Annotated in this window: 46 protein-coding genes (2 of these 46 running past the window's edge); 24 read left to right on the plus strand and 22 right to left on the minus strand. The window is 60.3% G+C overall.

Features of this window, described 5'->3' with window-relative positions; genetic code table 11:
• From xdhB to guaD, 3 genes are all read left to right on the plus strand, one after another.
• Positions 1 to 388, plus strand: the final stretch of a protein-coding gene (gene xdhB / locus KW840_RS18430; RefSeq protein ID WP_150758869.1) for a xanthine dehydrogenase molybdopterin binding subunit. It extends 2,012 nt beyond the left edge of the window; the window shows 388 of its 2,400 coding nt (coding positions 2,013-2,400); the start codon falls outside the window, past its left edge; the stop codon is at positions 386 to 388.
• 135 nt (positions 389 to 523) lie between these two features.
• Entirely contained in the window at positions 524 to 1,366 is an 843-nt protein-coding gene (gene xdhC / locus KW840_RS18435; protein WP_218496738.1) for a xanthine dehydrogenase accessory protein XdhC, read from the plus strand.
• An 8-nt stretch (positions 1,367 to 1,374) separates the two neighbouring features.
• Complete coding sequence (gene guaD, locus KW840_RS18440; RefSeq protein WP_218496748.1) at positions 1,375 to 2,679, plus strand: guanine deaminase; 1,305 nt, start codon at positions 1,375 to 1,377, stop codon at positions 2,677 to 2,679.
• Between the two features lie 162 nt (positions 2,680 to 2,841).
• Here the strand turns inward: guaD and KW840_RS18445 are convergent, their stop codons facing one another.
• Positions 2,842 to 3,606, minus strand: coding sequence for a GntR family transcriptional regulator (locus KW840_RS18445; RefSeq protein WP_007971481.1), 765 nt, complete (start codon positions 3,604 to 3,606; stop codon positions 2,842 to 2,844).
• 355 nt (positions 3,607 to 3,961) lie between these two features.
• Between KW840_RS18445 and KW840_RS18450 the strand changes: the two genes are divergently transcribed.
• A complete protein-coding gene (locus tag KW840_RS18450) occupies positions 3,962 to 5,176 on the plus strand; it encodes a benzoate/H(+) symporter BenE family transporter (RefSeq protein ID WP_218496750.1) in 1,215 nt (404 codons plus the stop codon).
• Positions 5,177 to 5,287: 111 nt separating this feature from the next.
• Here KW840_RS18450 and KW840_RS18455 read toward each other — a convergent pair whose 3' ends face one another.
• On the minus strand, positions 5,288 to 5,632 hold the full coding sequence (locus KW840_RS18455) for a YggL family protein (RefSeq protein ID WP_007971486.1): 345 nt from the start codon (positions 5,630 to 5,632) through the stop codon (positions 5,288 to 5,290).
• A 235-nt stretch (positions 5,633 to 5,867) separates the two neighbouring features.
• Here KW840_RS18455 and dacB point away from each other — a divergent pair, with 235 nt between their 5' ends.
• On the plus strand, positions 5,868 to 7,328 hold the full coding sequence (gene dacB / locus KW840_RS18460; protein WP_159389565.1) for a D-alanyl-D-alanine carboxypeptidase/D-alanyl-D-alanine-endopeptidase: 1,461 nt from the start codon (positions 5,868 to 5,870) through the stop codon (positions 7,326 to 7,328).
• Positions 7,329 to 7,466: 138 nt separating this feature from the next.
• On the opposite strand, the gene KW840_RS18465 is transcribed toward dacB, so the two are convergent.
• On the minus strand, positions 7,467 to 9,866 hold the full coding sequence (locus tag KW840_RS18465) for a GGDEF domain-containing protein (RefSeq protein WP_218496762.1): 2,400 nt from the start codon (positions 9,864 to 9,866) through the stop codon (positions 7,467 to 7,469).
• A 211-nt stretch (positions 9,867 to 10,077) separates the two neighbouring features.
• Entirely contained in the window at positions 10,078 to 12,348 is a 2,271-nt protein-coding gene (gene rlmKL / locus KW840_RS18470; protein ID WP_057715695.1) for a bifunctional 23S rRNA (guanine(2069)-N(7))-methyltransferase RlmK/23S rRNA (guanine(2445)-N(2))-methyltransferase RlmL, read from the minus strand.
• Between the two features lie 530 nt (positions 12,349 to 12,878).
• Here rlmKL and rmf point away from each other — a divergent pair.
• Positions 12,879 to 13,094, plus strand: a complete 216-nt coding sequence (rmf, locus tag KW840_RS18475) for a ribosome modulation factor (RefSeq protein ID WP_003223300.1) — start codon at positions 12,879 to 12,881, stop codon at positions 13,092 to 13,094.
• A 285-nt stretch (positions 13,095 to 13,379) separates the two neighbouring features.
• On the opposite strand, the gene KW840_RS18480 is transcribed toward rmf, so the two are convergent.
• Positions 13,380 to 14,399 carry a quinone-dependent dihydroorotate dehydrogenase gene (locus KW840_RS18480; protein WP_090454050.1) on the minus strand — a complete coding sequence of 340 codons (1,020 nt, stop codon included), beginning with the start codon at positions 14,397 to 14,399 and terminating at the stop codon, positions 13,380 to 13,382.
• 227 nt (positions 14,400 to 14,626) lie between these two features.
• On the opposite strand from KW840_RS18480, the gene KW840_RS18485 reads away from it, so the two are divergent.
• From KW840_RS18485 to cobA, 8 genes are all read left to right on the plus strand, one after another.
• Positions 14,627 to 15,838: a CmpA/NrtA family ABC transporter substrate-binding protein gene (locus tag KW840_RS18485; RefSeq protein ID WP_218496765.1), complete on the plus strand. Its 1,212-nt coding sequence runs from the start codon at positions 14,627 to 14,629 to the stop codon at positions 15,836 to 15,838.
• Positions 15,839 to 15,853: 15 nt separating this feature from the next.
• The gene (locus KW840_RS18490; protein ID WP_057715697.1) at positions 15,854 to 16,429 is read left to right on the plus strand and encodes an ANTAR domain-containing response regulator; all 576 of its coding nucleotides are present in this window, start codon (positions 15,854 to 15,856) and stop codon (positions 16,427 to 16,429) included.
• A 339-nt stretch (positions 16,430 to 16,768) separates the two neighbouring features.
• Positions 16,769 to 17,980: a NarK/NasA family nitrate transporter gene (locus tag KW840_RS18495; protein ID WP_057715698.1), complete on the plus strand. Its 1,212-nt coding sequence runs from the start codon at positions 16,769 to 16,771 to the stop codon at positions 17,978 to 17,980.
• A 7-nt stretch (positions 17,981 to 17,987) separates the two neighbouring features.
• Positions 17,988 to 19,655 carry a bifunctional protein-serine/threonine kinase/phosphatase gene (locus KW840_RS18500; RefSeq protein WP_218496768.1) on the plus strand — a complete coding sequence of 556 codons (1,668 nt, stop codon included), beginning with the start codon at positions 17,988 to 17,990 and terminating at the stop codon, positions 19,653 to 19,655.
• A 289-nt stretch (positions 19,656 to 19,944) separates the two neighbouring features.
• Complete coding sequence (gene nirB / locus KW840_RS18505; RefSeq protein WP_218496778.1) at positions 19,945 to 22,398, plus strand: nitrite reductase large subunit NirB; 2,454 nt, start codon at positions 19,945 to 19,947, stop codon at positions 22,396 to 22,398.
• Entirely contained in the window at positions 22,395 to 22,712 is a 318-nt protein-coding gene (gene nirD, locus KW840_RS18510) for a nitrite reductase small subunit NirD (RefSeq protein WP_046042889.1), read from the plus strand. The genes nirB and nirD overlap by 4 nt, the downstream gene beginning before the upstream one ends.
• Entirely contained in the window at positions 22,712 to 25,429 is a 2,718-nt protein-coding gene (locus KW840_RS18515; protein WP_218496780.1) for a nitrate reductase, read from the plus strand. Before nirD ends, KW840_RS18515 begins: the two co-directional genes overlap by 1 nt.
• A gap of 10 nt (positions 25,430 to 25,439) precedes the next feature.
• On the plus strand, positions 25,440 to 26,204 hold the full coding sequence (cobA, locus tag KW840_RS18520; protein WP_154946558.1) for a uroporphyrinogen-III C-methyltransferase: 765 nt from the start codon (positions 25,440 to 25,442) through the stop codon (positions 26,202 to 26,204).
• Between the two features lie 73 nt (positions 26,205 to 26,277).
• On the opposite strand, the gene KW840_RS18525 is transcribed toward cobA, so the two are convergent.
• The 8 genes from KW840_RS18525 to ppsA all read right to left on the minus strand — a co-directional run bounded on the left by KW840_RS18525 (position 26,278) and on the right by ppsA (position 34,433).
• Positions 26,278 to 27,309: an OmpA family protein gene (locus KW840_RS18525; protein ID WP_057715703.1), complete on the minus strand. Its 1,032-nt coding sequence runs from the start codon at positions 27,307 to 27,309 to the stop codon at positions 26,278 to 26,280.
• 107 nt (positions 27,310 to 27,416) lie between these two features.
• Positions 27,417 to 28,007 carry an RNA polymerase sigma factor SigX gene (gene sigX / locus KW840_RS18530; protein WP_015096065.1) on the minus strand — a complete coding sequence of 197 codons (591 nt, stop codon included), beginning with the start codon at positions 28,005 to 28,007 and terminating at the stop codon, positions 27,417 to 27,419.
• Between the two features lie 91 nt (positions 28,008 to 28,098).
• Positions 28,099 to 28,923 (minus strand): mechanosensitive ion channel domain-containing protein, encoded by an 825-nt coding sequence (locus KW840_RS18535; protein WP_008048604.1) that lies wholly within the window; start codon positions 28,921 to 28,923, stop codon positions 28,099 to 28,101.
• A gap of 2 nt (positions 28,924 to 28,925) precedes the next feature.
• A complete protein-coding gene (locus KW840_RS18540; protein ID WP_008017601.1) occupies positions 28,926 to 29,174 on the minus strand; it encodes a hypothetical protein in 249 nt (82 codons plus the stop codon).
• A 62-nt stretch (positions 29,175 to 29,236) separates the two neighbouring features.
• Positions 29,237 to 30,232 carry a zinc transporter ZntB gene (locus tag KW840_RS18545; protein ID WP_057715704.1) on the minus strand — a complete coding sequence of 332 codons (996 nt, stop codon included), beginning with the start codon at positions 30,230 to 30,232 and terminating at the stop codon, positions 29,237 to 29,239.
• 26 nt (positions 30,233 to 30,258) lie between these two features.
• Positions 30,259 to 30,750 carry a ribonuclease E activity regulator RraA gene (gene rraA, locus KW840_RS18550; protein WP_008027412.1) on the minus strand — a complete coding sequence of 164 codons (492 nt, stop codon included), beginning with the start codon at positions 30,748 to 30,750 and terminating at the stop codon, positions 30,259 to 30,261.
• A 120-nt stretch (positions 30,751 to 30,870) separates the two neighbouring features.
• Complete coding sequence (locus KW840_RS18555; protein WP_090454039.1) at positions 30,871 to 31,860, minus strand: alpha/beta fold hydrolase; 990 nt, start codon at positions 31,858 to 31,860, stop codon at positions 30,871 to 30,873.
• A gap of 197 nt (positions 31,861 to 32,057) precedes the next feature.
• Positions 32,058 to 34,433 (minus strand): phosphoenolpyruvate synthase, encoded by a 2,376-nt coding sequence (gene ppsA / locus KW840_RS18560; protein ID WP_218496783.1) that lies wholly within the window; start codon positions 34,431 to 34,433, stop codon positions 32,058 to 32,060.
• A 174-nt stretch (positions 34,434 to 34,607) separates the two neighbouring features.
• Here ppsA and KW840_RS18565 point away from each other — a divergent pair, with 174 nt between their 5' ends.
• Positions 34,608 to 35,426 carry a pyruvate, water dikinase regulatory protein gene (locus tag KW840_RS18565; RefSeq protein ID WP_008048584.1) on the plus strand — a complete coding sequence of 273 codons (819 nt, stop codon included), beginning with the start codon at positions 34,608 to 34,610 and terminating at the stop codon, positions 35,424 to 35,426.
• Between the two features lie 117 nt (positions 35,427 to 35,543).
• Here KW840_RS18565 and prpD read toward each other — a convergent pair whose 3' ends face one another.
• From prpD to KW840_RS18595, 6 genes are all read right to left on the minus strand, one after another.
• Complete coding sequence (gene prpD / locus KW840_RS18570) at positions 35,544 to 37,028, minus strand: 2-methylcitrate dehydratase (protein ID WP_218496787.1); 1,485 nt, start codon at positions 37,026 to 37,028, stop codon at positions 35,544 to 35,546.
• A gap of 196 nt (positions 37,029 to 37,224) precedes the next feature.
• A complete protein-coding gene (prpF, locus tag KW840_RS18575) occupies positions 37,225 to 38,415 on the minus strand; it encodes a 2-methylaconitate cis-trans isomerase PrpF (protein WP_218496789.1) in 1,191 nt (396 codons plus the stop codon).
• A 66-nt stretch (positions 38,416 to 38,481) separates the two neighbouring features.
• The gene (gene acnD / locus KW840_RS18580) at positions 38,482 to 41,076 is read right to left on the minus strand and encodes a Fe/S-dependent 2-methylisocitrate dehydratase AcnD (protein ID WP_057715708.1); all 2,595 of its coding nucleotides are present in this window, start codon (positions 41,074 to 41,076) and stop codon (positions 38,482 to 38,484) included.
• Positions 41,077 to 41,272: 196 nt separating this feature from the next.
• Positions 41,273 to 42,400 carry a 2-methylcitrate synthase gene (prpC, locus tag KW840_RS18585; RefSeq protein ID WP_090454029.1) on the minus strand — a complete coding sequence of 376 codons (1,128 nt, stop codon included), beginning with the start codon at positions 42,398 to 42,400 and terminating at the stop codon, positions 41,273 to 41,275.
• A gap of 154 nt (positions 42,401 to 42,554) precedes the next feature.
• Positions 42,555 to 43,445: a methylisocitrate lyase gene (gene prpB, locus KW840_RS18590; RefSeq protein WP_008017616.1), complete on the minus strand. Its 891-nt coding sequence runs from the start codon at positions 43,443 to 43,445 to the stop codon at positions 42,555 to 42,557.
• Positions 43,442 to 44,161, minus strand: coding sequence for a GntR family transcriptional regulator (locus KW840_RS18595; RefSeq protein ID WP_008048579.1), 720 nt, complete (start codon positions 44,159 to 44,161; stop codon positions 43,442 to 43,444). The genes prpB and KW840_RS18595 overlap by 4 nt, the downstream gene beginning before the upstream one ends.
• A 297-nt stretch (positions 44,162 to 44,458) precedes the next feature.
• Here KW840_RS18595 and KW840_RS18600 point away from each other — a divergent pair, with 297 nt between their 5' ends.
• The 4 genes from KW840_RS18600 (at position 44,459) to pabB (ending at position 49,056) form a co-directional block, all read left to right on the plus strand.
• A complete protein-coding gene (locus KW840_RS18600) occupies positions 44,459 to 44,995 on the plus strand; it encodes an ATP-dependent zinc protease (protein WP_218496792.1) in 537 nt (178 codons plus the stop codon).
• A 5-nt stretch (positions 44,996 to 45,000) separates the two neighbouring features.
• Complete coding sequence (locus KW840_RS18605; protein ID WP_057715711.1) at positions 45,001 to 46,536, plus strand: inactive transglutaminase family protein; 1,536 nt, start codon at positions 45,001 to 45,003, stop codon at positions 46,534 to 46,536.
• Positions 46,536 to 47,522 (plus strand): alpha-L-glutamate ligase-like protein, encoded by a 987-nt coding sequence (locus KW840_RS18610; RefSeq protein WP_057715712.1) that lies wholly within the window; start codon positions 46,536 to 46,538, stop codon positions 47,520 to 47,522. Before KW840_RS18605 ends, KW840_RS18610 begins: the two co-directional genes overlap by 1 nt.
• 190 nt (positions 47,523 to 47,712) lie before the next feature.
• Positions 47,713 to 49,056 (plus strand): aminodeoxychorismate synthase component I, encoded by a 1,344-nt coding sequence (pabB, locus tag KW840_RS18615; protein ID WP_218496794.1) that lies wholly within the window; start codon positions 47,713 to 47,715, stop codon positions 49,054 to 49,056.
• A gap of 127 nt (positions 49,057 to 49,183) precedes the next feature.
• Here the strand turns inward: pabB and thrH are convergent, their stop codons facing one another.
• On the minus strand, positions 49,184 to 49,801 hold the full coding sequence (gene thrH, locus KW840_RS18620; RefSeq protein ID WP_057715714.1) for a bifunctional phosphoserine phosphatase/homoserine phosphotransferase ThrH: 618 nt from the start codon (positions 49,799 to 49,801) through the stop codon (positions 49,184 to 49,186).
• A gap of 173 nt (positions 49,802 to 49,974) precedes the next feature.
• Here thrH and KW840_RS18625 point away from each other — a divergent pair, with 173 nt between their 5' ends.
• The 3 genes from KW840_RS18625 to KW840_RS18635 all read left to right on the plus strand — a co-directional run bounded on the left by KW840_RS18625 (position 49,975) and on the right by KW840_RS18635 (position 53,606).
• Entirely contained in the window at positions 49,975 to 50,715 is a 741-nt protein-coding gene (locus KW840_RS18625) for a phosphoadenylyl-sulfate reductase (protein ID WP_218496797.1), read from the plus strand.
• Between the two features lie 564 nt (positions 50,716 to 51,279).
• Positions 51,280 to 52,821 carry an NCS1 family nucleobase:cation symporter-1 gene (locus tag KW840_RS18630; protein WP_057715716.1) on the plus strand — a complete coding sequence of 514 codons (1,542 nt, stop codon included), beginning with the start codon at positions 51,280 to 51,282 and terminating at the stop codon, positions 52,819 to 52,821.
• 56 nt (positions 52,822 to 52,877) lie between these two features.
• On the plus strand, positions 52,878 to 53,606 hold the full coding sequence (locus KW840_RS18635; protein WP_007988885.1) for an aspartate/glutamate racemase family protein: 729 nt from the start codon (positions 52,878 to 52,880) through the stop codon (positions 53,604 to 53,606).
• A 130-nt stretch (positions 53,607 to 53,736) separates the two neighbouring features.
• On the opposite strand, the gene KW840_RS18640 is transcribed toward KW840_RS18635, so the two are convergent.
• Positions 53,737 to 54,660: a LysR family transcriptional regulator gene (locus tag KW840_RS18640; RefSeq protein WP_154860695.1), complete on the minus strand. Its 924-nt coding sequence runs from the start codon at positions 54,658 to 54,660 to the stop codon at positions 53,737 to 53,739.
• A 124-nt stretch (positions 54,661 to 54,784) separates the two neighbouring features.
• Between KW840_RS18640 and KW840_RS18645 the strand changes: the two genes are divergently transcribed.
• A complete protein-coding gene (locus tag KW840_RS18645; RefSeq protein ID WP_218496800.1) occupies positions 54,785 to 55,531 on the plus strand; it encodes a 3-oxoacyl-ACP reductase family protein in 747 nt (248 codons plus the stop codon).
• Between the two features lie 140 nt (positions 55,532 to 55,671).
• Here KW840_RS18645 and KW840_RS18650 read toward each other — a convergent pair whose 3' ends face one another.
• Positions 55,672 to 56,367 (minus strand): HAD-IA family hydrolase, encoded by a 696-nt coding sequence (locus KW840_RS18650; RefSeq protein ID WP_057715719.1) that lies wholly within the window; start codon positions 56,365 to 56,367, stop codon positions 55,672 to 55,674.
• A gap of 248 nt (positions 56,368 to 56,615) precedes the next feature.
• Between KW840_RS18650 and KW840_RS18655 the strand changes: the two genes are divergently transcribed.
• A protein-coding gene (locus KW840_RS18655) for an RHS repeat-associated core domain-containing protein (protein ID WP_218496802.1) crosses the window boundary here: on the plus strand, positions 56,616 to 57,671 show its beginning. It continues 2,235 nt past the right edge of the window; the window shows 1,056 of its 3,291 coding nt (coding positions 1-1,056); the start codon lies at positions 56,616 to 56,618; the stop codon falls past the right edge of the window.

Below are 57,671 nucleotides of genomic sequence, written 5' to 3' on the forward strand. Positions count from 1 at the left end.
CGGTTTCATCCAGGGCATGGGCTGGCTGACCATGGAAGAGCTGGTGTGGAACAACAAGGGCAAGCTGATGACCAACGGCCCGGCCAGCTACAAGATCCCGGCCGTGGCGGACATGCCGCTGGACCTGCGGGTGAAGCTGGTGGAAAACCGCAAGAACCCCGAAGACACGGTGTTCCATTCCAAGGCTGTGGGCGAGCCGCCGTTCATGCTCGGCATCGCCTCGTGGTGTGCGATCAAGGACGCCGTGGCGAGCCTGGGCGATTACCGGCATCAACCGAAAATCGACGCCCCGGCGACGCCGGAGCGAGTGTTGTGGGGCTGTGAGCAGATGCGCCAGTTGAAGGCGGCGAAGGCTGTCGAGGCTGAGACCGAGTTGGCTTCGCTCTAGGACCGAGGTGCGGCTATCGCGAGCAAGCTCGCTCCCACAGGGTTATGTGCTGACTGATGGACCTGTACAAATCCAATGTGGGAGCGAGCTTGCTCGCGATGGCGGACTAACAGACACACAGATGTCGAGGTGAACATGTACAACTGGATCGACGCCCTCGCCGACCTGCAAAACCAGGGTGAGCCCTGCGTGCTGGTTACCATCATCGAAGAGCTCGGCTCGACGCCGCGCAACGCTGGCTCGAAGATGGTCATCAGCGCGAACCAGAGCTTCGACACCATCGGTGGCGGGCACCTGGAATACAAGGCCATGAAGATCGCTCGCGAGATGCTCGTCAGCGGCAAGCAGGACACCCATCTGGAGCGCTTCAGCCTCGGCGCCAGCCTCGGCCAGTGCTGCGGTGGCGCGACCGTATTGCTGTTCGAACCGATGGGCCAGGTTCAGGCGCAGATCGCCGTGTTCGGTGCCGGCCACGTCGGCCGTGCCCTGGTGCCACTGCTGGCCAGCCTGCCCTGCCGGGTGCGCTGGATCGATTCGCGGGAGGATGAATTCCCCGAGCAGATCCCCCATGGCGTGCGCAAGATCGTCAGCGAAGAACCGGTGGATGAAATCGATGATCTGCCGGCCGGCAGCTACTACATCGTGATGACCCACAACCATCAACTCGACCTCGAACTGACCGCTGCGATCCTCAAGCGCAACGACTTCGCCTACTTCGGCCTGATCGGTTCGAAGACCAAACGGGTGAAGTTCGAACATCGCCTGCGCGACCGCGGTTTCGACAACAGCGTCGTGCAACGCATGCGCTGCCCGATGGGCATCGGCGAAGTCAAAGGCAAGCTGCCTGTGGAAATCGCCATCTCCATCGCCGGCGAAATCATCGCCACCTATAACGCGAACTTCGGCCAGCAAACCTCCAGCGCCGGATCGATTGCCAAACTGCTGCCTGCCTCACGCCGCAGCCAAGCCTCCAACTGAGAATTCTCATGCCTCTGACTCGCAAAGCCTACCGCGCCGCCATCCTGCACAGCATCGCCGACCCAGCCGTCGTTGGCATCGAAGCCTCCTACGAGTATTTCGAAGACGGCTTGCTGGTTGTGGATAACGGCCAGATCAGCGCCCTCGGTCACGCCAGCGAACTGCTGCCGACCCTGCCGGCTGACGTCGAAATCACCCACTACCAGGATGCACTGATCACCCCCGGCTTCATCGACACCCACATCCACCTGCCGCAAACCGGCATGGTCGGCGCCTATGGCGAGCAACTGCTGGACTGGCTCAACACCTACACCTTCCCGTGCGAAAGCCAGTTCGCCGACAAGGCCCACGCCGACCAGGTCGCGGACATTTTCATCAAGGAACTGCTGCGCAACGGCACCACCACTGCGCTGGTATTCGGCAGCGTGCACCCGCAATCGGTGAACTCGTTCTTCGAAGCGGCCCAGCAGCTCGACCTGCGGATGATCGCCGGCAAGGTGATGATGGACCGCAACGCCCCGGACTACCTGACCGACACCGCCGAATCCAGCTATGTGGAAAGCAAGGCGCTGATCGAGCGCTGGCACGGCAAGGGTCGTCTGCACTACGCGGTCACCCCACGCTTCGCACCGACCAGCACCCCGGAACAGCTAACCCTGGCCGGCCAGCTGCTGACCGAATACCCGGATCTGTACATGCAGACCCACATCAGCGAAAACCTCAAGGAAATCGAGTGGGTCAAGGCGCTTTTCCCGGAGCGCAAGGGTTACCTGGACGTCTACGATCACTACCAGTTGCTCGGCGAGCGCTCAGTGTTCGCCCACGGTGTGCACCTGTGCGATGACGAGTGCGCGCGACTGGCAGAAACAGGTTCGGCCATCTCGTTCTGCCCGACCTCGAACTTCTTCCTCGGCAGCGGCCTGTTCAACCTGCCGATGGCCGAGAAGCACAAGCTCAATGTCGGTATCGGCACCGATGTGGGTGGTGGCACCAGTTTCTCGCTGCTGCAAACCCTCAACGAAGCCTACAAGGTCATGCAACTGCAAGGTGCACGCCTGAGCCCGTTCAAGTCGCTGTACCTGGCCACCCTCGGCGGCGCCCGCGCATTGCGCCTGGAAGACAAGATCGGCAACCTGCAACCGGGCACCGACGCCGACTTCCTGGTGCTGGACTACAACGCCACGCCGCTGCTGAGCTATCGCCTGAAGCAGGCCAATAACATCGCCGAGACATTGTTTGTGTTGATGACCCTGGGGGATGACCGGACTGTGCAGCAGACCTATGCAGCGGGGAATCTGGTGCATCAGCGGTAAATTTCTTCGGGCATAAAAAATCCCCCGCAATCGTCAGATTCCGGGGGATTTTTTATGCCCTGTAGGAGCGAGCTTGCTCGCGATGAACCTGAGGGCGCCACGGGATGTCAGGCTTCCCGCGTAATCGTTAACGACCATCGCGAGCAAGCTCGCTCACACAGATCAGATTTTCGCGGGCGAACGCCCAGGCTTCTTGGTCTGCAACAAATGCGAGAACACTGCATGCAGATCATCCGACGCACTTTCCTCATCGAGGTTGAGTTTGCTGTCGATGTGATCCATGTGATGCATCATCAGGTTCACCGCCAGTTCAGCGTCGCGCTTTTCGATGGCGTCGATCAACTGGGTGTGCTCGTCGTAGGAGCAATGGGAACGGTTGCCGCTTTCGTACTGGGCGATGATCAGCGACGTCTGGGACACCAGGCTGCGCTGGAAGCTGATCAACGGGGCGTTCTTCGCCGCTTCGGCCAGTTTCAGGTGAAACTCGCCCGACAGACGGATACCGGCACCGCGATCACCGCGCGAGAAGCTGTCGCGTTCATCGTTGACCATCTGGCGCAACTCGGCAATCTGCTCGGCGGTAGCGTGCTGAACCGCCAATTCGGTGATCGCACGCTCGACCAGACGGCGGGCCATGAACACCTGACGGGCTTCTTCGACGCTCGGGCTGGCGACCACGGCGCCGCGATTCGGACGCAGCAGCACCACGCCTTCATGGGCCAGGCGCGACAAGGCGCGGCGAATGATGGTGCGGCTGACCCCGAAAATTTCCCCCAGCGCTTCTTCGCTCAACTTGGTGCCGGGCGCCAGACGCTGCTCGAGGATGGCCTCGAAGATATGCGCGTAGACAATATCGTCCTGGGTACCGCTGCGGCCGGCTTTGCCTGCTCGCGGTTGTTTCTTTAGGGGTTGCAACTGTTCGTTCATGGGCACTCGAGTCGGAAGAACTGCGGCGAATTGACCGTGACTGTAATACGGCACAGTGGGTCGCTGGCAAGTATCGCGTAAAAAACACTGCGATTGTACACAATGGAGGGTGGCAACACGACTGTACGGCTGAATGTTGCCTCGGCTGTATCGCAACGTCTGGTTACTTTTGAGTTTAGGCTTGTTCACAGAATCCGCCCTTGTAACGCGATCCCTGTGGGAGCGAGCTTGCTCGCGATGGCGGCGTCACATTCAGCACTTCTGTTGGCTGATCCACCGTTATCGCGAGCAAGCTCGCTCCCACAGAGTTCGTGTTGCAGCGGACATCTTCATCTGTAAAAGGAACACCGCCGTCATGAACGACGCCACCCACACGCAAATCCGCCCGCTGGCCGACACCTCGCCCTCGGCCATCGTCGCCGGCTTCATCGCCATGATGACCGGCTACACCAGCTCCCTGGTGCTGATGTTCCAGGCCGGGCAAGCGGCGGGCCTGAGCAGCGGGCAGATTTCTTCGTGGATCTGGGCGATTTCCATCGGCATGGCGGTGTGCTCCATCGGCCTGTCCTTGCGTTATCGCACGCCGATCACCATTGCCTGGTCGACCCCGGGCGCAGCGCTGCTGATCACCAGCCTGGGCGGCGTGAGCTACGGCGAAGCCATTGGTGCCTATATTACCTGCGCGGTGCTGGTGACGATTTGCGGGCTGACCGGCAGCTTCGAACGACTGGTGAAAAAGATTCCGGCATCCCTGGCCGCCGCCCTGCTGGCGGGGATCCTGTTCAAGATCGGCAGCGAGATTTTCGTCGCAGCGCAACACCGCACTGCCCTGGTACTGGGGATGTTCGTCACTTATCTGGTGGTCAAGCGCCTGTCGCCGCGCTATGCGGTGTTGGCGGCATTGCTGATCGGCACGGCATTGTCAGGCTTCATGGGGTTATTGGACTTCAGCGGCTTCCACCTGGAAGTGGCCACGCCGGTCTGGACCACACCGCATTTCTCTCTGGCCGCGACCATCAGCATCGGCATCCCGCTGTTTGTCGTCGCCATGACCTCACAAAACATGCCCGGCATCGCCGTATTGCGCGCCGATGGCTACACGGTACCCGCCTCGCCGCTTATCACCACCACCGGCATCGCCAGTTTACTGTTGGCACCGTTCGGTTCCCACGGGATCAACCTGGCGGCGATCAGCGCAGCGATCTGCACCGGTCCGCACGCCCATGAAGACCGTAACAAGCGCTACACCGCGGCGGTCTGGTGCGGGATCTTCTACGGGATTGCCGGCGTGTTCGGCGCGACGCTCGCGGCATTGTTTGCCGCGCTGCCCAAGGAACTGGTGCTGTCGATTGCGGCGCTGGCGCTGTTCGGCTCGATCATCAATGGCTTGAGCATCGCCATGAGCGAAGTGAAGGAACGTGAAGCCGCGCTGATCACCTTCATGGTCACGGCATCGGGGCTGACGCTGTTTTCCATCGGTTCGGCGTTCTGGGGGATTGTCGCGGGGGTGGTGACACTGCTGATCCTGAACTGGAGGAGCGAGCCTGCTCGCGATGGTCGTCAACGATAACGCTGGAAACCTGAGACCCTGCAGCACTCTCAGGTTCATCGCGAGCAAGCTCGCTCCTGCAAAAAAAGCAAAAAAAACGGCGACCCTCGGGTCGCCGTTTTTTTCAGAACATCAAGCTACCGGATTGATCGGCTTTTCCGGGTACCAGACGTCCAGCAGCGGGCTGACTTCAACGCTGGTCAGCTCGGTGCGGCCTTTGAGCCAGGCTTCAACGGCAGCGCGCTGTTCAGCGCTGACCGAGCCACGCTTCTGCAGGCAAACCAGACCGTAGTCATCGCCGCCAACATAGCCCAGACCGTTGGCTTCCATGGCTTCTTTGAGGAACGCGTCGAGGAAAGCATCAATGGCTTCATCAGCCAAATCTTCTTTGAAATCCAGGTTCAGTTCGAAACCCAGCTCTTGAAATTCATCGACGCACAGTTTTTTGCGCAGACGCTGGGAACGGTTAGTCGCCATTGGAACAATCCTCTTAAGTAATAACGGGCGGCACTTTAGCAGTTTAAGCCGCCGATTGCCTGACTCTCTGGGCCACCACGCCTACCGTCGGTAAAAAAATAGCCGATCAGGATGCTCGCGCACGGCACAAGCCGTGACACCTTGGGGCATAATGCCGACACTTTCATGACCATTGAGGGAATTTATCTCCATGCCCTCTTTATATTTCCCCCTCGGCTGTAGGGTTTTATTTCAGATGATCAAATCTTTGCGTCCTTTGCTGTTGGCCGGTTTTCTTCTCCCCCTGGCCCTCCCCGTTTCCGCCGCTCCAATCAATACCGCGTTGTCGCCCAACGTTGAAAAAGCCCTGAAAGCCAGCAAGCTGCAGGACAACGCCCTGTCGCTGGTGATGATCCCGCTCACAGGCCCCGGCACCCCGACGGTGTTCAACGCTGACGTGTCGGTCAACCCGGCATCGACCATGAAACTGGTCACCACCTACGCGGCGCTGGAAATGCTCGGCCCGAACCACCAGTGGAAAACCGAGTTCTACACCGACGGCACCCTCAGTGGCGGCATTCTCAACGGCAACCTCTACCTCAAGGGTGGCGGCGATCCGAAGCTGAACATGGAAAAACTCTGGCTGCTGATGCGCGACCTGCGCGCCAACGGCGTGACCCAGGTCACCGGCGACCTGGTGCTGGATAAAACCTTCTTCGTGCAACCGCAACTGCCGGAGTTCAATGACGACGGCAACGACGATAACAAGCCGTTCCTGGTCAAGCCCGACTCGCTGCTGGTCAACCTCAAGGCGCTGCGCTTCGTCGCGCGCAATGACTCGGGCAAGGTGCTGGTCTCGGTGGAGCCGCCGATTGCGAGCATCCGCATCGACAACCAGGTCAAGGCCCTCAACTCCAAGCAATGCACCGGTGGCGTGCGCTACAACCCGGTGACTCAGGCCGACGGCAGCGTGACCGTGACGGTCGGCGGCCAACTGGGTGAAGGCTGCAGCTCGCAGACTTACCTGTCGCTGCTCGACCACGCGACCTACACCGCCGGCGCCGTCCGCGCGATCTGGAAGGAGCTGGGTGGCAGCATTCAGGGCAGGGATGTGCTGGCGCCAACACCGAAAGACGCCAAGGTCCTGGCCCGGGCGTTCTCGCCGGACCTGGCGGAAATCATCCGCGACATCAACAAGTACAGCAACAACACCATGGCCCAGCAGTTGTTCCTGAGCCTGGGCCAACGCTTCCGCACCGATGCCGATGGTGACGACGCCAAGGCTGCCCAGCGTGTCGTGCGCCAGTGGCTGGCGAAAAAGGGCATCACCGCGCCGCACCTGGTGATGGAGAACGGCTCCGGCCTGTCCCGTGCCGAGCGTGTCAGCGCCCGAGAAATGGCCTCGATGCTGGAAGCTGCCTGGCACAGTCCGTATTCCGCCGAATACATCAGTTCGATGCCGATCGCCGGCACCGACGGCACCATGCGCAAACGCCTGAAGACCACTGCGATGCGCGGCGAAGCCCACGTCAAGACCGGCACCCTGAACACCGTGCGGGCGATCGCCGGTTTCAGTCGCGACGTCAACGGCAACACCTGGGCGGTGGTGGCAATCCTCAACGACAAGGCCCCTTTCGGCGCCTCGTCGGTGCTCGATCAGGTGCTGCTGGATCTGTACCGCCAACCGAAAACGCCGCAAACGGCGTCGGTGTTGTAACCGAATCTAGAAAGCTCCAGAGATCTACTGTGGGAGCGAGCTTGCTCGCGATGGCGGCATGACAGTCAGCATCAATGTTGAATGTAAAACCGCTATCAGGAGCAAGCTCGCTCCCACAGGGTCTGCGTACAACCCGGGTTAACTCATCTCCCCCTCTACCCGATCCCTTCCTGCCTGCTTCGCCGCGTAAACCCCCGAATCCGCACGCAACAGCAAGGCATCGGCGCCCTCCCCGACCCGCCAACTGGCAATCCCGAAACTGGCAGTGACCGTACCGACACCTTCAATGGGTGAACTGCGCAGGCCTTGCCACAATTGCTGGGCCAACATATAGGCCTGTTCGCCGCTGATATCCGGGCACAGCACCATGAACTCCTCACCGCCCAAGCGGCAGAACACATCGGTGCGACGCAGCCGGTGGCCGATCCGTTGGCACACGGCCTGCAACACCCGATCACCGATGGCATGACCATGCAGGTCATTGATGCGCTTGAAATGGTCGATATCGAGCATGATCACCGACAGATCCCCACCGCCACGCTCCACCCGGGCCATTTCGATGGTCAAGCGCTCCTGGAAATAACGCCGGTTGTGGATACCGGTCAGGGAATCGGTGACCGACAACGCGCGCAACTCTTCTTCCACCCGCTTCCTATCGGAAATGTCCGAGATGTAGCCGTGCCACAGCACACCGCCACCGGGCAGTTCCTCTGGCGTGGCCTCGCCACGCACCCAACGCAGACCCCGTTGCGGCAATTGCACGCGGTATTCCTCGCGCCAGGGGCTGAGGGTGTCGGCCGAGGCGCGGATCGAGGCACGGACACGGGTGCTGTCCTGGGGGTGAATCCGGGTGAAGATCGCTTCGGCATTGAGCAGCAGCACGTCAGGTTCCAGCTCGTAGATCTCGCGAATGCCGTCGCTGGCGTAGATCACGCTGAAACGCCCGTCGAACTCCATCTTGAACTGGTAGATGCCACCGGGCACGTGGGCGCTGAGTTTCTTCAACAACAGATCCCGCGCCGCGAGCGCCTCATGGACCCGCTTGCGTTCGGTGATGTCGATGCACACCGCCAGGTGCCCGACCCACAGGCCTTGCTCGTCGAGCACTGGCGTGGCGAGCATGTTGACTATCAAATGGCTGCCATCGCCACGTACCAGCGTCCACTCCCGCGCCTCGTGGCTGCCCTGCGCGTCGCCTTCGACCAGCATCGCCTGGCAGGTCGGCACCGGTTTACCATAGCGTGCGCTCAACTCTGCCGAGCGAGCGACCAGCTCCCGGGGCAGGTGCAGGCTCTCCAGGGTCATATGCCCCACCACCTCGGCACTGGTATAGCCAAGCATCTGCTCAGCACCGGCGTTGAAGGTGCTGATGACACCGCGCAGGTCGGTGGCGATGATCGCGACCTGGGTGGCGGCATTCAGCACACCACGCAACTGACCATGGGTGCCGCGCAGCTCCTGCTCTCGATCCCGTAGTTCCTGGGTGCGTTGCTCGACCAGTTTCAACGCCCGCTGCCGCTGGCTGACCAACACATACAGCAAGGCACTGAGCATCACGCTGAGCATTCCACCCAACACCACCACACTGGTCACGGAGGAATGATTGGCCTTCACGAACGCATCGCTGGGCTGGATATCGACTTGATAGTCATGGTCGGCCATGCGCAACAGGCGCGTGGCCGACAGCTCGCTGATGGCCGGCGGGTTGGGTGACTCGAACAATACCTCGTGCTGGTCATCGATCGACAAATCGAGGATGCGCACCGAGAGATAGTCATGGCTGGCGTCCGGCAGTCCGTCCGCCAACAACTGGCGCATGCTGATCACGGCCATGACATAACCGTAGGGCTTCGTGGATTTGCGGTCCTGACTGTTGCGCTGCATGAGCGGCGCGACCAGCAGCACGCCGCGGGCATAAGCCGGTTCGATACTCACCAGATGCATCGGTTGTGATACCGCCATACCGCCACGCTGATCGGCCCGAGCGAGCGTGGCACGCCGCAGCGGCTGGGCCAGCAAGTCGTAACCGAAGGGAGCGCCGAGTTTGCTTTGCGTCTGGCTGTACAGCACCGCCACGTACTCATCTCGTTCGCCGGCCAGTTGCAGTTGGCCGCCGGCGTTGAGCTCTCTCAGGGTGAAGTTGTTCAAGCCCTCGTCTCGCACCCGACGCTCGAACGCCACCCGCTCGTCACGAGTGACCCGCTGGGCATAGGAATACGCTTGGGTTCGCAGCAGCAAAGGTTGGGTGTAGCCGTCGAATTCCGCTCGGGACACCGAATCGGAATTGGCGAAAAACCGGCGCAGGCCGTCGAGGCGCTGCTCCTGATCTTCGAAACGCTCTTCGATACGGCTGTAACGTTCACTGGCCAGCAGTTGGAAACGTTGCCGCAATTGATGGTGAAACAGATTCAGCGTCGACCACGCCAGCAACCCGGTGAGCACCCCGCCAACCAGCAATACCAGCAGCGCGACCAACCAGGCCGAGGCATCTTCGCTGATTATTCCCAGGATCCTGGGGCGCACGGCGTGCAACGACATAAAACGCAAACTCAAAACGCCAGGTGCGGAGAAGCCCTTTGGCCATGAACTGAGTTATAGCTATTAGCCACTAATTTGACCAGCACTGAAACCCTGTAGGAGCGAGCTTGCTCGCGATGGTCGATAACGATAACGCGTGCTTTCTGAATACACGCGGCGCTTTCGGGTTCATCGCGAGCAGGCTCGCTCCTACAGTGAATCAGCACAGCTATCAACGAGCCGTGATTTTCCAGGCGCGATGGATCTTGGCGTTGCGGGCAAAATCCGGGTCGATGGTCTGGGCGGTGATCTCCTCGACTGCATAACGCTCGCCGAGATTGGCTTCCAGTTCAAACTTGCGGAAGTTGTTGGAGAAGTACAACACGCCGCCGGGCGCCAGTCGCGCCATGGCCAGGTCGATCAGTTGCACCTGGTCGCGCTGCACGTCGAAGACACCTTCCATGCGCTTGGAGTTGGAGAACGTCGGCGGGTCGATGAAGATCATGTCGTACTCGTCACGACTGGCTTCGAGCCACGCCATCACATCACCCTGCTCCAGGCGGTTCTTGTCGGAGAAACCGTTCAACGACAGGTTGCGACGCGCCCAGTCCAGATAGGTTTTCGACAGGTCGACACTGGTGGTGCTGCGCGCGCCGCCCTTGGCCGCATGCACACTGGCCGTCGCGGTGTAGCAGAACAGATTGAGGAAGCGCTTGCCGGCCGCCTCTTTCTGGATACGCATGCGCATCGGCCGGTGGTCGAGGAACAGACCGGTGTCGAGGTAGTCGGTGAGGTTCACCAGCAGCTTCACGCCACCCTCATTGACCTCGACGAACTTGCCCTGTGCCGCCTGGCGCTCGTACTGCTTGGTGCCGCTCTGGCGCTCGCGGCGCTTGACCACCACACGGCTCTTGTCGATGTTCAATGCCTGCGGGATGGCTGCCAGGGCATCGAACATGCGGGCCGAAGCCTTTTCCGGATCGATTGATTTCGGCGCGACGTACTCCTGGACATGCACCCAATCGTGATACAGGTCGATGGCCATGGAGTATTCCGGCATGTCGGCATCGTACACGCGGTAGCAGTCGATGCCTTCACGCTTGACCCACTTGCCCAGGGCCTTGAGGTTCTTTTGCAGGCGGTTGGCGAACATCTGCCCGCCTTCGCTCAGGCGCGGCTGCTCGACCACTGGAGCCGGTGCCGGCGCCGGTTTGATCGGGTTGCCGTTTTTGTTGAACTTGCGTTCCTGCGGTTCGTTCGGTGCCTGATCGTAGGCGGCTTGCTCGCGCTCGACCTGGCGCTGCTCCGGAGTACGACGCTCTCCGGTGACGAATTGATCCGGCAACACCTTGATCAGCAACAGCTTGCACGGCAAGGCGCCGTTCCAGAACGAATACTGCTTGTGGCTGCGGATGCCCATGCGCTTGCCCAGGTCCGGGGCGCCGGTGAACACCGCGGCTTCCCAGTTGAGGCAAGCCTGACGCAGGCGTTCGCCAAGGTTCTGGTAGAGGTAGAGCAGGCTCGCCTCGTCGCCCAGACGCTCGCCGTATGGTGGGTTGCAGATCACCAGGCCTTTCTGGTTCTGGTCCGGACGCGGCTCGAAGGTCGCGACTTCGCCCTGGTAGATCTTGATCCACTCACTGAGGCCGGCACGTTCGACGTTGTTGCGGCCCGGTTGAATCAGGCGCGGGTCGGCTTCGTAACCGCGAATCCACAGCGGCGGCTTGGCCAGGCCGGCCGCGGCGCGTTCGGTGGCTTCTTCGTGGAGTTTTTTCCACAGCGCCGGTACGTGACCGAGCCAGGCGGTGAAGCCCCACTGCTCGCGACGCAGGTTCGGCGCCATGTCGGCGGCGATCATGGCGGCTTCCACCAGGAACGTGCCGACGCCGCACATCGGGTCGGCCAGAGCGCCGCCTTCGGCCGCGATACGGGGCCAGCCGGAACGGATCAGGATGGCGGCCGCGAGGTTTTCCTTGAGCGGCGCCGCACCTTGCTGCAAGCGATAGCCGCGCTGGTGCAGGCTGTGACCGGACAGGTCAAGAGACAGAATGGCTTCGCCACGATCCAGGCGCAGGTGAATGCGCAGGTCCGGGTTGAGCTTGTCGATGGACGGACGGTCGCCTTGCGGGGTGCGCAGTTTGTCGACGATGGCATCCTTGACCTTCAGCGCGCCGAAGTGGGTGTTGTCGATACCTGAGCCATGGCCGCTGAATTCGACAGCCAGGGTGCCGTCATTGAGCATGTGGTCTTGCCACTCGATGTCCAGCACGCCGTGGTACAGGTCTTCGGCGTCCTTCATTTGGAAACGCTTGAGCACCAGCAGCACGCGGTTGGCCAGGCGCGACCACAGGCACAGGCGATAAGCGGTTTCCATGGTGGCCATGCCGCGTACGGCAGAGGTGTGCTCCCGCGCTTCCTCAAGGCCAAGCCCGACGGCTTCCTCGATGAGCAGGCCTTCAAGGCCTTTTGGGCAAGTGAGGAAGAGTTCGAAACGATCGGACATGGGAATTCCAGAACCTTTAGCTAAGTGACCGGGCAACGCATTGCCGGTCCGGTTTTCAATCAGGCGCTTTTCTCGAAGAGCGCCCGCGTGGCACGAAGGTGTGCCGTTCCACCCCTGCTGCTCGGGTTAAATGAGCTTAGATGCAAGGACAGATAAAAAAGTTGATGCAACAAAATGTCATAAGTCGACCCTTCGTCGAATAGTGCTTCCCGGCAACGGGAGCCATTCTCACTAAAGGATTAAGCCCATCATCCAGCGCAGAGCCGATCATACCGGGGTTTGGCCAATAAATACGCTACAAACGCTCTGTTACTTATGGCGTTAGCACATGAACGGTTACGTCCTTATGACAAAACGATCATTCCCTCGATGTGACGCATTGGTTAGAACTCAATACAGGTTGGCGCCGCAATGACGCCAACACCTTGGCTCGTCACGCCGGCAACGAGCCCCCAACGGCAGAGTTTTTCTGCCAGACCTCAATAGAGGTCGACGCGATAAATACAGTCAACAAGTGAGGGCAACACCCTATGAGAAGACTTAAGCGTGATCCGTTGGAAAGAGCATTTTTGCGCGGATATCAATATGGCGTTGGTGGTAAATCCCGTGAGCTTTGCCCATTTACTCTACCGTCGGTACGTCAAGCCTGGATTAACGGCTGGCGAGAAGGACGCGGCGACAACTGGGACGGTATGACCGGCACTGCGGGAATCCACAGACTCAACGAACTTCACGCCGTCGGCTAATTACAGGGCAGAACACTCCGACACGACAATCTGATTTGTACTGAATTAACCATGCACGTCCCATCCGGACGGCGGGCTCCGGCCCAGGGGCTCCTTTAAAGGGGCCCTTTTTTATGCCTGCTTCACATTCAGCGACGATACCCTTGTGGCGAGGGGGCTTGCCCCCGTTGGGTCGCGAAGCGGCCCCGAAACCAATCGACTCGGTGACACCGGTAAAACACAGTGGCCGGAATTGCGGCTGCTTCGCAGCCGAACGGGGGCAAGCCCCCTCGCCACAAAAGCTCGCTAGCGTAGGGCTGCGATTGCGTCTACGGACTCACGAATCAGCGCCGGGCCTTTGTAGATGAAGCCCGAGTAGATCTGCACCAGGCTCGCGCCCGCGGTGATTTTCTCCGCTGCGTGCTTACCTTCGGTAATACCGCCGGCAGCGATGATCGGCAGCCGACCACCCAGCTCCGATGCCAGCACTTTCACGGTGTGGGTGCTCTTGTCGCGAACCGGTGCGCCGGACAGACCACCGGCTTCTTCGCCGTGCTCCATGCCTTCGACGCCTACACGACTCAGGGTGGTGTTAGTCGCAATGACCGCATCCATCCCGGTTTCGATCAGCGCTTGCGCAACTTGTGCGGTTTCTTCGTCGCTCATGTCCGGCGCGATCTTGATCGCCAGCGGTACATGTTTGCCATGACGCAATGCCAATTCCGCGCGGCGCTCGGCCAGATCGGCCAGCAACTGCTTGAGCGAGTCACCGAATTGCAGGCTGCGCAGGCCCGGCGTGTTCGGCGAGCTGACGTTGACCGTCACATAGCTGGCGTGGGCGTAGACCTTGTCCAGGCAAATCAGGTAGTCGTCCACGGCACGCTCGACCGGCGTATCGAAGTTCTTGCCGATGTTGATGCCCAGCACGCCCTTGTATTTGGCCGCCGCCACGCGGGCCAGCAGGTGATCGACGCCGAGGTTGTTGAACCCCATGCGATTGATGATCGCCTCGGCTTCCGGCAGACGGAACAGGCGTGGCTTCGGGTTGCCCGGCTGCGGACGCGGCGTGATGGTGCCGATTTCGACAAAACCGAAACCCAGTTGGGCGAAACCATCGATGGCCGCGCCGTTCTTGTCCAGGCCGGCGGCCAGCCCCACCGGATTCGGGAAGTCCAGGCCCATGACATTCACCGGCGTCTTCGCCGGAGCCTTGCACAGCAAGCCGTTGAGCCCAAGACGCCCGCCCGCGCCGATCAGGTCCAGGGACAGATCGTGGGAGGTTTCCGGGGAGAGTTTGAACAACAGCTGACGGGCCAGGGTGTACATGGGCGGATTTGACTCGATTGGCGGCGAATTGAGGCGGCGATTATAGCCGGGCACGGGGTGGCAAGCGAGGCGCGTGATCAAATCAACGGATAATGGCATATGCCTTGCACCACTCTGGGCACCAGCACCCATGCCAACGACCGAATGTGTGCAAAGACAATGGCGTCGTCCCCGGCCTGCTCATGCAAGAACTCGGGACGACGTTTTTTTTGCAAGGTGAACACGCGATGAACGAACCATCAGCCGGCCCTCTGGCCTGGGTCAATGGCAGCGATGCCCCGGAAAAAACCGAAATCAATCTCGGCTTCATGGCTCTGAGCGACTGCGCCTCGGTGGTTGTCGCCGCCACCCAGGGCTTCGCCCAACCCCATGGCTTGACCCTGAACCTCAAGCGTCAGTCGTCCTGGGCCAACCTGCGGGACAAACTGGTCAGCGGCGAACTCGATGCCGCCCACAGCCTCTACGGTCTGGTTTACGCCGTTCACCTGGGCATCGGTGGCGTGGCCGCGACCGACATGGCCGTGCTGATGGGCCTGAATCAGAACGGCCAGAGCATCAACCTGTCCCGTGGTTTGCAAGCGCTTGGAGTGACCAGTCCTGAAGCACTGGAACGGCACGTGCACCAAACTCGCTCAAAATTCACCTTCGCCCAGACGTTTCCAACCGGCACCCACGCCATGTGGTTGTATTACTGGCTCGCCAGCCAGGGCATTCACCCGCTGCTGGATGTCGACAGCGTGGTGGTGCCGCCGCCGCAAATGGTCGCGCACCTGCGGGCCGGGCGTATCGACGGGCTCTGCGTCGGCGAACCCTGGTCCGCCAGCGCCGTGCAACAGGACCTCGGCTTCACCTTGGCGACAACCCAGACCATCTGGCCCGATCATCCGGAAAAGGTCCTGGGCTGCACCCGCGCCTTCGTCGAGCAATACCCCAACACTGCCCGCGCGTTGGTGATGGCGATTCTGGAGGCCAGTCGCTTCATCGAAGAAAGCAGCGAAAATCGTCGCAGCACCGCGCAATTGCTCAGTGCAGCGCAATACCTCGATGCGCCGCTGGAGTGCATCGAGCCGCGCCTGCTGGGCGACTATGTCGATGGTCTGGGCAATCGCTGGCAAGACCCACACGCCCTGCGCTTCCACGGTGAAGGCGAGGTCAATCTGCCGTACCTGTCCGATGGCATGTGGTTCATGACCCAGTTCCGTCGCTGGGGTTTGTTGCGCGACGACCCGGATTACCTCGCCGTGGCCCGTCAAGTCCAGCAACTAGACTTGTATCGTGAAGCGGCCAGCGCTGTAGGGGTCGCGGCACTGGGCAAGGAGATGCGCAGCAGTCAGTTGATCGACGGCAAGACCTGGGACGGTTCGGACCCGGCCGGTTATGCCCGCAGTTTCAAACTGCACGCCATGAGCGACAGCTCGCACCGATCCGCCAGCCGCTGACAGGAGACCATGAACATGCTGCGTATCCTGCTGATCAACGACACCGCTAAAAAAGTCGGGCGCCTGAAGGCCGCCCTGATCGAGGCCGGATTCGAAGTGATCGATGAATCCGGCCTGACCATCGACCTGCCCGAACGCGTCGAAACGGTGCGTCCGGATGTGATTCTGATCGATACCGAGTCACCGGGCCGCGATGTCATGGAACAAGTGGTGCTGGTGACTCGCGACCAGCCACGACCGATTGTGATGTTCACGGACGAACACGACCCCGATGTGATGCGACAGGCGATCAAGTCCGGTGTCAGCGCCTACATCGTCGAAGGCATTCACGCACAACGCCTGCAGCCGATTCTCGATGTGGCCATGGCACGCTTCGAAAGCGATCAGGCCTTGCGTGCCCAACTGCATGCCCGCGACCAGCAATTGGCCGAGCGCAAGCGCATTGAACTGGCCAAGGGACTGCTGATGAAAATGAAGGACTGCAACGAGGAAGAGGCCTACACACTGATGCGCCGCCAGGCGATGAGCCGCCAGCAGAAGCTGATTCAAGTGGCGGAGCAGATTATTGCCATGAGCGAGTTGCTCGGCTGAAGTTCCGTGGCGAATGTTCTATCGCCTTCGCGAGCAAGCCCGCTCCCACAAGGGCGCTACGCCGAACACGAATCACCTGTGGGAGCGGGCTTGCTCGCGAATGGCTGCAACCCGGTTTCGGTTGTTGGCACAGATCTCGCTAAGTAATCACCACAGGTAACCAACGGCGGTTGCCCCACCTACGACAAAGACGTCGCTCACCTCATTTGCCCTTGGCGGATCGGGTAGCGGCGTTTTTTCGTTTTGGCCCCACAGCACGGGGCCGGTGGTGCGGCCGTAACGGCGCCCCACCTGCAAGCTCATGACTCCTTTCGAGACTCTTCACAGCTGAGGTGCGCAATGAATTCAAGCTTCTGGAAATCCGGCCATACACCCACATTGTTCGCAGCCTTCCTCTATTTCGACCTGAGCTTCATGGTCTGGTACCTGCTCGGTCCTTTGGCGGTACAGATCGCCGCCGACCTGCACCTGACGACGCAGCAACGGGGGCTGGTGGTCGCCACGCCGATTCTGGCCGGGGCGGTGTTGCGCTTCGTGATGGGGATGCTGGCTGATCGCCTGTCGCCCAAAACCGCCGGCCTGATCGGTCAGGTCATCGTGATCTGCGCGCTGTTCGGCGCCTGGAAACTCGGGATCCACAGCTACGAGCAGGCGTTGCTGCTGGGCCTGTTCCTCGGCATGGCCGGCGCTTCGTTCGCCGTCGCCCTGCCCCTGGCCTCGCAGTGGTATCCGCCGCAGCATCAAGGCAAGGCCATGGGCATCGCCGGCGCGGGGAACTCGGGCACGGTGCTCGCCGCATTGATCGCCCCGGTGCTGGCGGCGGCGGTTGGCTGGAGCAACGTGTTCGGTTTCGCCCTGATTCCGCTGATTCTGACCCTGATCGTCTTCGCCTGGCTGGCCCGCAATGCCCCCGAGCGGCCAAAAGCCAAATCCATGGCCGACTACTTCAAGGCCTTGGGCGATCGTGACAGCTGGTGGTTCATGTTTTTCTACAGCGTGACATTCGGCGGCTTCATCGGTCTGGCCAGTGCCCTGCCCGGTTATTTCAACGACCAGTACGGCTTGAGCCCGGTGACTGCCGGCTACTACACCGCTGCCTGCGTGTTCGGCGGCAGCCTGATGCGCCCCTTGGGTGGCGCGCTGGCTGACCGGTTCGGCGGCATTCGGACTCTGCTGGCTATGTACACCGTCGCGGCGATCTGCATTGCCGTGGTCGGCTTCAATCTGCCGAGTTCCTACGCCGCACTGGCACTTTTCGTCTGCACCATGCTCGGTCTGGGCGCAGGCAATGGCGCGGTATTCCAATTGGTGCCCCAGCGTTTTCGCCGGGAAATCGGCGTGATGACCGGCCTGATCGGCATGGCCGGCGGTATCGGTGGCTTTGCCCTCGCGGCCGGCATGGGCGCGATCAAGCAAAGCACCGGCAGCTATCAACTGGCGCTGTGGTTGTTCGCCAGCCTCGGCGTTCTGGCCTGGTTCGGTCTGCACGGCGTAAAACGTCGCTGGAGAACCACCTGGGGTTCGGCCGCCGTGACGGCAGCGCGGGTCTGACGCCCCGATGAGCCTGCAACTGAGTTTCGCCGAAGCCAGCGCAATCGGTCCTCGCGAGGAAAACCAGGATGCCCTGCGCCTGGTCACGCCGGCTCCGGCGCTGGCCGCGAGCAAGGGTTATCTGTTCGCGATTGCCGACGGTGTCAGCCAATGCGTCGATGGCGGTCTGGCTGCCCGTTCGACGCTGCAGGCCCTGGCGCTGGATTACTATGCCACGCCGGAAACCTGGAGCGTCGCACAGGCACTCGATCGTCTGCTGCTGGCGCAGAACCGCTGGTTGCAGGCCAATGGCGGCGGACAACCGCTGCTGACCACCCTCAGTGCGCTGGTCCTGCGCGGCCGGCGTTTTACCCTGGCCCATGTCGGCGATTGTCGGGTGTATCGCTGGCACGCCGACCAATTGCAGCGAATCAGCGAGGATCACGTCTGGGACCAGCCGGGCATGCAGCATGTGCTGAAACGGGCGCTGGGGCTCGATCAACACCTGGTGCTGGATTTTCTCGACGGTGAGTTGCGCCCCGATGAATGCTTCGTCCTGCTCAGCGACGGCGTCTGGGCCGTCCTGGGCGATACCGCCATTGCCGCGATCCTGCGCGATCAACCGGACTTGCACAGCGCTGCGAACACCCTGGTCAATGCTGCGCACCTGGCGGGCAGCCAGGACAACGCCAGCGCCATGCTGGTGCGGGTCGATGCCCTCGGCGAAGCGAGCATTGGCGATGCGTTGATGCACTTACAGCAATGGCCACTGCCGCCTGCCCTGAAACCGGGTCAGGCGTTCGAGGGCTGGCAGGTCGAGGGGATCGTCGCACAGAGCCAGCAATCGCTGCTTTATCGCGTACGCGACAGCCAGCAACAACCCTGGCTGTTGAAAACCCTGCCCGGTCGCCTGCACGACGATCACCAGGCCGGGCAAGCGTTACTGTCGGAAGAATGGTTTCTCAAACGCGTGGCCGGTCGACATTTTCCTGAAGTCCACTCCGCCAGTCAGCGTCAGCATTTGTACTACGTGATGCGTGAATATTCGGGCGCTACCCTGGCCCAACGACATGAGCAAGGCGGACCGCTGCCGCTGCCCCAGTGGCAAGACATCGCCGAACGCTTGCTGCGAGCGGTCGGCCTGTTGCATCGACGGCAGATCCTGCATCGCGATATCAAACCGGAAAACCTGCTGCTGGGGGACGATGGTGAGTTGCGCCTGCTGGATTTCGGCCTCGCCTACTGCCCCGGGCTTTCGCAAGATCTGCCCTGGGCGCTGCCGGGTACACCCAGTTACATCGCACCCGAAGCCTTTCGCGGCGAAGTACCGACGCCACAGCAGGACTTGTACGCCGTCGGAGTAACCCTGTATTTCCTGCTCACCAGGCATTACCCCTATGGCGAAATCGAAGCCTTCCAGCGGCCGAGGTTTGGCCTCCCGGTCAACGCCAGCCGCTACCGGCCCGACCTGCCGGACTGGATCGCCCATAGCCTGGAGCGCGCCGTGGCGGCGGCCCCCGACCAGCGCTTCGAAACAGCGGAAGAATGGCTGCTGCTGATCGAACAGGGCGAGCGCCACAGCTTGAGCGTGCGCCCCAGGCCCTTGCTGGAACGCGAGCCGCTGAAAGTCTGGCGAACATTGGCGCTGGTATCGTTGCTGCTCAATCTGGTGCTGTTGATGGTTGCGCTCCATTAGCGGGCAAAGCGCCTTGAATCGGTGCACTCCCTCACGGTTCTGCCCTTGTGAACGGGGAAAATGCCAACAAACACGGGATTTGAGCGACTTGGCATAACCACTGCATTACCTCTTTCAACAGACATACAGCGCAGGCTTCAACGACGAAGGTTGCACTTCCCGAGAGAACGGGACCAGGACAAAGGCGTCCTCGCTAGGCAACTAGCGGGACGCCTTTTTTTGTTTGCGCAAAATTTGTCGAGCACGGCCTGCCCCTGATGAGGCAGGCCTGAGCTCCCCGGAGAACCTGATGAAAAAACTAAAACTGGTGATGATCGGCAACGGCATGGCCGGGGTCCGGACCCTGGAAGAGCTGCTCAAACTGAGCACGGAGCTGTACGACATCACGGTCTTCGGTGCCGAACCGCACACCAACTACAACCGCATCCTGCTGTCGCCGGTGCTGGCGGGCGAACAGACCTTCGAAGAAATCGTGCTCAACGACCTGGACTGGTACCTGGAAAACAACATCAAGCTGCTGCTCAACCGCAAGGTGGTGGAGATCGACCGGGTCAAGCGCCGGGTCATTGCCGAAGACGGCAGCGAAGCCGAATACGATCGCCTGCTGATCGCCACCGGCTCGACGCCTTTCATCCTGCCCATTCCCGGCAACACCCTTGACGGCGTGATCGGCTACCGCGACATCGCCGACACCCAGGCCATGATCGACACCGCGAAAACCCACCGGCACGCCGTGGTGATCGGCGGCGGCCTGCTCGGCCTGGAGGCCGCCAACGGCCTGATGCTGCGGGGCATGCACGTCACCGTGGTGCATATCGGCGAGTGGTTGCTGGAGCGGCAACTGGACAAGACCAGCGGCCAGTTGCTGCAAAACGCGCTGGAATCTCGCGGCCTGCACTTTCGCCTGTGCGAGCAGACCCAGGCCTTGCACGACGCTGGCAACGGCCGGGTCGGTTCGGTGCGATTCAAGAACGGCGACATCATTCCCGCTGACCTGGTAGTGATGGCCGCCGGCATTCGCCCCAATACCGAACTGGCGGAGAAATCCGGCATTCCGTGCAGCCGCGGGATTCTGGTCAACGACACAATGCAAACCTACGACCCACGGATCTATGCCATCGGCGAGTGTGCCAGCCACCGCGGTATCGCCTATGGTTTGGTGGCGCCGCTGTTCGAACAGGCCAAAGTCTGCGCCAACCACCTGGCCCAACTGGGTTTTGCCACCTACAAGGGTTCGGTGACCTCGACCAAATTGAAGGTTACCGGTATCGACCTGTTTTCCGCCGGCGACTTCATGGGCGGTGAAGGCACCGAGACCATTACCCTCTCGGACCCGATTGGCGGCGTCTACAAAAAACTGGTGATCAAGGATGACGTGCTGGTGGGCGCCTGCCTGTACGGCGATACGGCGGATGGCGGCTGGTATTTCCGGCAGATCCGTGAAAACCATGCCATCAGTGAGATCCGCGATCACTTGATGTTCGGTGAAAATGCGCTTGGCGACGTAGGACATCAAGGCCAGGACAAAGCCATGAGCATGGCCGACAACGCCGAAGTCTGCGGCTGCAACGGTGTGTGCAAGGGCACCATCGTCAAGGCGATCCAGGAGCACGGGCTGTTCAGTGTCGACGACGTCAAGAAACACACCAAGGCTGCCAGCTCCTGCGGCTCGTGCGCGGGTTTGGTGGAGCAGATCCTGATCAACACCGTGGGCGGCGCCGCCGACGTCAAGCCGAAAAGCGAAAAGGCCATCTGCGGCTGCAGCGATCTCAACCACGGGCAAATCCGCCAGGCCATCCGCGAGCAGCACCTGCTGACCATCGCCGGCACCATGAGCTACCTGAACTGGCGCACACCCAACGGCTGCGCCACCTGCCGCCCGGCGCTCAACTACTACCTGATTTCCACCTGGCCTGGGGAAGCCAAGGACGATCCGCAATCGCGCCTGATCAACGAAAGGGCTCACGCCAACATTCAGAAAGACGGCACCTACTCTGTAGTCCCGCGGATGTGGGGCGGTGTGACCAATCCTTCAGAGCTGCGGCGCATTGCCGACGTCGCCGACAAGTACAACGTGCCGATGGTCAAGGTCACCGGTGGCCAGCGCATCGACTTGCTGGGTATTCGCAAGCAAGACCTGCCGGGGGTATGGAAAGACCTGGACATGCCGTCCGGCCACGCCTATGGCAAATCCATCCGCACGGTGAAAACCTGCGTCGGCAGCGAGTTCTGCCGCTTTGGCACCCAGAACTCCACACAGCTGGGCATTGAACTGGAACATGACCTGTTCAACATGTGGTCGCCACACAAGGTGAAGCTGGCTGTCTCCGGTTGCCCGCGCAACTGCTCGGAAGCCGGTATCAAGGATGTGGGAATTATCGGTGTGGACTCCGGCTGGGAGATGTACATCGGTGGCAACGGCGGGATCAAGACCGAAGTCGCGGAATTCTTCGTCAAACTGAAAACCGCCGAAGAAGTGCGCGAATACAACGGTGCATTCCTGCAGCTCTATCGCGAAGAAGCCTTCTACCTCGAACGCACCGTGCACTACCTGCAACGGGTCGGCATGGAACACATCAAGAAAGCCGTGCTGGAAGATCCGGAGCGGCGCAAGGCGCTCAACGATCGCCTGCAGTTCTCCCTGTCGTTCGAACAGGACCCGTGGAAGGAACGCCTGGAACAGCCCCAGCTGAAAAAAGAATTCGACGTCATCCCCGTGAAAAACCTGGAGGTGCTGGCATGAACTGGCTGGATATCTGTGCACTGGAAGAGATCAATGCCCTGGGCTCGCGGATCATCGCCGGGCCAAAGGGAGACATCGCGATTTTCCGTACCAGCGACGACGAAGTGTTCGCCCTCGACGACCGCTGCCCGCACAAGGGCGGCCCGTTGTCCCAAGGTCTGGTCTACGGCAAGCGTGTGGCCTGCCCGCTGCACAACTGGCAAATCGACCTGGAAAGCGGCGAAGCCCTGGCCCCGGACATCGGCTGTGCCCATCACCATCTCGCCCGGGTGGAAAATGGCCGGGTGATGCTGGCCCTGCGGGATGCAGGCTGATGGACCGCCAGATCACTGCGTCCACCTGCTGTTACTGCGGGGTCGGTTGCGGGGTGCTGATCGAGCACGACGGCGAGCACATCCTCGGCGTCAGCGGCGACCCGGCGCACCCGGCCAATTTCGGCAAACTGTGCAGCAAGGGTTCGACCCTGCACCTGACCGGCGACTTGACGGCGCGGGCGTTGTACCCCGAACTGCGCCTCGGTAAAAGCCTGGCCCGCCACCGCACCGATTGGGATACCGCCCTCGATCACGCGACCAGCGTGTTTGCCGCGAACATTGCCGAACATGGCCCGGACAGCGTGGCGTTCTACATTTCCGGGCAACTGTTGACCGAGGACTACTACGCCTTCAACAAGCTGGCGCGTGCCCTGGTAGGCACCAACAACATCGACAGCAATTCGCGCCTGTGCATGTCATCGGCGGTGGTCGGCTACAAGCGCAGCCTGGGTGCCGACGCCCCGCCCTGCAGCTACGAAGACCTGGAGCTGAGCGATTGCGTGATGATCGTCGGCAGCAACATGGCCTACGCCCACCCGGTGCTGTTTCGCCGGCTGGAAGCAGCCAAATCCCGCCGGCCGCAGATGAAGGTCATCGTCATTGACCCACGTCGCACAGATACCTGCGATCTGGCTGATCTGCACCTGGCGATCTTGCCGGGCACCGATGTCGCCTTGTTCCATGGGATTTTGCATCTGCTGCTGTGGGAAGACTGGATAGATCGTGACTTCATCAGGGACCACACCGAAGGCCTGGCCGAGCTGAAAAACCTGGTGCGTGACTACACGCCGCAAATGGTTTCACAGCTCTGTGGTATCAGCCTCGGGCAATTGCAGCAATGTGCCGAGTGGATCGGCACATCACCGAGCTTTCTGTCGCTGTGGTGCATGGGGCTTAACCAGTCCACCGCCGGCAGCGCGAAAAACAGTGCATTGATCAATCTGCACCTGGCCACCGGGCAGATCGGTCGTCCCGGCGCCGGACCTTTCTCCCTCACCGGTCAGCCAAATGCCATGGGCGGGCGGGAAACCGGCAGTTTGTCCAACTTGCTGCCCGGTCACCGTGACGCCGCCAATGCACAACACCGTGCGCAAGTGGCGTCCTACTGGGGCGTCGAGCAACTGCCGGAAAGCCCCGGGCTCTCTGCGATCGAATTGTTCGAGCAAGTGCGCAACGGCAAGATCAAGGCGTTGTGGATCGCCTGCACCAACCCCGCGCAATCCATGCCGGACCAGACGGCCGTGCGCGCAGCTCTGCAAGCCTGCCCGTTCGTGGTGTTGCAGGAAGCCTTCAGCACCACTGAAACCGCGAAGTTCGCCGACCTTCTGCTGCCCGCCGCCAGCTGGGGGGAAAAGGAAGGTTGCGTGACCAACTCCGAGCGGCGCATTTCCCACGTACGCCAGGCAATCGTCGCACCGGGTGAGGCGCGGCCAGACTGGGCAATCACCGTAGATTTCGCACAACGCCTGGAAAAACACCTGCGTCCCGGCCAAACCAGCCTGTTTGAATTTGATAATCCCGCTCAGGTCTTTGACGAATACAAACAACTGACTCAAGGTCGCGACCTGGATCTGTCCGGTATCAGCCATGCACTGATCGATCGTCTCGGCCCGCAGCAGTGGCCCTTCCCTGCGGGTGCCGTTGAAGGCACGGCCCGGCTGTACGTCGACGGGGTATTTGCCACTGCCAATGGGCGCGCACAGTTCGTGGCCGATCCATACCGTGCCGCCAAAGAGCAACGCGATGCACGCTTCCCGCTGACCCTGATCACCGGTCGCCTGCGCGATCAATGGCACGGCATGAGCCGCACCGGCACCGCTGCGCAGCTGTTTGGCCATGTCAGCGAAGCGGAGTTGAGCCTGCACCCGGACGAACTGCGCCGCCATCGCCTGCAGCCGGGGGATCTGGTCAGCCTGAAAAGCAGGCGCGGCGCAATCGTCGTCGCGGTTGCCAGCGATGACAGCGTGCGTCCAGGCCAGGCCTTTTTGCCGATGCATTGGGGCGACCGTTTTCTCAAGGGCGGGGTGAACAGCCTCACTCTGCCCGCATTCGATCCTTTGTCGAAACAGCCCGAACTTAAACACAGCGGCGTTCGCCTGGATCCGGTGGATTTGCCCTGGAAACTATTCGCACTGATCGAGGGCGATGTTCAACGGCATTTTGAAACGCTACGACCGCTCTGTGAGGCGTTTTCCTACGTCAGTCTCAGTCTGGTTGGCCGTGAGCGCCCTGCCCTGCTTGTACGGGCTGCCAATACTTCAGCACCTTCGGCAGAGTTGCTAAGCGAAATCGATAAAAACCTGGCGCTCGATGACGGCCCGGTACTGGCTTACGACGACCCTCGACGGGCCATAGGCAAGCGCGTGCGGATCGAAAATGGCCGGATCACTGCCATTCGACTGGCCGGTGAAACCCTTGCCCAGCACTGGTTACAGGGGCTGTGGCTCGAAGGTCGCGCGGACCAGCAACTGCGGCGCTGGCTGCTTGCGCCGCTGAGCGCACCACCGGGCAATCTCGACACGTCCTTCAACTCGAACAAGATCCTGTGCAATTGCAAGAACGTCGGCCAGAACGCGATCTGCGCCGGCATCAGCCGTGGCCTGGACTTGCAGGGGCTCAAGCAAGAACTGGGTTGCGGCACGCAATGCGGGTCCTGCGTTCCGGAAATCAAACGCCTGCTGGCCGCCACGGCGCAGCCAGCCACCGTCTTCTCGTGAGGAAAACACTATGAGTGCAAAAGTCTGGCTGGTAGGTGCGGGCCCGGGTGATCCGGAGTTGCTCACGTTGAAGGCGGTACGTGCCTTGCGCGAGGCAGATGTGGTGCTGATCGATGACCTGGTCAATGTCGCGGTACTCGAGCATTGCCCTGGGGCGCGGATCATTCCGGTGGGCAAGCGTGGCGGCTGCCGCTCTACCCCGCAAGCGTTCATCCATCGCCTGATGCTTCGTTATGCCCGGCAGGGTAAATGCGTAGCGCGGCTCAAGGGCGGCGATCCATGCATTTTCGGTCGCGGTGGTGAAGAGGCGCAGTGGCTGCGTGAGCGTGGGGTCGAAGCCGAGTTGGTCAACGGCATCACTGCCGGGCTGGCGGGGGCAACGCAATGCGATATTCCGCTGACTTTGCGCGGTGTAGCCCGTGGTGTCACGCTGGTCACCGCACACACCCAGGACGACAGCCAATTGAACTGGCAGGCACTGGCCCAAGGCGGAACGACGTTGGTGGTTTACATGGGAGTGGCCAAGCTGGGTGAAATCCGTGAGCAGCTATTGGCCGGCGGCATGGCAACGGATACGCCCGTGGCCATGATTGAAAATGCCTCCTTGCCCCATCAACGGGAATGTCGGAGCACTCTCACAAACATGGATGAAGCGGCCTACAGATTCCAACTGAAAAGCCCTGCCATACTGGTGATCGGTGCAGTGGCAGCCAGTGCAACTCAATCGCTGTGGGAGCGTGAATTGCCTGTGATGGCGGCAGATCAGTCAGCGTAGTTTCAACTATTTCACCAAATTGCAGACAAAGAAAAGCCCGGCCTGAGCCGGGCTTTTCAGAGCTGCGAGCTAATTACTTAGCTTGAGCTTCAACCTGCGCTTCTACGCGACGGTTAACTGCACGACCAGCGTCAGTTTTGTTGTCAGCAACTGGGCGGGATTCGCCGTAGCCAACAGACTGAACGCGGGACGATTCAACACCGTACTGGTTGGTCAGAACTTGTTTAACGGCGTTTGCACGACGCTCGGACAGTTTCTGGTTGTAAGCGTCAGGACCGACGGAGTCAGTGTGACCTTCAACAGTAGTGCTGGTGGATGGGTACTGCTTCATGAAGTCAGCCAGGTTCTTGATGTCGCCGTAGCTGTTTGGCTTGACTACCGACTTGTCGAAGTCGAACTTCACGTCCAGCTCAACACGAACAACTTCAGCAACTGCCGGGCAGCCGTCAGCGTCAACAGTTACGTTGGCTGGGGTGTCTGGGCACTTGTCAACGTTGTCGCAAACGCCATCGTTGTCGCTGTCAGAGCAAACTTCCGGAGCTGGAACTGGAGCAGCAGCTGGCTTGCTGCCGCCGCCGAAGTTCACACCGATACCGACGCTAGGAGCCCACTCGGTGTTGCCCTGGTCGATGTTGTACTGAGCTTCAACGCCAGCACGGGCGTAGAAGTTGTCGGTGAAGTACAGCTTGGCACCGCCGCCAACGTTGGCGAAGGTGGAACGGTTACGACCGTTCGAGCCGTTCTGGTCGATGCTCTGGTCGGAGAAACCGCCCGAGACGTAAGGACGCAGCATGTCGCCTGGGTTGTTGAAGTGGTACAGAGCGTCCAGAGCGGTGTTCGCGCCCTTAACGTTCTTGCCATCGTTTGCACGGGCATTGTGCACTTCGTCGTAGGCCAGACGCAGTTCAACGTCGTCTGTCAGGAAGTAACCGATCGAACCACCCGGCAGGATGCCGTCGTTCTTGAAGTTACGGTCGCTATCGAAATATTGCTTCTTTGCGTAGCCTTCGATTTCAACTGCGCCTTGGCCCTGTGCCAGAGCGCCGATGGAAGTGGCGGCAATAAGAGAACCAATGGCCAAGCCCAAGGTGTTTTTCAGTTTCATCCGTTAAATCCCCATCTGGTGATTGTGAAGCAGTCCCGCAAACCGGGGGACAACTCGGCGGCAAGTCTAACAGAACTTGCCTACACGTAAGAGATATTTGCGCTGAACTAAGTTTCAGCAATGCCTGCAAATTTCTCACGCAATTTATCTAGAGCGCGTTTGTACCGCATTTTTGTTGCGCTCAAACCCATATGCATGATGTCTGCGATTTCCTGAAACTCCAGCTCTGCGACAAATCGTAGCACCAGAATTTCACGATCAATCGGGTTCACATACACCAACCAGCGATCAAGTCCGCCTTTTTCCTCAGGTTTCGGCGTCTTTTCTTCAGACGCTTCCTCGAGGGGGTCAAGACTCAATGCGTCCATCAAGCGACGCTTTCGCCGTTCCTTCCGATACTGTGTGATGCACTCGTTGTACGTGATGCTATATAGCCATGTCTTGAACTTCGATTTACCTTCGAAGTTCTTCAGGCCATACAGCACCTTCAACATGACCTCCTGACAGACATCGTCTGCGTCGCGATCGTTCCCTAGATATCGTGCGCACACGTTAAATAATGTTCGCTGGTAACGCCGCATCAGTTCTTCATAGGCGCGTGTTACGTGAAACAGCTCGGTATGCGAGCGCGCGACCAACTCCTCATCAGAGAGCTCGCGGGGGTCGTAGCGCATGGATAACGATTGGGCTTTATTCAAAACAAGTCGGGCCGACAGTCAGGTCAATGTCCGCCGCAGCCAGCGTGAGCAGGCATTTTTGCGGCGGCATACATTAGCAGGGTTTGCCGGGTTAGCGGCTACTCACATGCTGCTCAAGGAGGATCCGATTGGAAAGAGAGACTAGCTCACCCTCATCGGTCAGCAATGTGGTTTTAACCGTGCCGATCTCTTCGATCTGGCCTTCGACCTCGCCAACACGCACTTGTTGCCCAACCTGGTACAGCTCACGCACGTAGATTCCCGCAAGAATCTGGCCGGCAATTTCCCGGCTTCCCAACCCCATGGCCAGCGCTACTGCCAGACCAACGGTTATCAACACAATCACGATCACATGGTTCAGCAGGTCAGTCTTGACCTCCAACTGGCTGATCGCAACCGAAATACTGATGATGATCACCAGGCCCTGGGCAATCCGTCCAAGCCCTGAAGCATAGTCCAGCCCCACGCCTTCTGCCGCTCCGCGCACCAGCCCGTTGGCCAGTTGCGCCAGCAAGACACCGACCAGCAACACCAGCGCCGCGCCGAACACCTTCGGCAAATACAACGCAAGCATGTCCAGCGTAGCTGAAACTCGCTCAAGGCCAAGGGATTCTGCGGCAGAAACCAGAAAAATCAGCAGAACGAACCAATAGACGATTTTGCCGATCAGCGTCGAAATAGGAACTTGCAACCCTGCACGGGACAGCAATTTGGTCAGGCCGGTGCCACCCATCAAGCGATCAAGGCCCAGTTTGGCGAGCAACTTCGAGAGCAAGGTGTCCAGCAGTTTGGCCACGACAAAACCCAACAGCAGCACAACCAGTGCGCCGAACAGGTTCGGAATGAAGTTCGCAACCTTGGTCCACAACGCAGTCATTGCAGTGACGAGGCTCTGAGTCCAGAGATCAAGTTCCATATTCAATCAGCCTTATCAGCAGTGCGAGCAGTAGGTTTACGAAGACGGGATACCGGCGCGACATGGGCCGATCCGTTATTCAGGGCGATCATCAGTGCGGGCAACCAGCGCCCCAGCAGGCTGAACAGATCACCGGCGCCGACCTGGCGGTTGGCGGTTTTCAGCACACGCCCCAGGCACGCATCGTCGTCCCGGGTGGACGGTGAGGCGTTGAGCATGTCGCGTAAAGACTGTTCAAACGGATCGTGCATACGCACCTCTCGTGATGTCTGTGGGAGACGCGGTCAGTTTTGGTCGGGTCACATGGCTTCCCTCAGACCCAGCGTAAACGTCGGAACAACCACCACTGCCCGAGCGCCACCGAGACCATCATCAGGCACGCGATCAGAAAGCCGTAAGGGCTGGCAGAGAATGGAATTCCACCGACGTTGATCCCCAAAAGCCCGGCCAGAAAACTCATCGGCAAAAAGATCCCGGTGATGATCCCGAAGCGATACATCGTGCGGTTCATGCGCACGCTCAAGCGACGGTCTTCAGCCTCCAGGACCAGCCCCACCCGCTCCCGGGTCAATTCCAGCTCTTCGAGGTAGCGGGTCAGGCTGTTGTTCAATTCGTTCCAGTAATCACCGTCATCCTCGACGAACCAGGGCAACTTGATTCGCGTCAACTGCCCGAAAATGTCCCGCTGCGGAGCCAGAAAGCGCTTCAACGCAGCCGCCCGGCGACGAATCTGCAAAACCGCCCCGTGCTCAGGAGTATACCGTTCGTCGGCATCCAGCTTTTCTTCTTCCTCATCGACCACTTCCGAGAGACAGCTGACCAGATCCTGCACCTTGTTGGTGAGGTACTGCGCCATGCAAAGGATGAGTTCGGAGGCAGTTTTCGGCCCCTTGCCCTCGGACAGTTGCACCAGCAACTCGTCAGTGGCACGCAAAGGACGCAAACGCAGGGAAATGACACGCTGGGCAGAGCCGAAAATCCGCACCGACACCATGTCTTCCGGTTCGGCGCCAGGGTTCAGATTGACCCCGCGCAAAAATAGCAGCAGTTCGCTGTCCGAAAGCTGCAAAAGTCGCGGACGGGTGTTTTCTTCAAGTAACAGGTCACAGCTGAATTCGCTCAGACCGCTGGATTTGCGCAACCAGGTCCGGGTTTGCGGATGACTGCGATCCCAGTGCAGCCACAGGCTTTCATGGGCCTGCAGCTGCAAGTCATCGAGTTCAGTCCGGGCAATCGAACGCGCACCGCCTTTACCGTCCAGCACCAGGGCATGCACCAACCCCCATTGCGCGTTTTCTTCCTCGAACATCCGCACTCCTTTGGTCAACCAGCGCTTTATTCAGGCATTTTCAGCGGGCTGGGCGAGATGATCACGCCGTTGTTGTCCGCATAAATGTATTCGCCTGGACGGAACGTCACACCGGCAAACGTCACAACAACGTTGAGATCGCCGAGCCCGCGCCTGTCGGATTTCCTCGGGTGGCTGGCGAGGGCCTGAACGCCCAGATCGGTCTGCGCGATGATATCGACGTCGCGGATGCAACCGTAAATCACCAGCCCTTCCCAACCGTTTTTCGCGGCTTTCTCGGCCAGCATGTCACCGAGCAACGCATGACGCAGGGAACCGCCACCGTCTACCACCAGCACTTTGCCATTCCCCTTGAGCTCGACCTGCTCCTTGACCCGCGAGTTGTCTTCAAAGCATTTGATGGTCACGATTTCGCCGCCGAAGGAATCACGGCCGCCGAAATTGCTGAACATCGGTTCCAGCACCTGCACCAGCTCCGGATAGGCGTCGCACAGGTCAGGCGTGATGTAATGGTTCATCGAGAAACTCCTGTAAGAGGAAGACAATCGAGGATGTCGGAAAGTGACCAGAACAGCTCAATGCGTCATATCTTAGCCGCAAGCCGACCGGAGCGAAATGCCCTTGTCAGAGCGTCAGGCTCAGATTGCCGCGACCAAATCCTGTTGCGCTCCCGGCAAAGGTGTCTGCTGATCGGCCAACCAGCGCGTCACCAAAGGCCAGACTTCAGCCTGGGCTGCCTTGCTGACGAGCATTTCCACGTGACCGAAATTGTCGCCGAAGCCCTGCTCGCGCCCCAGGTTGATGAATTGCTTGTGCTCGGAACCGAACTGTTCGAACAGCTTGCGACACGCCCACGCAGGATCCTGATGATCACCCGCAGCGCTCACGGCAAGCACCGGCAACTTGACCTCGGCCAAACCCGCCCACCAGTTTTTATCGGCATCGCCAAAGCGCCCGAACAGACCGTACCAGCGCATGCCTTCCAGGGCCAGGCCGATGGGCTCGTCCTCCGGACCGCGCTTGAGCCTTGAGCCGGACAACTGGGCAAAACGCTTGAGAATGAAGCGACCGCTCCACTCTACCGGCGGAATCTTCAATGGCCAGTAGGTGCGACTGACTTGTGTACCGAAAAACGCCGCCGAGGCCACGACCGGCTCACCGATGTACTCGCCACCCAGCGCTGCGGCCAGTGTAATACCGCCCAGTGAGTGACCGATCCAGTGTGGCACCTGCCCGCTCTGTTCGCGCACGAACGCACCAATGGCCGGCAGGTCATAGCGTGCGTAGTCGGCAACACGGTTCTTGCGGTAGTCGTGGTTACGCTGGGACAGGCCGTGACCGCGCATTTCCGGAATCCAGACATCGAACCCCAGACGGGCCAGGTAAGCGCCCAACCCCAGGCCTTTGGGAGAAAACCAGAACCGGCGATTGGAAAAGCTGCCGTGCAGCAGGATCACCGGCACGCCACGGGAGGACGACTCATCGGCCATGCCAAGGCGTGTCACAGCCAATTCGACGGTGAAGTCGGGACTGTTACCGGGTTTCAAACGATACACATCTTCGCTCAGATCACCGCGCCGTTCGGCACTGATCAGGGCGACAGGAAATAGGTTGCTGCTGCTTTGCATAATCTCTTGCACAAAAAAGGGCGGCATCCAGATGGAACCCGCCCTGCTTGAATCTCATAAAGACCGCTCCCTGCAGGAGCGAGCCCTGCTCGCGAAGAACTCGGGACACCACGTTTATCCAGGATAAACGCGTTATCGTTGACGTCCATCGCAAGCAAGCTCGCTCCCACAGAAAGGGGCGGCCCGTTTACACCGGATCAGGCCGAAGCTTGACCTTCCGCCAGGAAGAACCAGGTTTCCAGTACGGAGTCAGGGTTCAACGAAACGCTTTCAATGCCCTGCTCCATCAGCCACTTGGCCAGGTCCGGGTGGTCCGAAGGACCCTGACCGCAGATACCGATGTATTTGCCGGCCTTGTTGCACGCGGCAATTGCATTGGCCAGCAGCTTCTTGACCGCCGGATTACGCTCATCGAACAGGTGGGCGATGATGCCGGAGTCACGGTCCAGGCCCAGGGTCAGCTGGGTCAGGTCGTTGGAGCCGATGGAGAAACCGTCGAAGAACTCGAGGAACTCTTCAGCCAGGATGGCGTTGGACGGCAGTTCGCACATCATGATCACGCGCAGGCCGTTCTGGCCACGAGCCAGACCATTTTCCGCCAGCAGATCCACCACCTGGCTCGCTTCGCCCAGGGTACGGACGAACGGCACCATGATTTCGACGTTGGTCAGGCCCATCTCGTTGCGCACGCGCTTGAGGGCGCGGCATTCGAGCTCGAAGCAGTCGCGGAACGATTCGCTGATGTAACGCGAGGCACCGCGGAAGCCCAACATCGGGTTCTCTTCTTCCGGCTCGTACAGCTTGCCGCCGATCAGGTTGGCGTATTCGTTGGACTTGAAGTCCGACAGACGCACGATGACCTTTTTCGGCCAGAACGCAGCCGCCAGGGTGCTGATGCCTTCGACCAGTTTCTCGACGTAGAAGCCGACCGGATCGTTGTAACCGGCGATGCGCTTGTCGACGCTTTCCTTGATGTCCAGCGGCAGGCCGTCGTAGTTCAGCAGTGCCTTGGGGTGCACGCCGATCATGCGGTTGATGATGAACTCCAGGCGGGCCAGGCCCACACCGGCGTTCGGCAGCTGTGCGAAGTCGAAGGCGCGGTCCGGGTTACCGACGTTCATCATGATCTTGAACGGCAGCTCAGGCATGGCGTCCACGGAGTTCTTCTTGATGTCGAAGCCCAGTTCGCCTTCGAAGATGAAACCGGTGTCGCCTTCAGCGCAGGAAACGGTCACGCCCTGGCCATCTTTCAACAGCTGGGTGGCGTTGCCGCAACCTACTACCGCTGGAATACCCAGCTCACGGGCGATGATCGCCGCGTGGCAAGTACGGCCGCCACGGTTGGTGACGATCGCGCTCGCGCGCTTCATGACCGGCTCCCAGTCCGGGTCGGTCATGTCGGAAACCAGTACGTCGCCTGGCTGGACCTTGTCCATCTCGGACACGTCCTTGATGATGCGGACCTTGCCGGCGCCGATACGCTGGCCGATGGCGCGACCTTCCACCAGCACGGTGCCGGTTTCTTTCAACAGGTAACGTTCCATGACGTTGGCCTGGGTGCGGCTCTTCACGGTTTCCGGACGGGCCTGCACGATGTACAGCTTGCCGTCGTCACCGTCCTTGGCCCACTCGATGTCCATCGGGCACTGGTAGTGCTTCTCGATGATCATCGCCTGCTTGGCCAGTTCGCTGACTTCGGCGTCGGTCAGGCAGAAACGTGCGCGCTCAGCCTTGTCCACGTCGACGGTCTTGACCGAACGACCGGCCTTGGCCTCGTCGCCGTAGATCATCTTGATGGCTTTGCTGCCCAGGTTGCGGCGCAGGATCGCCGGGCGACCCGCGGCCAGCGTACCTTTGTGAACGTAGAACTCATCCGGGTTCACCGCGCCTTGTACGACGGTTTCACCCAAGCCGTAGGCGCCGGTGATGAACACCACGTCACGGAAGCCCGACTCGGTATCGAGGGTGAACATCACGCCGGCGGTGCCGGTTTCGGAACGGACCATGCGCTGCACGCCAGCAGACAGGGCAACCAGCTTGTGGTCGAAGCCCTGGTGCACGCGATAGGAAATGGCACGGTCGTTGAACAGCGAGGCGAACACCTCTTTGGCGGCGCGAATGACGTTTTCGACACCACGGATGTTCAGGAAGGTTTCCTGCTGACCGGCAAAGGATGCGTCGGGCAAGTCTTCGGCGGTGGCGGAAGAACGCACGGCCACGGCCATGTCAGGGTTGCCGGCGGACAGCGTGGCGAACGCGGTACGAATTTCGGCATTCAATTTTTCAGGGAACTCGGCTTCCATGATCCATTGGCGGATCTGGGCACCGGTCTTGGCCAGCGCATTCACGTCATCGACGTCCAGGACATCGAGCGCATCGTGAATCTGCTGATTCAGGCCGCTCAGTTCCAGGAAATCACGATAAGCCTGAGCGGTCGTGGCGAAGCCGCCGGGCACCGATACACCGGCACCTGCAAGGTTGCTGATCATCTCGCCCAGGGATGCGTTCTTGCCCCCCACATGCTCAACATCGTGTTTGCCGAGCTTATCGAGGGAAACTACGTACTCTACCAAGGTGATCTCTCCACTAACTGTGTTGGAAAAGCTCAGAAACCGGCTGCTTAAGTGAGCATTTGCCGGTTATATGGCCTGGACCTGGAAAATAAGTGAGAATGCGGGCCAATGGCGGCCGGCAAATCGCGCCTATCATATCCAAGATTCGTCACTAGCTTAAGGCCCAAGGTGCAAATGAAACGATCTGCTTTCTTTATCTCCGATGGTACCGGCATTACCGCCGAAACCCTGGGTCAAAGCCTTCTGGCGCAGTTCGAAAACATTACCTTCAGCAAAGTCACGCGGCCGTACATCGACAACGTGGACAAAGCGCGGGCCATGGTACAACAAATCAACAAAGCCGCCGAAACCGACGGCTTCCGTCCGATTATCTTCGACACCATCGTCAATCAGGACATCCGTGAGATTCTCGCAACCTCGAATGGTTTCATGATCGACATTTTCTCGACGTTCCTGGCACCGCTTGAACAGGAACTGACCGAGCATTCTTCCTATACCGTGGGCAAGTCCCACTCCATCGGCGCCAACACCAACTACATGGAGCGTATCGAGGCCGTTAACTTCGCCCTCGACAACGACGACGGCGCCCGCACGCACTATTACGACAAGGCCGACCTGATACTAGTGGGCGTGTCGCGATGTGGTAAGACGCCGACGTGCCTGTACATGGCAATGCAGTTCGGTATCCGTGCAGCCAACTACCCGCTGACCGAAGACGACATGGAGCGCCTGCAACTGCCGTCCGCCCTGCGCGCCCACCAGCACAAGCTGTTCGGCCTGACCATCGACCCGGACCGCCTTACCGCGATCCGCAACGAGCGCAAGCCCAACAGCCGCTATTCGAGCTACGCCCAGTGCGAGTTCGAAGTTCGCGAGGTGGAAAACCTGTTCCGCCGCGAGAACATTCCGAACATCAACTCCACGCACTTTTCCGTAGAAGAAATCTCCGCGAAGATTCTCGTGGAGAAAGGTGTGGAGCGGCGTTTCAAGTAGTTCTTTATTGCCTGTTCCGGCCTCATCGCGAGCAAGCTCGCTCCCACAGTTGATTTGTGTTCACCGCAGATCTCCTGTGGGAGCGAGCTTGCTCGCGATGAACGATAACTCGGTCTCCTAGATAACAAACAAATCCACAAACCGGTTCACCGGTGTCGCCTCAAGTTTCTGCCGATCCTTGCACAACGCAAAAATCTCTTCGCTACGCTGACTGGCGAATCGTGTCAGCAAGTTCGCCCTGAACTTGTCCTCCAGCAACGGAATGCCTTCGACCCGACGTCGACGATGCCCAATCGGGTATTCCACCACCACGTTTTCAGTACTCGACCCGTCCTTGAAAAACACCTGCACCGCGTTGGCAATGGAGCGCTTGTCGGACTCCAGATACTCACGGGTGAAACGCGGCTCCTCAACTATCACCATCTTGTCGCGCAGCACATCGATGATCGGATGCGCCTTGTGGAAATCATCTTCGTAATACTCGGCAACCAGATTGCCAAAGGCCAGCGGCACGGCAGTCATGTACTGGATGCAGTGATCGCGATCAGCGGCATTGGCCAGCGGGCCGACCTTGGAAATGATGCGAATCGCCGACTCGTGAGTGGTGATGACGATCCGGTCGATTTCGTGCAGACGATTGCGCACTTGCGGATGCAGGGTCACCGCCGCCTCACAGGCCGTTTGCGCATGGAACTCGGCCGGAAAACTGATCTTGAACAACACGTTTTCCATCACATAACTGCCGTACGGTCGCGAGAAACTGAACGCACGCCTGTCTTCAGGCTTGAGCGCCAGATCATTGTTGGTGTGGCTGAACAATACGTCGTAAAACCCCCACTGCCTGGCACTCAACACACCGGGAATACCCATTTCGCCGCGCATCGCCATGTCCGCCAAACGCACGCCACGACTGGACGCATCCCCCGCCGCCCAGGATTTACGCGAACCGGCATTCGGCGCATGCCGATACGTGCGCAATGCCTGACCGTCAGCAAAGGCGTGAGACAACGCCGACAACAACTGCTCGCGATTGGCACCCATCAGCTTGGCGGTGACTGCGGTCGAGGCCACTTTCACCAGAATGACGTGATCGAGGCCGACACGGTTGAACGAGTTTTCCAGGGCAATCACGCCTTGAATCTCATGGGCCATGATCATCGCTTCAAGCACTGTGCGCACGGTCAGCGGCGCCACACCATTAGCCAGGTGCTTTTGTGATAAATGGTCGGCTACCGCGAGAATACCGCCGAGGTTGTCCGACGGATGCCCCCACTCCGCCGCGAGCCAGGTGTCGTTGTAGTCGAGCCAGCGCACGATGCAGCCGATGTCCCACGCCGCCTTCACAGGATCGAGCCGGTAACTGGTCCCCGGCACCCGGGCGCCGAATGGCACGACAGTGCCTTCTACCACTGGCCCCAAATGCTTGGTGCACTCGGGAAAACGCAGGGCCAGCAGGCCGCAACCCAAGGTATCGATCAGACAGTTGCGCGCAGTATCCAGCGCCTCTTTTGACTCGATCTTGTAGTTGAGGACGTAATCGGCAATGTCCTGCAGGACCTTGTCGTAGTCGGGGCGGTTGTTCAGGTCGACGTTGGCACTCATGTTCGATTCACTCTGCGGTGTTCGTTGATGGGACCTCGGTTCAGGGCAATCTCAGTCAATGACAAATTCTTATGATTGAAATGCAGGCCACTGTGGGAGCGAGCTTGCTCGCGATGGCGGTGCATCAGCCAGCACACGTATTGAATGTGTTGGCCCCATCGCGAGCAAGCTCGCTCCCACAGGTGTTTGGATGATCTTAGAAAGAATCACCCGGCACACGGACAAACCCTTCCATCAACACCCGTGCACTGCGGCTCATGATCGCTTTGTTCACGGTCCACTCGCCATTGACCTGGCTGGCCTCGGCGCCGACGCGCAAGGTACCGGACGGGTGGCCGAAGCGCACCGCGTTGCGTTCGATACCGCCTGCCGCGAGGTTAACCAGCGTACCGGTGATCGCTGCCGCCGTGCCGATTGCCACCGCAGCAGTACCCATCATCGCGTGGTGCAACTTGCCCATGGACAGCGCACGCACCAGCAGGTCGACATCACCCGCCGCAATGGCTTTGCCACTGGACGATACGTAATCCGCCGGTTTGGCGACGAAGGCCACTTTTGGCGTGTGCTGGCGCTTGGCAGCTTCGTCAATGTTCGAAATCAGGCCCATGCGCAATGCGCCGTAAGCACGGATGGTTTCGAACATCAGCAAGGCTTTCGGGTCGCCGTTGATCGCGCCCTGCAACTCGGTGCCCTTGTAGCCGATGTCTTCGGCATTGACGAAAATCGTCGGGATACCGGCGTTGATCATGGTCGCCTTGAAGGTGCCGACGCCGGGCACTTCCAGGTCGTCCACCAGGTTGCCGGTAGGGAACATCGAACCGCCGCCGCCCTCTTCGTCCGCCGCCGGATCGAGGAACTCGATCTGCACTTCGGCCGCCGGGAAGGTCACGCCGTCGAGTTCGAAATCGCCGGTTTCCTGTACTTCACCATTGGTGATCGGCACGTGGGCGATGATGGTTTTGCCAATGTTGGCCTGCCACACGCGAACCACCGCCACGCCGTTTTGCGGGATGCGGCTGGCGTCCACCAGGCCATTGCTGACGGCGAACGAACCGACCGCCGCCGACAGGTTGCCGCAGTTGCCACTCCAGTCCACGAAGGGCTTGTCGATGGACACCTGACCGAACAGGTAATCGACATCGTGATCGGCCTTGATGCTTTTCGACAGGATAACGGTTTTGCTGGTGCTGGAAGTCGCGCCGCCCATGCCGTCGATTTGTTTGTCGTACGGGTCGGGGCTGCCGATCACCCGCAGCAGCAAAGCGTCGCGAGCCTGGCCCGGGACCTGTGCCGCTTCAGGCAAATCCTTCAGGCTGAAAAACACGCCTTTGCTGGTGCCGCCGCGCATGTATGTCGCTGGAATTTTGATCTGCGGTGCATGAGCCATGGTGCTCGTTACTCCTAATCTGAAAACAGACACGGGACTCAAAGTCCCGTGTCTGCAAGGCGTGTGTTAAACAGCAACCGCCGATTCTTCGAGGAAGTCCTGGGCGAAGCGTTGCAGCACGCCACCGGCTTCGTAGATCGACACTTCTTCAGCAGTGTCGAGGCGGCAGGTCACCGGCACATCGACGCGCTCGCCATTCTTGCGATGGATCACCAGGGTCAGCTCGGCACGCGGGGTGCGGTCGCCAATCACGTCGTAGGTTTCGCTGCCGTCGATGGCCAGGGTGTGGCGGTTGGTGCCCGGCTTGAATTCCAGCGGCAACACGCCCATGCCCACCAGGTTGGTGCGGTGAATGCGCTCGAAACCTTCGGCGGCAATCGCTTCCACACCCGCCAGGCGCACGCCCTTGGCCGCCCAGTCGCGGGACGAACCCTGACCGTAGTCGGCACCTGCGATGATGATCAGCGGCTGCTTGCGATCCATGTAGGTCTCGATGGCTTCCCACATGCGCATCACTTTGCCTTCCGGCTCGACGCGGGCCAGCGAACCCTGCTTGACCTTGCCGTTTTCCAGAACCATTTCGTTGAACAGTTTCGGGTTGGCGAAGGTCGCGCGCTGCGCGGTCAGGTGGTCACCACGGTGAGTCGCGTAGGAGTTGAAGTCCTCTTCCGGCAGGCCCATTTTCGCCAGGTATTCGCCCGCGGCGCTGTCGAGCATGATGGCGTTGGACGGCGACAGGTGATCGGTGGTGATGTTGTCCGGCAGCACCGCCAGCGGGCGCATGCCCTTGAGCGGACGGGCGCCGGCCAACGCACCTTCCCAGTACGGCGGACGGCGGATGTAGGTGCTCATCTCGCGCCACTCGTACAGCGGCGCGACTTTGGGACCGGTGTCTTCGTGGATGGCGAACATCGGGATGTAGACCTGACGGAACTGCTCAGGCTTGACCGAGGCTTTCACCACGGCGTCGATTTCTTCGTCGCTCGGCCAGATGTCCTTCAGGCGGATTTCCTTGCCGTCGACAACGCCCAGCACATCTTTTTCGATGTCGAAACGGATGGTACCGGCGATGGCGTAAGCAACGACCAATGGCGGCGACGCGAGGAACGCCTGCTTGGCGTACGGGTGAATCCGGCCGTCGAAGTTACGGTTACCGGACAACACAGCAGTGGCGTACAGGTCACGGTCGATGATCTCTTGCTGGATCACCGGGTCCAGTGCGCCGGACATGCCGTTGCAGGTGGTGCAGGCGAAGGCCACGACGCCGAAACCGAGCTGTTCCAGCTCATCGGTCAAACCGGCTTCATCGAGGTACAGCGCCACGGTTTTGGAACCTGGTGCCAGGGACGACTTGACCCACGGCTTGCGGGTCAGGCCGAGCTTGTTGGCGTTGCGCGCCAGCAGGCCGGCGGCGATCACGTTGCGCGGGTTGCTGGTGTTGGTGCAGCTGGTGATGGCGGCGATGATCACCGCGCCGTCCGGCATTTGCCCCGGCACATCGTCCCACTGACCGGAAATGCCTTTGGCAGCCAGATCCGACACCGCCACACGGGCGTGCGGGTTGCTCGGGCCAGCCATGTTGCGCACCACAGAAGACAGGTCGAAGGTCAGGCCGCGCTCGTACTGCGCGCCTTTGAGGCTGTCAGCCCACAGGCCGACCTGCTTGGCGTAGTTCTCGACCAACTGCACCTGCTCGTCTTCACGGCCGGTGAGCTTGAGGTAGTCGATAGTCTGCTGATCGATGTAGAACATCGCCGCGGTGGCGCCGTATTCCGGGGCCATGTTGGAGATGGTCGCGCGGTCGCCGAGGGTCAGCGCCGCCGCACCTTCACCGAAGAATTCCAGCCACGCGCCAACCACTTTTTGCTTGCGCAGGAACTCGGTCAGCGCCAGCACCATGTCGGTGGCGGTGATGCCCGGCTGCAGCTTGCCGGTCAGCTCGACGCCGACGCTTTCCGGCAGACGCATCCACGATGCGCGACCGAGCATTACGCTTTCGGCTTCCAGACCACCGACACCGATGGCGATCACGCCCAACGCATCGACGTGCGGGGTGTGGCTGTCGGTGCCGACGCAGGTATCAGGGAAGGCCACGCCGTCACGCACCTGGATCACCGGAGACATTTTCTCCAGGTTGATCTGGTGCATGATGCCGTTGCCCGGCGGGATCACGTCGACGTTCTTGAACGCCTTCTTGGTCCAGTTGATGAAGTGGAAGCGGTCTTCGTTGCGACGGTCTTCGATGGCGCGGTTCTTCTCGAACGCCTCCGGATCGAAGCCACCGCGCTCGACGGCCAGGGAGTGGTCGACGATCAGTTGGGTCGGCACCACCGGGTTCACTTGCGCCGGATCACCGCCCTGCAGGGCGATGGCGTCACGCAGGCCGGCGAGGTCGACCAGCGCGGTCTGGCCGAGAATGTCGTGGCACACCACGCGGGCCGGGAACCACGGGAAGTCGAGGTCGCGCTTGCGCTCGATGAATTGCTTCAGGGATTCGGTGAGCGTGGCCGGGTCGCAGCGACGCACAAGGTTTTCCGCCAGTACACGGGAGGTGTACGGCAGGGTGTCGTAGGCGCCAGGCTGGATCGCCTCGACCGCTGCGCGGACATCGAAGTAATCCAGGTGGCTGCCGGGCAGCGGTTTACGAAATTGTGTGTTCATCGTCAGGACTCGGTCACGGTAGTTACAAAAGGTGGGGCCTGGCACCAGACTTGAAGTGAACACAATCCACTGTGGGAGCGAGTTTGCTCGCGATGGTGTGTCAGTCGACACCAATGTGAATGACACTCCATCGCGAGCAAGCTCGCTCCTACAGGGATCTGCGTTGCATTCAGATCCCGGTGCCGGCCGCCACCATTCAGCGTTGTTCGATTGGTACGAACTTGCGCTGCTCAACGCCGGTGTATTCGGCGCTTGGACGGATGATGCGGTTGTTGGCACGTTGTTCGTACACGTGGGCGGCCCAGCCGGTCAGGCGCGAGCAGACGAAGATCGGTGTGAACAACTTGGTCGGGATGCCCATGAAGTGGTACGCCGAGGCATGGTAGAAGTCGGCGTTCGGGAACAGTTTCTTCTGCTCCCACATGGTCTTGTCGATGGCTTCGGACACCGGGAACAACACCTTGTCGCCCACTTCGTCAGCAAGCTTTTTCGACCAGCCCTTGATCACCTCGTTACGCGGATCGTTGTCCTTATAGATCGCGTGGCCGAAGCCCATGATCTTGTCCTTGCGCTCGAGCATGCCGAGGGTGCCCTTGATCGCGTCTTCCGGCGACGAGAAACGCTCGATCATTTCCATCGCCGCTTCGTTGGCGCCACCGTGCAGCGGACCGCGCAGCGAGCCGATGGCCGCGGTGATGCACGAATACAGGTCGGACAGGGTCGAGGCGCAAACACGTGCGGTGAAGGTCGACGCGTTGAACTCGTGCTCCGCGTAGAGGATCAGCGAAACGTTCATCACCTTGACGTGCAGCTCGCTCGGCTTCTTGCCGTGCAGCAGGTGCAGGAAGTGGCCGCCGATGGACTGCTCGTCACTCACGCAATCGATGCGCTTGCCTTCGTGGCTGAAGCGATACCAGTAGGTCATGATCGCCGGGAACGCGGCCAGCAGGCGGTCGGTCTTGTCGTGTTGCTCGGAGAAGTTGCTCTCCGGCTCCAGGTTGCCCAGGAACGAGCAGCCAGTGCGCATCACGTCCATCGGGTGGGCGTCGGCGGGGATGCGTTCCAGCACTTCTTTGAGCGCTTGCGGCAGGTCGCGCAGCTTGCTCAGTTTGGCAACGTAGGCTGCCAGTTGCGCCTTGCTCGGCAGTTCGCCGTACAGCAGCAGGTAGGCAACTTCTTCGAACTGTGCGTCAGCCGCCAGTTCACGTACGTCATAACCACGATAGGTCAGACCGGCACCCGACTGGCCCACGGTGGACAGTGCGGTTTGCCCGGCTACCTGGCCACGGAGCCCGGCGCCACTGAGTACTTTTGCTTCGGCCATTGCTGTCTCCAATTCTTGAATTTTTTAGGGAAACCAGCCTGTAGGAGCGAGCTTGCTCGCGATAAACATCAAATCGCCGCGGGGCATCAGATTTCCCGCGTTATCGTTGGCGACCATCGCGAGCGAACTCGCTCCTACAGGTACACGGGGTTCATCATTTTTTCGCGGCGAACAACGCATCGAGCTTCTGCTCGAAGGTGTGGTAGTCGATGCGATCGTAAAGCTCCATGCGGGTCTGCATGGTGTCGATGACGTTCTGTTGCGTGCCATCGCGACGGATCGCGGTGTAGACGTTTTCTGCAGCCTTGTTCATGGCACGGAACGCCGACAGCGGGTACAGCACCAGCGATACGTCGGCAGCGGCCAGCTGTTCGGTGGTGTACAGCGGCGTCGCGCCGAACTCGGTGATGTTGGCCAGGATCGGCGCTTTCACGCGATTGGCGAACAGCTTGTACATTTCCAGTTCAGTGATGGCTTCCGGGAACACCATGTCAGCGCCGGCCTCGATGCACGCGGCGGCGCGATCCAGGGCAGACTCCAGACCTTCCACCGCCAGGGCGTCGGTACGGGCCATGATCACGAAGCTGTCATCGGTACGGGCATCGACTGCAGCCTTGATGCGGTCGACCATTTCCTGCTGGGTCACGATTTCCTTGTTAGGACGGTGACCGCAGCGCTTGGCGCCGACCTGGTCTTCGATGTGAATCGCCGCCGCGCCGAACTTGATCATCGACTTCACGGTACGGGCGACGTTGAACGCCGAGGAACCGAAACCGGTGTCCACGTCCACCAGCAGCGGCAGGTCGCAAACATCGGTGATGCGGCGCACGTCGGTCAGCACGTCATCCAGGCCGGTGATGCCCAGGTCCGGCACGCCGAGGGAGCCGGCAGCCACCCCGCCACCCGACAGGTAGATCGCCTTGAAACCGGCGCGCTTGGCCAGCAGCGCATGGTTGGCGTTGATCGCGCCGACCACTTGCAATGGATGCTCGCTGGCGACCGCATCGCGGAAACGCTGGCCTGGAGTGCTCTTGTTCAAACTCATGACTCACCTCGTTTGGCTGTCGGGTTAGCGCCGTCCTGGTAATGACGGGCGATGTTGCGTTTGGAGGCGCCGATGTGACGGCGCATCAACAACTCGGCCAGTTCACCGTCACGGTCGGCGATGGCATCGAGAATTCGGTGGTGCTCGGCGAACGCCTGGTGCGGGCGATTGGGCGTGGTGGAAAACTGGATGCGGTACATGCGCACCAGTTGATACAGCTCGCCGCAGAGCATTTGGGTCAGCGTACGGTTGCCGCTGCCCTGGATGATTCGGTAGTGGAAGTCGAAATCGCCTTCCTGCTGGTAGTAGCCTCTCCCGGCCTGAAACGCCTCATCGCGTTCGTGGGTTTCCAGGACCCGACGCAGCTCGTCGATTTCTTCGAGGCTCATGCGCTCGGCGGCCAGGCGACAGGCCATGCCTTCCAGGGATTCGCGGATTTCGTATAGCTCAATCAGTTCGGCGTGATTGAGCGACACCACCCGTGCGCCGACATGCGGCACGCGAACCAGCAGGCGCTGGCCTTCCAGACGGTGGATGGCCTCGCGCAACGGGCCACGGCTGATGCCGTAGGTGCGCGCCAGTTCCGGTTCGGAGATTTTGCTGCCCGGCGCGATATCGCCTTTGACGATAGCCGCCTGAATGCGTCGGAAGACGTTCTCGGAAAGCGTCTCCGTATCGTCTTGCGTAGAAACCGGGGGATCGAGTTGATCCAGCATATTGTCGACACCTTGTAAGCCAGTGCCGCAAAAACTAGCGAATACTGGCGGCACAGTCAAAGTATAAATCGATATTGTCGACAATCTTCTGATAACCGGTTGCACCATTACGAAGCAACCGGCCTATTTATAGCCACCGGCCAGCGCTGGCGCCATCAAACCACCGTGCTAGAATGCCGCCCGCATTTGTTTGTCACATCTGCACTGCCTGTCATAAAAACCTGACAGGCATACGAGGGAGCTTGCGCAGCGATGCCAGGGCCTTGAATCAAGTCGGACCGCTGCGCATCAGGATTTATGAGACTCAAGCCCTTCCCCACCGTCCTTTTTTTCCTTTGCCTGCCCGGCTTCGCAATGGCCGGGGAAAAGACCGTGTATGGCCTTAACGAGTACGCATCGCTCAATGGCATCGATCTGGAGGTGGCGGCCAAACTCGATACCGGGGCGAAAACCGCATCCCTGAGTGCACGGGATATCAAACGTTTCAAACGCAACGGCGAGTCGTGGGTGCGCTTTTACCTGGCCATCGACGCCGCCCATTCGCACCCGATCGAACGCCCGCTGGCCCGTGTCAGCAAGATCAAGCGCCGGGCCGGCGACTACGATCCGGAAGAAGGCAAGAAGTACACCGCCCGCCCGGTGATCGAACTGGACATCTGCATGGGCTCGGCCCTGCGCAGCATCGAAGTGAACCTGACCGACCGCAGCGCTTTCCAATACCCGCTACTGATTGGCTCCGAAGCCCTCAAACGTTTCGATGCTCTGGTTGACCCCAGCCTTAAATATGCTGCCGGCAAACCTGCCTGCACCACCGACGCTCATACCGCCGAGTAATTCAAATGCGCTCTCTTACCCTTCACCTGAAACTGCTGATCGCCATCCTGGTGGTGCTGGGCATTTCAGTTACGGCCTATCAGATCTTCGTGCTGGGCATCCCGGTGACCGAAGACGCCACCGACGACCTGTGGAACATCGACGCCAAGGTCGAGTTCGTCGCCAGTGCCAAGGATCCGGTCAAGATCCAGATGTTCGTGCCTCCGCTGAGCCGCGACTTCGTGAGCCTCAACGAGAGCTTCATCTCCAACAACTACGGCGTGGCCGTGAACCGGGTCGACGGCAACCGCAAGGTCACTTGGTCGGCACGCCGGGCCAAAGGCAATCAGACGCTGTATTACCGCCTGGTGCTGACCAAGCGTTATTCCGGTGAGAAAGCCAAGATCAAAGGCCCGACCTTTCGCGACAGCATGACCATCGAAGGCCCGGAAAAAATCGCCGCCGAAGCCCTGCTCGCACCGATTCGCCAACACTCGGCCGATGTCGAAACTTTCGTCGGCGAAGCCATCAAGCGGGTCAACAACCTTAACGACGACAACGTGAAGCTGCTGCTGGCTGGTGACCCATCCGCGGCGCACAAGGCGAAAATCGTCGAGCTGCTGCTGTCCATCGCCCATGTGCCGATCGAGAAGGTCCACACCATCCGCCTGGTGGCCGACCAGCCGCAAATGCCGGAACTGTGGCTGCGCAGTTTCAATGGCACCGACTGGCTGTACTTCAACCCGGAAACCGGTGAACAGGGCCTGCCGACCGACCGCCTGCTGTGGTGGACCGGCGACGAAAACCTGATCACCGTCGATGGTGGCAAGAAAGCCAACGTGACCTTCAGCCTGAACAACAGCGAAATGAACGCCATTCGCCTGGCCAAGCTGACCGACGAAAACACCGACGCCAATTTCCTCGAGTACTCGCTGTACGGCCTGCCGCTGCAAACCCAGCAGACCTTCATGATCATGGTGATGATCCCGATCGGCGTGCTGGTGATCCTGATCCTGCGCAACCTGATCGGCATCCAGACCCTGGGCACCTTCACCCCGGTGCTGATCGCCCTGGCCTTCCGCGAAACCCAGCTCGGCTTCGGTATCGTGCTGTTTACCATCATCACGGCGCTGGGCTTGTCGCTGCGTTCCTATCTCGAACACCTGAAACTGCAAATGCTGCCGCGGCTGTCGGTGGTGCTGACGTTCGTGGTGGTGCTGATTGCAGCCATCAGCCTGCTCAGCCATAAACTCGGCCTGGAACGCGGTTTGTCGGTGGCGCTGTTCCCGATGGTGATCCTGACCATGACCATCGAACGACTGTCGATCACCTGGGAAGAGCGCGGCGGTGGCCATGCCATGAAAGTGGCCGTCGGCACGCTGTTCGCCGCGTCCCTGGCGCACCTGATCATGAGCGTGCCGGAACTGGTGTACTTCGTGTTCACTTTCCCGGCGATCCTGCTGATTCTGGTGGGCTTCATGCTGGCCATGGGTCGTTATCGCGGTTACCGCCTGACCGAACTGGTGCGCTTCAAGGCCTTCCTGAAAAAGGCTGACGCCTGATGTTCGGCCTCTGGAAGACCTGGAAGGCCCTGGAAGCCCGGGGCATCATGGGGATCAATCGGCGCAACGCAGACTACGTGCTCAAATACAACAAGCGCAGCCTGTACCCGATCGTCGATGACAAGATCATCACCAAGGAACGCGCCATCGCTGCCGGCATCCATGTGCCTGAACTGTATGGCGTGATCTCCACCGAGAAGGAAATCGACAATCTCGAAGAGATCATCGGCGCACGCAATGACTTCGTGATCAAACCGGCCCAGGGCGCTGGCGGAGATGGCATCCTGGTCATCGCCGACCGCTTTGAAGGGCGTTATCGCACGGTGTCCGGCCGGATCATCAGCCATGAAGAAATCGAACACCAGGTTTCCAGCATCCTGACCGGCCTGTACTCCCTGGGCGGTCACCGCGACCGGGCGCTGATCGAATACCGCGTGATTCCGGACCAGATCTTCAAGAGCATCAGTTACGAAGGCGTGCCGGACATTCGCATCATTGTTTTGATGGGCTACCCGGTGATGGCCATGTTGCGCCTGCCGACGCGCCAGTCCAACGGCAAGGCCAACCTGCACCAGGGCGCCATCGGCGTCGGTGTGGACCTGGCCACCGGCCTGACCCTGCGCGGCACCTGGCTCAACAACATCATCAACAAACACCCGGACACCACCAACGCAGTGGATGGCGTGCAACTGCCCTACTGGGACGGCTTCATGAAACTCGCCGCTGGTTGCTATGAGTTGTGCGGCCTGGGCTACATCGGTGTCGACATGGTCCTGGACCAGGAAAAAGGCCCGCTGATTCTGGAGCTCAACGCCCGGCCGGGGCTGAATATCCAGATTGCCAATGACTGCGGCCTGACGTTGCGCACTCATGCGGTCGAGGCGCGGCTGGAAGACCTGAAGGCGCGCGGCGTGAGTGAATCGGTCGAAGAACGCGTGGCGTTTGTGCAGGAGATGTTTGGGCATATTCCTGCGGTCGAGGGCTGAGGCCCATCGATTGTAGGAGCGAGCTTGCTCGCGATGAACCTGAAAACACTGTGGGGGGTCAGGCATACAGCGTTATCGTTGACGACCATCGCGAGCGAGCTCGCTCCTACAGCAATCAATCCCCTCTAGGAGCAATTCTCCGAGGGGACTACAATCGCCACCCCGCCTCGATGGCTGACTTCCCCCGCCCATGTTGACCTGTTCCGTACACCCGCTGCCCTATCGCGCCAACCCCGCCGAATATTTCGCGGCGATTCGCCATGCACCCGGTGCCGTCCTGCTCGACAGTGGCCGCCCCAGCGCCGACCGCGGTCGATATGACCTGCTCAGCGCCTGGCCACTGGAACAACTGACGGTGTCGCCCGACGAAAGTGGCGATGCTTTCCTGCAACGCCTGCGCGACAACCTGACACGCCTGGGCGAAGCCATTCTGCCGGCAGATTATGAGTTGCCGTTTGCCGGTGGGTTGATCGGTTACCTGAGTTACGACTTCGGCCGACATCTGGAACGCCTGCCGAGCCAGGCCAGTGATGACCTGCATCTGCCCGACGCGCGTTTCGGCTTGTACGGCTGGGCCTTGATCAGCGATCACCTTTCGCAGACCAGTCAATTGGTGTTCCACCCGACCCTGCCCGACAGCGAGCGTCAGCGCCTGATCGAACTGTTCAGTCAGCCCGCACCGGAAGTGGTCACGCCCTTCAAACTGCTCACCCCGATGACTGCCGATCTGAGCGCAGACGAGTATCAACAGGCCATCGAGCGCATCCAGCAGTACATTCAGGCCGGCGACTGCTATCAGGTCAATTTCGCCCAACGGTTTCGCGCACCCTGCCTGGGTGATCCGTGGGCCGCTTACTGTGCGCTACGCGCTGCTTGCCCGACGCCTTTTTCCGGTTTCCAGAACTTGCCTGATGGCGATGCCGTACTCAGCCTGTCGCCGGAACGCTTTGTCAAAGTCAGCCAGGGCCATGTGGAAACCCGCCCGATCAAGGGCACTCGCCCCCGGGGCCTGACACCCGAACAGGACGCCGCGAACGCCGCCGAATTGCTGGCCAGCCCCAAGGACCGCGCGGAAAACCTGATGATTGTCGACCTGCTGCGCAATGACCTCGGTCGCACTTGCCGCACAGGCTCAGTACGGGTGCCGGAACTGTTCAGCCTGGAAAGCTATCCGAACGTGCACCACCTGGTGAGCAGCGTCACCGGTGAACTGGCGGATGAGCGCGATGCCCTGGACCTGATCGCCGGCAGCTTCCCCGGCGGCTCGATTACCGGCGCGCCAAAGATTCGTGCCATGCAGATCATCGACGAACTGGAGCCGACCCGGCGCGGCCTGTATTGCGGTTCGTTGCTGTACCTGGACGTACGCGGCGAAATGGACAGCTCCATCGCCATCCGTAGTTTGCTGGTCAAGGACGGGCAGGTGTGTTGCTGGGGCGGTGGCGGGATTGTCGCGGACTCGCAGTGGCAGGCTGAGTATCAGGAGTCGATTACCAAGGTGAAGGTACTGCTCGATACGCTGCAGAACCTCTGACCATCCCCATCACTGTAGGAGCGAGCTTGCTCGCGATGAACCTGAAAACGCCGCGGGGTGTCAGTCTTGCCGCGTTATCGTTGACGACCATCGCGAGCAGGCTCGCTCCTACATACAGGGAATGTGATTACAAGCTCAGGGTCCGGTTTGATGCCTTGATGAACTCCTGCTTCAACGCTTCAAACGTGTGCACCGCCGGGAACTGCGGGAACTGCGCAATCACGTTATCCGGCGCATGGAACAGAATCCCGGCATCAGCCTCGCCCAGCATCGTGGTGTCGTTGTAGGAATCCCCCGCCGCGATCACCCGGTAGTAGAGGCTCTTGAAGGCCAGGACCGACTGACGCTTGGGATCTTTCTGACGCAGTTGATAGTCAGTGACACGCCCAGTGTCGTCAGTAATCAGGCGATGGCAGAGCAAGGTCGGGAAGCCCAGCTGACGCATCAGCGGCTGGGAGAACTCATAGAAGGTGTCCGACAGGATCACCACCTGGAAGCGCTCGCGCAGCCAGTCGACGAACTCGATGGCGCCATCGAGCGGCTTGAGCGTGGCGATCACTTCCTGAATGTCGGAGAGCTTCAGGCCGTGCTCGTCGAGAATTCGCAGGCGCTGCTTCATCAGCACGTCGTAGTCGGGAATGTCCCGGGTAGTGGCCCTGAGGGATTCGATCCCGGTTTTTTCGGCGAAGGCGATCCAGATTTCCGGAACCAGCACACCTTCAAGATCCAGACAGGCAATTTCCACAAGACACTCCCATTTGTATTGATTATTGAGTCGAGCGAGCAAAAAGACTGCCGAACTCTAGCGATTCGGGCCTGCCTGCGCAACGCAGAGGATGCCCCGGCCCGTGCAGCTTTTTGTTACCATCGACCCCATATAGAGCGCCCAGCGCCACCGACCTGTAGGAAGCCGCCCTGATGAGCCCAACGTTCGACGTCGTGGAACTCGCCACGACCTATGCCAACAAATCCGCCCAGGACATTCTGAAACTCGCGTTTGCCGAGTTCGGCGATGACCTGTGGATATCTTTCAGCGGCGCCGAAGACGTGGTGCTGGTGGACATGGCCTGGAAGCTGAACAAGAACGTCAAAGTGTTCAGCCTCGACACCGGTCGCTTGCACCCCGAGACCTACCGCTTCATCGATCAGGTGCGCGAGCACTACAAGATCGACATCGAACTGGTGTCGCCGGACTACACGAAACTTGAGCCGTTCGTGAAGGAAAAAGGCCTGTTCAGCTTCTACAAGGACGGCCATGGCGAATGCTGCGGCATCCGCAAGATCGAACCGCTGCGCCGCAAGCTGTCAGGCGTGAGGGCCTGGGCGACCGGCCAGCGTCGGGACCAGAGCCCCGGCACCCGCAGCGCCGTCGCGGTAATGGAAATCGACACCGCGTTCTCCACCCCGGAACGTACCCTGTACAAGTTCAACCCGCTGGCACAAATGACCAGCGAAGAGATCTGGGGCTACATCCGCATGCTTGAGTTGCCGTACAACAGCCTGCACGAACGCGGTTTCATCAGCATCGGCTGCGAACCCTGCACCCGCCCGGTATTGCCGAACCAGCATGAGCGTGAAGGCCGTTGGTGGTGGGAAGAAGCGACGCAGAAGGAATGCGGGCTGCATGCGGGGAATATCATCAGCAAGTCCAAAGGCTGATCCCGAGCGTTGTGATCCCCCTCTGTAGGAGCGAGCTTGCTCGCGATAAACCCAAGAGCGCCATGGGGTGTCAGGAATACAGCGTTTTCATTGACGACCATCGCGAGCAAGCTCGCTCCCACAAAAATGTGTACACATAAATGTCACCATCGGTGCCATTTATGTGTGCACTTTTCGTTTCTGCGCCCCCAAAAGTTACATCCCCTCGCCTGACGTACACCGCCATGTCCTCCTGAATCCCCTTCGTAAAATAAATACCTGTTCAATCGGTCAATTTTAATTGCCTATTTTTCAGTAGCTTGGCGAACCGCCATAACAAAACGAAATGAATAGCGCGTTTCATAGATCTCCCGACTGGCATGGATCTGGCTTAAGTGCATACATGTTTTGTATACAATCAATTCAAAACATACACACACTTTAGATCCGCAAGCCTGAAGCGCCCTATCCCGTACAGGCTGCAGATGCCCCGTAACCAATGATATTCGCCATCCGCGACGAAGATTTGTCGAGCCAACGCTCATGCACAGTCATCGCGATGTCGAGCATCAGGAGCCTGCCGGAATGCGTACTAGTCTCTCCAATAACAACATCGCGCTGGATCTACCCTCCTCCCATTCCATCCACACCGTCGACAATCAGGCGCATCACGCTCCCGTGGTGCTCAGCCCCCGATTGCACAACAAGGACCTGGCACCGACCAAGTCCGAAGGTCGGCGCTGGGGCCGCTACAGCATCTTTGCCCTGTGGACCAACGACGTGCACAACATTGCCAACTACTCGTTTGCCATAGGCCTGTACGCCTTGGGTCTGGGTGGCTGGCAGATTCTTCTGTCCCTGGGAATCGGCGCCGCGCTGGTTTACTTCTTCATGAACCTGTCTGGCTACATGGGCCAGAAAACCGGGGTGCCGTTTCCGGTCATCAGCCGGATCAGTTTCGGCATTCACGGTGCGCAGATTCCTGCATTGATCCGCGCCGTTATCGCCATCGCCTGGTTCGGTATCCAGACGTATCTTGCGTCCGTGGTCTTTCGCGTGCTGTTAACGGCGGTCCATCCCGGGTTCGCCGACTACGACCACGACTCGATCCTCGGTCTGTCGACCCTGGGCTGGGTGTGTTTCGTCGCGATCTGGTTCGTGCAACTGGCGATCCTGGCCTATGGCATGGAGATGGTGCGGCGCTATGAGGCATTTGCCGGCCCGGTGATTTTGCTGACCGTCGCCGCCCTTGCCGCGTGGATGTACACCCAGGCCGATGCGACCATCGCCTGGTCTATCCGTGAGCCGCTGACTGGCGGTGAGATGTGGCGCAACATCTTTGCCGGTGGCGCACTGTGGCTGGCGATCTACGGCACCTTGATCCTCAACTTCTGCGACTTTGCCCGCTCCTCGCCGTGCCGCAAAACCATCAAGGTCGGAAATTTCTGGGGCTTGCCGGTGAATATCCTGGTATTCGCCGGCATTACCGTCCTGCTGTGCGGCGCGCAATTTCAGATCAATGGCCGGATCATCGAAAGCCCGACCGAAATCATCGCCTCGATCCCCAACACCTTCTTCCTGGTGCTCGGCTGCCTGGCGTTCCTGATCGTCACCGTGGCGGTGAACATCATGGCCAACTTCGTCGCCCCGGCGTTCGTACTCAGCAACCTGGCGCCCAAGTACCTGACCTTCCGCCGCGCCGGGCTGATCAGCGCGACCATCGCCGTGCTGATCCTGCCGTGGAACCTCTACAACAGCCCGCTGGTGATCGTGTATTTCCTGTCCGGCCTCGGTGCCCTGCTCGGCCCGTTGTACGGGGTGATCATGGTCGACTACTGGCTGGTACGCAAAGGCCGGATCAACGTGCCGCAGTTGTACAGCGAAGACCCTGACGGCGCGTATTACTACAGTCGCGGTGTCAATTTGCGCGCGGTGGCGGCGTTCATTCCTGCTGCGTTGATCGCCATCGTCCTGGCATTGGTACCGGGCTTCCACAGCGTATCGCCATTCTCCTGGCTGATTGGTGCCGGTATCGCCGGGATGCTCTACCTGATCATCGCCAAGCGCCAACCGCATTACGTCGATGTTAGCGGCGAAGCCATCGCGGTCGACAACGTCAGCCACTGATCCTGTCGCGGCCCGGCGTTGTCGGGCCGCAGAACCAACTGCAATAAGGACTCCCCATGCGCATTCTCGTGGTCAACGTCAACACCACTGAATCCATCACCCAGGCCATCGCCCGCTCGGCGCAGGCCGTCGCGTCGCCCGGCACGGAAATCGTCGGCCTCACCCCGCACTTCGGTGCCGACTCCATCGAAGGCAATTTCGAGAGTTACCTGGCGGCCATCGCGGTCATGGACCGGGTGATGTCCTACGACCAGCCGTTCGACGCCGTAATCCAGGCCGGCTACGGCGAGCACGGCCGTGAAGGCTTGCAGGAACTGCTCAATGTGCCGGTGGTGGACATCACCGACGCCGCCGCCAGCACGGCGATGTTCCTCGGTCACGCCTATTCCGTGGTCACCACCCTCGACCGCACCGTGCCGCTGATTGAGGATCGCCTCAAGCTCTCCGGCCTCTGGGACCGTTGCGCCTCGGTACGGGCCAGTGGTTTGGCAGTACTGGAACTGGAGCACGAACCGCAGCGCGCACTCGAGGCCATCGTCCATCAGGCCGAACTGGCGGTGACCCAGGACAAGGCCGAAGTGATTTGCCTGGGCTGCGGCGGCATGGCTGGGCTGGACGAGCAGATTCGCCGACGTACCGGGGTACCGGTGGTGGATGGGGTGACGGCGGCGGTGACCATTGCCGAATCATTGGTGCGACTGGGGCTGTCGACATCGAAGGTGCGGACTTATGCGACGCCACGGCCGAAAAACATCATTGGTTGGCCGGGGCGGTTTGCCCGGTAGACCGCAGTGCCCCCTTCGCGAGCAAGCTCGCTCCCACAGGTTTTGCATCGCACCTCAGTAATGTATTCGACGCAAAACCTGTGGGAGCGTGGCTTGCCCGCGATGGCAACACCTCGGTCTTAAGCCAGGCTCAAACCGCACTGAACCTCTGCCCCAACCCCCGCTCGGCAAACTGCTCAATGACGAATTCGACAAACGCCCGGGTCTTGCCCGGCAGCAGTTTGTGTTCGGCGTAATAGATGGAGGTGTAACCGTCGTCGATGTACCAATCCGGCAGCACCCGCTGCAGCCTGCCCGACTCCAGATAGCTCGCGGCAAACGGCATGCTCACCAGCGCAATGCCCAGACCCTGCGCGGCCGTGGCGCAGGCGGCCTCGGAATCGCTCATGGTCATCCGCGCCTTGAGCGTCAACGGGCTGTGTTGCTGATTGCGATGGGTCAACTGCCAGGAGCGTACACGACCGGTCTGCGGTGAGCGGATCAGAATCCCGTCATGGTGCTTGAGGTCATCCGGCTCGCTGATCGCTGCATGTGTCTCCAGGTAGTCCTTCGTAGCCACCAACACCCGATGCGCCGGACTCAGCCGGCGTGCCACCACGCCCTGGGGTAATTCGAAGCCGCCGCCGATGGCCGCGTCGAAACCCTGCCCGATCAGATCGACCTGGCGGTTGTCGAAGTGCCAGTCCGGGTTGATCGCCGGGAATCGCCGCAGAAACTCGCCGAGCATCGGCACAATGTACAGGCAGCCAAATACTGTGCCCATGCTGACTTTCAAGGTGCCCGCCGGCTGCCCTCCGGCGCTGGCGAGATTGGCCACGGCATTCTGGATCGTGTGCAGGCTGCCGCTGACTTCGCCGAGAAACAACTGACCGGCTTCCGTCAGGGTCAGGCTGCGAGTGCTGCGCTGGAACAATCTGACACCCAGGCGCGCCTCGAGCTTGGCAACGCTCTTGCCCACCGCCGCCGGTGTCAGGCTCAAGCGCCGCGCCGCCTCAGCAAAGCTGCCGACCTCGGCACTGCGCACAAAGCATTCGATACTGCTGAAGGTTTCCATAAGCGCCACTATAAACTTTTGGTTTACACAGACTATCGTAACTATGGTCTACACAGCACGTAATCCTGAATCGATACTAGCCTCCATCAACCGGGACATCTCGCCTCGGGACTTGGAGATCGATATGACTACTCAGAACCTCAGCGGCAAAGTGGCCTTGATTCAAGGTGGTTCCCGCGGCATCGGCGCAGCCATCGTCAAGCGCCTGGCTGCTGAAGGCGCCACCGTTGCCTTCACCTACGTCAGCTCCACGGCCAAAGCCGAAGAACTGCAAGACAGCATCACCGCCAAGGGCGGCAAGGCCCTGGCCATCAAGGCCGACAGCGCCGACGCCGACGCCATCCGCGGTGCCGTGTCCGCCACGGTAGAAGCCTTCGGTCGCCTGGATATCCTGGTCAACAATGCTGGGGTACTGGCGGTCGCACCGCTGGCCGAGTTCAAACTCGAAGACTTCGACCAGACCCTGGCCATCAACGTGCGCAGCGTGTTCATCGCCACCCAGGCCGCCGCCAGACACATGACCGAAGGCGGTCGCATCATCAATATCGGCAGCACCAACGCAGACCGCATGCCCTTCGCCGGTGGTGGCCCGTACGCCATGAGCAAGTCGGCGCTGGTCGGCCTGACCAAAGGCCTGGCCCGTGATCTCGGCCCGCAAGGCATCACCATCAATAACGTGCAACCGGGCCCGGTCGACACCGACATGAATCCGGCCGAGGGTGACTTTGCGGATAGCCTGATCCCGTTGATGGCCGTGGGCCGTTACGGCAAGGCCGAAGAGATCGCCAGCTTCGTCGCCTACCTTGTCAGCCCTGAAGCGGGCTATATCACGGGGGCCAGCCTGACCATCGACGGTGGTTTCGGCGCCTGATGCGTGTCAGCCAACTGCAGTAACTGTGGGAGCGAGCCTGCTCGCGAAGAGGGAGTATCAGACACGTTGATGTTGTCTGAGACACCGCTTTCGCGAGCAAGCCCGCTCCCACATTTGCCAGAGTCGACCTGTCTTTTTAGCTAGGCCCACTCAAGCGCCGGCAAACCAAAAGCACTCGGCACAAACGCCTTCAGCGTACGAAGAATGCCATCGGCGTGTGCGTACCTGGCATCTGCCATTGCCGCATCCGGAATCGCAATCGCCGTCATCCCTGCCGCTTTCGCCGCAGTGACGCCGAAGGGCGAATCCTCGAACACCAGGCAGTCTTGCGGTGCAACGCCCAGACGCCGCGCCGCCGTCAGGAAAATATCCGGTGCCGGTTTGGCCGCGCCCACCTCGGCGTCATCGGCGGTGACGATAAAGTCGAACAAGGCGAACCAGTCGCGGTGCAAGGTGGTTTTCTGGCCGAACGACTGGCTCGAAGAACTGGTGCCTACGGCAATGGGAATGTTGTTGGCCTTCAGATGCCGTACCAGTTCCTGTGCTCCGGGCATTGCCTGCGCTGTAGGAAAACGCTCGCGCATCAGCGGCTCGCGGATCACCAGAAACTCTTGTGCCGTAATCGGCAAGTCCAGCGCTTCAACCACATAGCGCGCCAGATCGCCCGCGCCCCGGCCAATGATGTTCTGTTTGATGCTCCAGTCGAACGTCCGGCCGTAACGCGCGGCAATGATGGAGGTGACTTCCGTGTAGATGCCTTCTGTGTCCAGCAACAAGCCGTCCATATCGAAAATCACGGCCTTGATCGGGCCGAATGCTTTCAGTGGTGCATTCATCGCATCTGATCCGTTTTCTAAGGTATCCCGGGCAACTCAGGTACGGCCGATGCCCCATGGATTAAAGGATTCAGCAGCATAGCGAGCGCCGCTGGTCTAGAGCAATGATGAAATCCCGATCGGCGCCGAATGGCCCTCCGCGATTTAGCGAATCCCCCTACAGCAAGCGCCACCCTTTCCCGACTTCTTTCCTCGCCGATCCCCCGCAGAGTTTCGCGCTCCACTTTCCGCCAAGCGAAAGACAGCAGATGTTCGATCCCCAAGAGGTATTGGCATGCCCCGCCAGCGGTCCCCTGATACTTTGCCCCGGCAGGCATGAACGCCACGAGGACGCCTCCAGACAGGCGAAAAACCCCAATGGTGTCAGTATCGACACCGCCGAGCGAACCGCCACCCACAACGGCCCGGTGTCGATGGTTACCGGTGAAGAACTGCTGACCCTGACCGATGGCACCCTCGACGGAATCCTGCCTTTCGACTTCACCCGTCTCTATCGCACCAGTGCCGTCGAAATCGACAGTGGCCTCGGTTTTGGCTGGAGCCATTCGCTGTCCCAGCACCTGGAACTCCACAGCGAGCGGGTGCTGTGGATCGACCCCGAAAACCGCCGCACGCCCTTTCCACGGCCGACGGCGGCGCGCCCGGTGATCCACAACAGCCTGTCGCGGGCGGCGATTTACCTCGGCGAAGAGCCGGACGAACTGATCCTCGCCCTGGCCGGCCACCGCGCGCGGTTCTACCACTTTCATGACGGCCGGCTCAGCACGATCAGCGATGCCTACGGCAATCGCCTGACGGTGCAACGGGACCGCTGTGACCGGATCCAACGCCTGGACAACGGCGCCGACCGCGCCTTATTGCTGCGTTACGACGTCAAGCACCTGGTGGCCGTCGACTATCAGGTGTTTCAGCGCGGCGACTGCGAGGCAAACACCTGGCGCACCGAACAGACACTGGTCAGCTACCGCTACGACGCCCGCCGGCGCTTGATCGAGGCAACCAACGCCGCAGGTGAAAGCGAGCGCTATGACTACGACGAGCAGCACGTGATCCTGCAACGGCAACTGGCCGGCGGCGCGAGTTTCTTCTGGGCGTGGGAACGCTCTGGCAAGGCAGCTCGCTGCATCCATCATTGGGCCTCGTTTTCGCAAATGGAGGCACGTTACGCCTGGGACGATCAAGGCTGTGTGACAGTGAACAACGCCGACGGTAGCGAAGAAGTTTACGTTCATGACAACCGCGCACGCCTGGTGCGCCAGGTCGGGCCCGACGGCGGTGAGTTGCACAGGGCCTACGACGATCAG

The organism is Pseudomonas sp. PDM30 (assembly GCF_019218985.1).
GTDB lineage: Bacteria > Pseudomonadota > Gammaproteobacteria > Pseudomonadales > Pseudomonadaceae > Aquipseudomonas > Aquipseudomonas jessenii.

What these genes read in the sequence shown, in the direction of transcription:
- xdhC (WP_218496738.1), top strand. Translation starts at nt 524, where the DNA reads ATGTACAACTGGATCGACGCCCTCGCCGACCTGCAAAACCAGGGTGAG.
- guaD (WP_218496748.1), top strand. Translation starts at nt 1,375, where the DNA reads ATGCCTCTGACTCGCAAAGCCTACCGCGCCGCCATCCTGCACAGCATC.
- KW840_RS18445 (WP_007971481.1), bottom strand. Translation starts at nt 3,606, where the DNA reads ATGAACGAACAGTTGCAACCCCTAAAGAAACAACCGCGAGCAGGCAAA.
- KW840_RS18450 (WP_218496750.1), top strand. Translation starts at nt 3,962, where the DNA reads ATGAACGACGCCACCCACACGCAAATCCGCCCGCTGGCCGACACCTCG.
- KW840_RS18455 (WP_007971486.1), bottom strand. Translation starts at nt 5,632, where the DNA reads ATGGCGACTAACCGTTCCCAGCGTCTGCGCAAAAAACTGTGCGTCGAT.
- dacB (WP_159389565.1), top strand. Translation starts at nt 5,868, where the DNA reads ATGATCAAATCTTTGCGTCCTTTGCTGTTGGCCGGTTTTCTTCTCCCC.
- KW840_RS18465 (WP_218496762.1), bottom strand. Translation starts at nt 9,866, where the DNA reads ATGTCGTTGCACGCCGTGCGCCCCAGGATCCTGGGAATAATCAGCGAA.
- rlmKL (WP_057715695.1), bottom strand. Translation starts at nt 12,348, where the DNA reads ATGTCCGATCGTTTCGAACTCTTCCTCACTTGCCCAAAAGGCCTTGAA.
- rmf (WP_003223300.1), top strand. Translation starts at nt 12,879, where the DNA reads ATGAGAAGACTTAAGCGTGATCCGTTGGAAAGAGCATTTTTGCGCGGA.
- KW840_RS18480 (WP_090454050.1), bottom strand. Translation starts at nt 14,399, where the DNA reads ATGTACACCCTGGCCCGTCAGCTGTTGTTCAAACTCTCCCCGGAAACC.
- KW840_RS18485 (WP_218496765.1), top strand. Translation starts at nt 14,627, where the DNA reads ATGAACGAACCATCAGCCGGCCCTCTGGCCTGGGTCAATGGCAGCGAT.
- KW840_RS18490 (WP_057715697.1), top strand. Translation starts at nt 15,854, where the DNA reads ATGCTGCGTATCCTGCTGATCAACGACACCGCTAAAAAAGTCGGGCGC.
- KW840_RS18495 (WP_057715698.1), top strand. Translation starts at nt 16,769, where the DNA reads ATGAATTCAAGCTTCTGGAAATCCGGCCATACACCCACATTGTTCGCA.
- KW840_RS18500 (WP_218496768.1), top strand. Translation starts at nt 17,988, where the DNA reads ATGAGCCTGCAACTGAGTTTCGCCGAAGCCAGCGCAATCGGTCCTCGC.
- nirB (WP_218496778.1), top strand. Translation starts at nt 19,945, where the DNA reads ATGAAAAAACTAAAACTGGTGATGATCGGCAACGGCATGGCCGGGGTC.
- nirD (WP_046042889.1), top strand. Translation starts at nt 22,395, where the DNA reads ATGAACTGGCTGGATATCTGTGCACTGGAAGAGATCAATGCCCTGGGC.
- KW840_RS18515 (WP_218496780.1), top strand. Translation starts at nt 22,712, where the DNA reads ATGGACCGCCAGATCACTGCGTCCACCTGCTGTTACTGCGGGGTCGGT.
- cobA (WP_154946558.1), top strand. Translation starts at nt 25,440, where the DNA reads ATGAGTGCAAAAGTCTGGCTGGTAGGTGCGGGCCCGGGTGATCCGGAG.
- KW840_RS18525 (WP_057715703.1), bottom strand. Translation starts at nt 27,309, where the DNA reads ATGAAACTGAAAAACACCTTGGGCTTGGCCATTGGTTCTCTTATTGCC.
- KW840_RS18535 (WP_008048604.1), bottom strand. Translation starts at nt 28,923, where the DNA reads ATGGAACTTGATCTCTGGACTCAGAGCCTCGTCACTGCAATGACTGCG.
- KW840_RS18540 (WP_008017601.1), bottom strand. Translation starts at nt 29,174, where the DNA reads ATGCACGATCCGTTTGAACAGTCTTTACGCGACATGCTCAACGCCTCA.
- KW840_RS18545 (WP_057715704.1), bottom strand. Translation starts at nt 30,232, where the DNA reads ATGTTCGAGGAAGAAAACGCGCAATGGGGGTTGGTGCATGCCCTGGTG.
- rraA (WP_008027412.1), bottom strand. Translation starts at nt 30,750, where the DNA reads ATGAACCATTACATCACGCCTGACCTGTGCGACGCCTATCCGGAGCTG.
- KW840_RS18555 (WP_090454039.1), bottom strand. Translation starts at nt 31,860, where the DNA reads ATGCAAAGCAGCAGCAACCTATTTCCTGTCGCCCTGATCAGTGCCGAA.
- KW840_RS18565 (WP_008048584.1), top strand. Translation starts at nt 34,608, where the DNA reads ATGAAACGATCTGCTTTCTTTATCTCCGATGGTACCGGCATTACCGCC.
- prpD (WP_218496787.1), bottom strand. Translation starts at nt 37,028, where the DNA reads ATGAGTGCCAACGTCGACCTGAACAACCGCCCCGACTACGACAAGGTC.
- prpF (WP_218496789.1), bottom strand. Translation starts at nt 38,415, where the DNA reads ATGGCTCATGCACCGCAGATCAAAATTCCAGCGACATACATGCGCGGC.
- acnD (WP_057715708.1), bottom strand. Translation starts at nt 41,076, where the DNA reads ATGAACACACAATTTCGTAAACCGCTGCCCGGCAGCCACCTGGATTAC.
- prpC (WP_090454029.1), bottom strand. Translation starts at nt 42,400, where the DNA reads ATGGCCGAAGCAAAAGTACTCAGTGGCGCCGGGCTCCGTGGCCAGGTA.
- prpB (WP_008017616.1), bottom strand. Translation starts at nt 43,445, where the DNA reads ATGAGTTTGAACAAGAGCACTCCAGGCCAGCGTTTCCGCGATGCGGTC.
- KW840_RS18595 (WP_008048579.1), bottom strand. Translation starts at nt 44,161, where the DNA reads ATGCTGGATCAACTCGATCCCCCGGTTTCTACGCAAGACGATACGGAG.
- KW840_RS18600 (WP_218496792.1), top strand. Translation starts at nt 44,459, where the DNA reads ATGAGACTCAAGCCCTTCCCCACCGTCCTTTTTTTCCTTTGCCTGCCC.
- KW840_RS18605 (WP_057715711.1), top strand. Translation starts at nt 45,001, where the DNA reads ATGCGCTCTCTTACCCTTCACCTGAAACTGCTGATCGCCATCCTGGTG.
- KW840_RS18610 (WP_057715712.1), top strand. Translation starts at nt 46,536, where the DNA reads ATGTTCGGCCTCTGGAAGACCTGGAAGGCCCTGGAAGCCCGGGGCATC.
- pabB (WP_218496794.1), top strand. Translation starts at nt 47,713, where the DNA reads ATGTTGACCTGTTCCGTACACCCGCTGCCCTATCGCGCCAACCCCGCC.
- KW840_RS18625 (WP_218496797.1), top strand. Translation starts at nt 49,975, where the DNA reads ATGAGCCCAACGTTCGACGTCGTGGAACTCGCCACGACCTATGCCAAC.
- KW840_RS18630 (WP_057715716.1), top strand. Translation starts at nt 51,280, where the DNA reads ATGCGTACTAGTCTCTCCAATAACAACATCGCGCTGGATCTACCCTCC.
- KW840_RS18635 (WP_007988885.1), top strand. Translation starts at nt 52,878, where the DNA reads ATGCGCATTCTCGTGGTCAACGTCAACACCACTGAATCCATCACCCAG.
- KW840_RS18640 (WP_154860695.1), bottom strand. Translation starts at nt 54,660, where the DNA reads ATGGAAACCTTCAGCAGTATCGAATGCTTTGTGCGCAGTGCCGAGGTC.
- KW840_RS18645 (WP_218496800.1), top strand. Translation starts at nt 54,785, where the DNA reads ATGACTACTCAGAACCTCAGCGGCAAAGTGGCCTTGATTCAAGGTGGT.
- KW840_RS18650 (WP_057715719.1), bottom strand. Translation starts at nt 56,367, where the DNA reads ATGAATGCACCACTGAAAGCATTCGGCCCGATCAAGGCCGTGATTTTC.